Below are 46,965 nucleotides of genomic sequence, written 5' to 3' on the forward strand. Positions count from 1 at the left end.
CAGCCTGCAGGACCTTACGTCCACAGTAATCGTGGAGGCATTGGCTAGCGGCGTTCCCGTCATATGCCCGGACCATTGCGGCTTTCCGGATGTTGTAAGTGATAGGTGTGGTATCCGGATTCCGATCCGCAATATACGGGAGTTCAAGGGCCGGCTTAGCCGCAGAATCATTGAAATTGCAGGTGACGAAAACATGAGGCGCCGGCTGGCCGCCGGAGCGCTGCGGCGGGCGCGGGAGTTCTCCTGGGAGGCCAAGGCCGAAGCGATCGATCGCATCTATCAGCGAGTCCTTGCGACGCGTTCCGAGCCGATGGCCGCGCCGGTGCGGCGCAGGATTTCACGCCCGCTCTTATGACAATGCTCGCACGCGGACCAACCGATCGACCTATTCGCAGCGTCGCCGGAATCATGCTCCCGGTCGTTCCTACGCTGTGCTGGCTGGCGCTCTGGGGATCGATTAACACGGGTCCTTGGAATATTGATCTCGACGGCATCCTGAGCGGAGGGTTCGCCGCGTTCCATGGCATCCGCGCAGCGTTCCCGCTCGTGGTCCTGGCGATTTGGATTTTTCATCTGCTGGGCCGGAGCGACACTCGGATGCGCGAGCCGACCCTGCCCGAGTGGTTGTGGTTTTTTTACGCGGCCGTCTGTCTCACCGCGAGCATTGGGGTGGAGAACTGGTTCGAGTGGGGCTATTGGGGGCTCGCATTCATCGCAACGCTGGGCGCGGGCGAAATGTACCTGGCGGAATGCGGCGACGAGATTGCCGGCGCGGCGTCGCTCAACCGCCTGAGTTGGGTCGCGGCCGCCGTGATTCTCGCGATCATCGTTTACCTTGGCCGAGGCCATCTCACAGTGGAGACGTCGGAGGGACTCAGCGGCTATAAGGTGAATACGAGGATGCCGATGGTTGCGGGAATGGCGATGGTGCGTCCGACCGGGATTTCACGCTTCGCGGCTGCGATTGCGATCGTTGCATGCGCAGCGATGTGGCGGACCGAGCGATGGACCCGGGTAGCGTGGATTGCTCTGTTCGCGGGATGCGCCTGGTTAGTGTGGGTGATGCAGTCGCGCGGATCGCTGGCGGCATTCGTGGCGGCACTGGGCGTTGTGCTGCTGCTGCTGCGAGGACGCGCACGCACGATCGGTATTCTGGCGCTGGCGCTGACCGCCGGCGCAGTCGGCTTGGATTTCGTGTCGCACGAAACGCTGCACCACATTTGGCGCCACGCGACGCGCAACGACAATTATATCATGCGGATGACCGGGCGGACCGATATTTTCTACAATGCCTGGCAGGCCATCCTGCGCGCGCCGATCATCGGCTACGGGCCGCGGGCGGACCGGCGGATCATCTTTGGGGATGCGCAGAACGGGGTCCTCTATTCGTTGCTGTGCGGAGGATTTCTAGGCGGCGGCGCCTGGACGCTGGGGTTTGCCATCGCCCTCGTGTATCTTGCGCGCGCGGCATGGCGGCCGGATATCGTGTTCGCGGGTGATTCGACGATGTTCGCGCAGGTCGCTGGTCTGATGGTCTTCTTCACGCTCCGGACCATTCCCGAGAATACCTCTGCAGTGTTCAGCGTCGACCTGATGCTGCAGCTGCCGGCCATAGTTTATCTCGGAGCATTGATTCGCGCCGCCAATCTTCGAAATGCCAGTGAGAGAGTGGAGACTTTTGCAACGATCCGCGGCGACCCAACGGTTGCATTCGATGCGCGGGCCTACCGCTGACGATTCGGGTCCGAAGTTTTCAACGAAGCTTCACGCGCTCAGCGCGTCGATAAAAATCCTGTTTTCAGTCCTCACGCCGACAGACTCCCCCATCGTGTCACGGAACTGAAGCTGCATGAGTTCCATCGCCAACAACGAAACGTCCCGAGCCGAGTGCCAGGAGCGACCCGCATCGATTGCAATCCTGGGATGCTCGGTTTCCAGGGTGACGATCGATGAGGCACTGAATCGCATCGAGCGCTGGATCGAGCTGCGCGAGGGGCGGTGCCGGTTCGTCGTCGCCACGGGGTTTCACGGAATCTGGGAGGCGCACAGGAACCCCCGGCTGCGCGACGTGCTCAACTCTGCGGATCTCTTCTGCCCTGATGGGATCGCCCCGGTCTGGATATCGCGCCTGCGCGGATCGCCGCTCCCGGGCCGCGTTTCGGGGCCCGATCTGCTGGCGGCCTTTGCCGCGCGCGCCAGTCGGACAGGTTACCGGAGCTTTTTCTATGGCGACACCGAGGAGACGCTCGTCGCGCTCAGGGAACGATTCGAGCGGCGGCATCCCGGCCATCGCGTGGTCGGGACCCTGTCGCCGCCCTTTCGAAAGTTGGAACTCGAAGAAGAGCGGGCGATGGTGAAGCAGATTAACGAAGCGCGTCCGGACGTGCTGTGGGTCGGCCTCGGCCTGCCCAAACAGGAGTGGTGGATTCATCGCAACCTGGACGCGCTCCGGGTGCCGGTGGTTGTCGGGGTGGGAGCAGCGTTCCGCCTTGTCAGCGGACAGGTGAAACGCGCACCCGCATGGGTTGGCGACGCCGGTCTCGAGTGGCTGTGGCGGCTTGCGATGGAGCCGGCTAAGTTGTGGCGGCGCGATCTGGTCGACGGCCCCCGCTTTCTCTACCGTGCGCTCGCCGAGACGCTGCAGATTCGCGTGAGGCAGGCTGTCGCCGCCCGGCACCCGAACCGTTGAGCGGACGCATGACTGGCGTCGATGGCGCTTGATAGAATCTCAGCTCACGCGACGTGAGCCTAAAATCAAACCTGGTGACACTATGACGACAAAAGTTCTCGTTACCGGAGCGGGTGGATTCATCGGGAGCCATCTCGCCAGCAGTCTCAAACGCGATGGATACTGGGTCCGCGGCGTGGACATCAAGGAACCGGAATTCCGTCCATCGGACTGCGACGAATTCCTGCTCCTGGATCTTCGCAACTGGGAGAATTGCGCTGCGGCGACACGTGACATCGACGAGGTCTATGCGCTCGCCGCGGACATGGGCGGGATGGGTTTCATCTCCTCCCATCACTCGCAAATCCTCTACAACAACGCGATGATCAACTTCCAGACCCTGGAGGCTGCTCATCGCAACGGCGTACGCCGCTATTTGTACAGCTCGTCAGCCTGCGTCTATCCCGAATTCAAGCAGACCGAAACCGACGTTGTGCCTCTTAAGGAGGAAGACGCCTACCCCGCACAGCCGCAGGACGCCTACGGGTGGGAGAAGCTGATCACCGAGCGATTGTGCAACCACTATCGCGAGGACTACGGAATCGAGACGCGGATCGTCCGCTTCCATAATATCTTCGGCCCCTACGGCACCTGGGAGGGCGGGCGCGAGAAGGCGCCGGCTGCATTGTGCCGCAAAGTGGCGCACGCAAAGCTGATTGGAAATCACGAAATCGAGATCTGGGGCGACGGCGAGCAGACGCGCTCGTTCTGTTATATCGACGACTGTGTCACCGGGATCTGCAAGTTGATGCGATCGGACTACCACGAGCCACTCAATCTTGGTCAGGACCGGATGGTTACGATAAACGAACTTTCCGAAATTGTAGCGGACATCGCGGGAATCGGGATCAGCCGCAAGCACGTAGTCGGTCCGCAGGGTGTGCGCGGACGCAATTCCGACAACACCAGACTGCGCGAGGTCCTAAACTGGGAGCCGGAGATTTCCCTGGAGGAGGGACTCGCGCGCACTTACGCCTGGATTGAGCAGCAGGTGCGTGAAAAATTCCGGCATGAACGCGTGTCCTCCTCTTCCTGACCGCCACGTTTGGGGGAGTCTGGCGGCTTCCGCGCGAAATTGACATTGGCAAGCTTAACAATGCTCGATCTTCTGACAAATGAGTGGACGACGGCTGCAATCGCGTTCTTGGCGGCGATTATTACGATGCCCGTGGCGACGCGCTTCGGCCGGTGGATGGGCATTACGGCGAAAGTGGCCTCGCCGCTCAGCGACGCGCGAGTTCCTGCCACGGGCGGCATCTCGATTATCGCCTCGATCGTCGTCGCCCTCGTGGTAACCAGCCACCTGGCCGGATGGATTGCGATAGGCGCTGGCGCCATGCTGGTGGTCGGTCTGGTTGACGATGCGCTGGCGCTGAGCCCGGGGCAGAAGTTCTCAGGCCAGCTCGCGATCATCGCGTGGGCGGCGATCTTCGTGTTGCCCCGTTACGCGTTCACCTCCTGGCAATTGCTGGACGTCGGGATCACCATCTTCTGGCTGGTCGCGACGACCAACGCGTTCAACCTTGTGGACGGACTCGACGGCCTGGCGGCGGGGATCGGAATTACGGTCGCAGCCGCGATTGCGACAATCGGCATCGTGCGGGGAGTGCCCGCGGTAACCGCGCCGAGCCTCGCCGTCGCGGGAGCGTTTGGGGGATTTCTTATCTTCAATCTCCCGCCCGCATCGATCATCATGGGCGATGCGGGTGCGCTCCCGCTCGGATACATGCTGGGAGTACTGGCTCTTCAAGGAGGAGCGCTCGCGACGAACTCGCGGCTCACGCTGTGGGTCTTTCCGGTGCTGGTGATGCTGGTGCCATTGCTCGACGCGGGGATCGTGACGGTGGCGCGACTGGCCATGGGGAAGGCTATTTCGAGGCATGGATTGGAGCACGTCCATGATCGGCTGCGCTCGCTCGGAGTGACGGAGTGGCGGACCGTCGCGTCGATCTGGACGGTGGCGACGGTCGCCGCCGGATGCGCGATTGCGGCGAACCTGTTGCCGCATCCGGACGTCGTTACAGCGTTGCCGTTCATCGCGCTCGCGGCGGCGGTGATCGCGCTCTTCATGATCGATTTGACCTTCGACGCGAGACCCCCGAGCGTAGCGTACGGCTATCTTCAGGGGGTCGCACGGTACATTCTTTCTCTCGGCTACAAACGCCGAATTGCAGAGGCGGCGATGGACACCGCGCTGATCAGCGCCGCCTACTTCGGCGCGTGCGCGTTGCGGCTTGATTTCAAGCTCACGCCCGAGGTGCTCGCATCGATGATCCGCGGGCTGCCGTGGGTAATCCTGCTGACGTACCCGGCCTTTCTGCTCGCGGGCGTCTATCGTGGAATCTGGCGCTACGCGGGTCTCTCGGACAGCTTCCGGTTCGCCGGCGGCGCGATAATCGCGGGGATCATGGTGGCGATTGGGTCCGATTTCCTGCCCATCAGGCATTCGGGATCAATTGCGTTGCTGTACGCGCTCCTGCTGGTCAACCTTTTGGTCGCGACGCGGATGTCGTTCCAGGCGCTGCGCAAGCTGATCAGCCGCCTCGCGACCGTCACGGACCGGGTGTTAGTGGTGGGCGCCGGAGAAATCGGAACCGTGGCCGCGGAATTCGTCTTGAAGGCGCGCACGCGCTCGGCCCGTGTTGTTGGATTCGTCGATGGGGATGCATTCAAGCAGGGCAAAATCTTGTACGGAGAGGAAGTGCTTGGCACACCTGAGGACCTCGAGTCCATCCACGCGCGGGTGCCGTTCACCGAGATCATCGTGGCGGACGAAGAGCTCGCTCCCGAGCAGACCGAAAGACTTCACCGCTTTGGGCGGAAGCACGGAATACCGGTGCGGAGATTCTCGATGCAGCTGAACGAGATGCAGGAGCTCGCGCCACGTGAATCTCCCGGCGTGGGCACAGCGCCCGGTGCCATACCGATCGGAGCGGTCCGGCCGATCTGAGTGCGGATGATTCAAGTCTCAAATTAACATCTGGTGCGAGTGTTGATGCTTCGAGATCCATCGAATCGCCCGGAAACACGCTCAGAGTTCACGGCGCGCTTCGTTGTCTCCCGCCACTTTTCCGTCGCACTTCCATTTCCATCCTAGCAGGCTGACCGCACCGCGTTCATCGGTTGAACGCCCCGCCAGCCGTACCGCCTTGCCGTTGTTGATCGCGCGCAGCGAGACGCAAGTACATCGTACGAAAGCGCGGCGCGCCCTCCCCGACCTGGCGGAGCTTTCTTCGCAATCACACCCACGGCATCGCGAGAAGTATCGCGCGCACCACACGTTTATGGGAGTTAAGGTACCAATATCTCATCCGCGCATCGACTCCGACGCTTCGTCACCAAAAGCAGGCGCCTCGCATCTCGACACTTGACAAGCCAGGTTGATTTCACTTTGGGTAGTCGCAGGTAACGATCGGGATTGCTGATTGAAGATGTCACGATTAACAAAAGGACTCGCACTGGGCGGTGCCGGGTTCGCGATATTCGCCGCGCTGGCTTGGTGGATGGCACATGTGCCGGCGGTGCAGGATGCGCTGCTAAGGCGGGTGGTCGAGCGGATTCTCGGCGCGACACGCAATGATCTGCTCAGCGACGACGCACTCCGCGTTGTCCTGTGCGGAACGGGAAATCCGCTTCCCGATCCCAATCGGGCGGATGCGTGCACGGCGGTTTTCGCCGGCGGCAGTATGTATCTCGTGGATACCGGCCCAGGCTCATGGAAGAACCTCGCGCTGTGGCGTCTGCCGGCGCCCAAGCTGGCGGCGGTGATGCTGACGCACTACCACTCGGATCATATCGGCGACCTTGGCGAAATTAACCTGCAGACGTGGGCGCAGGGCCGTGCGAACCCACTGCGCGTCTTCGGGCCGCCGGGGGTCGAACTGGTGGTCGGCGGTTTCGCGCAGGCCTACGCGCTGGACCGCGACTATCGCGTAGCGCATCACGGCGCCGCACTTATGCCGCCGGCCAACTGGACGATGGAACCACACGTGGTGACGGTCGATGCCAAGCCGGGCGCGGCGCCATGCGCGGGTGGCTCGGCGACCGTGCTCGAAGAGAACGGCCTCAAAGTGACCGCCTTTACCGTCAATCATGCGCCGGTCGCGCCCGCGTACGGCTACCGATTCGACTACAAGGGGCGCTCGGTGGTCATCAGCGGCGACACCACCAAATGCGCCAACCTGGTGGCACAGGCGCGCGGCGCCGACGTGCTGATCCACGAAGCCCAGTCGGCGACGATGGTGAAACTTATCGAAGAGGCGGCTAGCCGCCTGGGAAACGCGCGGGTTGCGAAGATCATGTCCGACATCCTCCGCTACCATACGACACCCGAGGACGCGGCCGCCGAGGCGAACGAAGCGGGCGTGCGGCTCCTGGTGCTGAGCCATATCGGGCCGCCGACGCCTAACGCCTTCGTGCGGATGTCATTCATGCGCGGCGTCGCCGCGGTGCGGCCGCGCGGCGTCGTGCTCGGATACGACGGAATGCTGCTTACACTGCCAGCGGGTTCGGACACAATCGATACTTCCAGCGTCAACTAGGAGGCGCGCTGAATTTCGGCGATAAGCGATGAAACAATTGGCTGACAACGTATCCGGAGGTCAGATTGCGGATTTTCCAAAAGCTGTGGATTTCAGACCAATCTAACGGAGAATTTAGGAATTAAGACCGGCTGTCGCTATTCAAAACCGGACACTACCCCCGACGCGTAGTGTCCATCCATCTGGAAAATATCGGGATGAATGATCGGTGATTGAGCCCGAAACAGGATCGGCGGTTCCTCTGGCTGCGCCCTTCCGCTTCCCACGCGTTGACCGTTTTGAAGAGTGGCTGCACGCTCCGGCGCAACTGGAGTCGATGCATCCGCGGCTGCAAGCTCGCGGGCTACTACGTGTTGAAAATTGACGGGCAGGCGAGTTGGTTCATGGAATTTGTGACACCTGTTTCGCCGCGCCGCCTCGCCTCGGCGTTGCTACTGCACCTCATCGAGACGGCGCAAGCAGCCGGCTGTACCCATCTTACATTTTCGGCGCCGCCAAGATGGCGGCACTGGAAGCTCTTGCACGCCGTCGGTTTCTTACCGGTGCCCTCCGAGATCTACGTCTTGCCAACGGGCAAAGAGCCGGAGCTCAGGCAACTCGCCATGTGGCAATGGGTGCCGGGCGAGATGGACGACTTGTGACCACGGTTCCAGAACACCCTGCTAGGAAACAACTGGGAGATTTGATGGCCGAGAGAGACGGACTGGTTAGAAAGCTGATTTGAAAGAGCGGGACATGCGAGACCGTTCTCTCACAAGGAGTTTGTGGCTGCTTCTGGCCGGCATTTTGGCCGCTCAGCTTGCCTCGGCGCCGGCATCGGCCGGGCAAATTGAGGTCTGCTACTCGCCGCCGCTCCCTGGCGGATGCGACCCGCTGGCGACTGTCGTTCAAGCGATCGACGAGGCACGCAAGACGGTTCTCGTCCAGATGTACGCTCACGTCGCGAGAAGTCGCGAGGGCCTTGGGCAACGCGAAGCACCGGGGCATTGACATGCGCGCCGTGGATCGCAGCCAGCTTCAGGAAGATCGAAGCGACACCGCTCAGCCGACGCTAAACTCCAGCGCGCTCATCAATCGGTGGCAGTCGCTTCGTGTCACGTGCTCACTGTGTGACCGGAAACGCCGTTACACGCAATTTCGCCGAACCGTAAGGGATCAATACGACGGTTTCGATCGGTTCGGTGCTCGACGCCGGACTAAACGGAACCGGACCGGCTGAATTATCTACCAACGTCCATCCCGGCAACCGCCGCGCTTTCGCCTTCAGCACTACCGGAGCGCCTTCGGAACTGAACGGATACTGTCCGATAGTGCGCTCCTCCGCTTTAAGTGAATTCTTTGGATGCACCGCGTCGAGCAACAAGGCATAATTCCAAGGCGTTGTCGGCTCGACAGCCCAATCCGGCGCCTGCGCTCGCTCAGTAACCTTGGTCCACCGTTCGCCAATCTTCAACGAGTAAATGAGCGGGCCGCGTTCGACGGCGACTGAGTCGTGGTACCAATGCGATAAGCGAACGTCCATCGGAAACGCGATCTCGACCTTGTCGCCCTGGCGCCATCGCCGCTCAATCCTGTGGAACGTACCAGGCTTGAGCCCGGCGATCGGCTTGCCATTGACCCGGACGCTCGCGGCCGAGGCCCAGCTGGGAATGCGAAGGTCGAGCGGAAACACCGCCGGGCGCCGCGGATTCACTGTCAATCGGATATCTTTGCGGAAGGGGTAGTCAGTTTCCTCCACAATGGTTACTTGCACGCCGCCACGAACCACGCCGGTGACCTCGCTGGGTGCATAAGCGATCGCCGCCAGTCCGTCGTCGTTGGTTGCCATCCACAGACTCGCGGCGAATTTCGGCCATCCTTGATGCATGTTGGCCAGGCAGCAGCCGAAGTTCGGCTCTAAGCCGAAAAGATTGGAGTCCGGCCCGTTGGTGCTCCAGTTCCGCTTCGCGCGCGACACAAGCACCTGGTTGGCCTGTTGGTCATATTGATGCCCCCACATGTCGCTGGTGAAGGTCGCCGGCAGCGAGTTATAGGCAATCTTTTCCAATCTATCGGCGAACGTCGCATCGCCCGTCGCAGCGACAATCTGTTCCAGCGAGAACATCGTCTCCACCACCGAGCAGAGCTCCGTTCCCTGCGATGGATCGAGGCCCGCATAGTGCTCATCGCCACTGTGCACTCCGCTGGGCTGCAGGTGATACTTATCCAGCGTTCGAAACTGGTTATAGAGCCCGTCCAGATCCGCATGATCCTTGGTGATCTGCCACCAGATCGCGCCGGTCTTGAGCCCCTGGGAGTTGTTGACGCCGTGGGTCCGTAGCATGCACTCCTTGCCCGTGTTCTTCTCCTTAAACGCAAAATCCTTGAACTGGTCCGGCCAATAGAATCCCTGGTCGTGCAATTTGCGAATGAGGTTCAGAAGTTTGAGATCGCCATTGCGGTTATAAAGCCATATGAGTGTCAAGGCCTCGTCCTGCCAGCGCCATACGGCCCACTCTCTCAATGGATTCTGGTCGAGCTGTGCGGCCTGGTAGGCGAAGTAGCGTTCCATCAGCGGGATAACCCGCGGGTCGCCGGTCGCCTCCTGGTACTGCGTGAGGGCCTTCAGCATCACAAACTTCGGCCACCAGTCGGTATCCTTCACCGGACCGATCGAGCCATCCGGGCGCTGATTGGACAGCGTCCAGTCGACCCACTTTCTCGCGCGTGCGATGAGGACCGGATCATCGAGCAGATACGCCAACGGAACCAGACCGTCGAGATAGTACGGCCCACGCTCCCAACCCTCACCCGTGCCGCCCAGCCATCCACTTTCCGGCCCGAGGTCCTTCCAGATTTCCTCCACATGTCCGGAGAGACCGTCAGCCTGGATTTGAAGTTGCCGTTTCAGCCAGCCCTGCGGCCGCACGGAGGTGAGAGGCAAGAGCCGGTAAGGAGTAGCCGCCAGCGGAGCCCGGTTTTTCATGCGGGCTGTTGGGCTGCGGGAAGAATCCCCGAAGGGGAGATCAGGAGGATACTGAAGGTACGCTTCATTATTATCGACCGAGGGCCATTCGTCCGGTCTCCGCTCCATAACTATCGCGGCTCGGTAAGTACGCGCAAGATCGAGGCTTGTGGTTCCTCAAAACCTAATCCGCGCGAATTCATTGATGGTTTCGAACGTCTGGCGATAGCCTGCCTTTATGGCGATGCCGACAAGCGAATCATTTCTGGTGGCCCATAGCGGCAACCTCCGTCAGTATCTTTTGCCAAATTCAATGGAATATGGTGCAATTTGACCATGGACAAGCACATAAGCAAGCATCCCGAAACCCAGCATCTCACTGCCGACGTGGTCCATTACCGCGAGTACAAGATTCTGCTGCAACCCGATCGGTTTACGAGCAAACATGGTTTTCTCGAATTTTGGGAAACGGCGTCCAAGACTCTCAAGAAACTCGGTCTTAAAGTAGATGTCGACGAGCACGCATTCGACAGTCAGGTTCGGGAAGTGCTCTTTTATGACACCCCGGAGTTTGACCTCTACAACAACCACTTCATTCTGCGAAAGCGGACCTTTTACGACCAGGGATGGCCCCGTCCCGGCCACGAGCTGGCCTTCAAATACCGCACCCCGGAGCTCAAGAGCGCCGCGGCCGTTGACGTGCGTCCGCAATTGGGTGGACACGATGAGATAAAGTTCAAAGAGGAGTTCTTGCTCGAGCGCGACCGCCTGGGCGGAATGCGCAGCGTTTACTCTCATGGATGCGTGCTTACATCACCCAACATTGAGCTCGAACGCGGTATCGAGGACATTGCCCGCGCTTTTCCGACCCTGAAGCGGATAAACATACGGCCCAGAACCAAAATGGAGCTGGTCAACAACGTAGCGGTCGAGGAGGTGCAAAATACCATGGGCGTGATCCATTTCGGGCACCACTTCAAGGGTAAGACCACAATCGCGATATGGCGGAGCCGGGCGCTGGAAAAATCCCTGTCGGGCGAGTTCGCCTTTCAGTGCAAGTTCGATCGGATCGATGAGGTTAGCAAAGAGTCCCTTGAGCTCTCCGAGGAGTTCTACAAAAGAGTGCAGCTCGATTGCGCGGAATGGATCAAACTTGGCACCACCAAGACCGCGATGGTGTACGGGCTCGGCGATAGTCAGCAACTAAAGAACCGCGAATGAGGACGTCTACGAGGACGCGATCGTCGCGTTCGCTTCCATGGCCGACGCGCTGATTCTCGCGCGTGCGGTCAACGATGAGGAGCTTTCAGATCTGATATTGAAGAGCACGGCCAAGCGAGCGATCAAGCTTGCCAAAGTCCGTGCGGCGGTCCGCCGTTCCTAGAAGCATGGAGGATTGTCAGAGAAATGCCTCGGCGGCGGTGATCGGAGCCGGCGACTACATCGGCGGCGCAATCGCCAAAAAATTCGCGGCCGAGGACTTCACCGTTTTCGCGGGACGCCGCAACGGCGACAAGCTCGCACCGTTGGTCGCGGAGGTTGAGGCAAATGGCGGCAAAATTTTTGCGCGAGCGCTCGACGCGCGCAAGCAACTGTTGCTGAGCCGGAATCTGGGGCAAATCAGGCGGCGAGAGGTTCCTAGCGATGATGCAGACCGCCGCCCTGCGGGATGGCAACGACCCTTCCGATCGCTAGGCTTTTCGGCGCTTTCTGAGTTTTTGGTAGCCACAGGGGCTGAAACCGCCGTTCCGACGCGAAGTCCAACGCATGAAGCGACTAGCTTCAGCAGCGCTCAGTTCTGCCGCGCTCATTTCCGGCCGCTTTTGCTCGAGGGTTGCCATAGTTTCTGCAAGTTTTTGAGGCCATCCTCAAGCGTCTTGCGCAATTCCCTGGTTTGCTTGAGAGCCTCCTCGCCGAGTCCACTCTCGCGAATCGATTGCATGAAGGACTCGTTCGCATTGCGCCACGCCTCGAGCCACGCTTCGATTTGGCTGGCTGGAGCTTTCTGGTCGCTCTTCGACTCCTTTGCGGAGGAGGATGACTGCGCGCGCGCCATCGTCTGGCGAATCCGCCGCTCCCAAATGGCGAAGCCCTGATCGATTGCCGCTACGTAGCCGTCCTTGGCTGCGCGGGCAACTCCGATCCAGTGCTCCATCTGCCGTTCGCCGTCGGGTATGCGGCGCTTAGCGAGATCACCGATCGCGCCACCAATCGTCGAGAGGCCGTCAACATATGCTTGCGTTATGTCGCGCAGCACTTTGCCAATTCCGGTCGAGTCAGCCATCCATCAGCTCCTCTTCGAACACGCAAGAGAGTGGCGATCCAAAAATCCTCTCTTCCTCAGTCACTTCAATCTGTGTCCTTCGCGGAATTCCTTGCGATAAACGGCCTGTTCGGGATCTGCGTGGGAGCCTCCACGACCATCCCAAGCTCGCGATCGGATGCGACGCTCGCATGAGCCCGAGCATACCGAGCGTCGCGCGCCGGCACCGGCTTCATCGGCAGGCTCAGGTCCGCCCGCATCGCTCAGGCGACCTTGCGCATCTTCGCCGCGCCCGCATGCCACTTGCGCATGTGATCCTTGTGGCTCTTCAGATAGGCGGGGCCATCGTAATACTTGTCGTAAAATTCAAGCTCGATGTGCTGCGCCTGGATGTAGACGTAGAGCACCGCCGGCGGAGCGAACGCGGGGAAGGTGCCGAACGTATCCCAGACATAGCGGCAGGTCTCCTTGCAGATCTGGATGGTCTTTTCCGGCGTGTGCGGTACCTGGCGCAGGAAGTCTGCGCGGTTCTTGTACGGCACCGGCTTTTTCGCGAACGGGTTGAAGGTGCCGTTGGGGCCGAACTTCTTCGCCACCACGGCATCGACCGCCGCGTCCATGTCCTTGTAGTAGGGCGGCCGGAAGGTCTCGAACTCGCCGTCGATTCCGATCGGCGCAGGGAAGGCGTCAGGGTTCTTCGGGTTCGACTCGAAGCGAAAGCCGAGTCCGCAGCCTGTCGGTGTACCGCCCATGACCACAAGGCTATTCATTCCGCCGTACAACCATCCGCCCAGGCCCAGCGCCTGCTCGGCCAGCAGTATGTTGTGGCCGATGAACGCGCCCTCGGCGCCGGCAGTGGCAAGCATCATTTGGCTCTCGAACATCGAGAGCGGCACGGGGGTGTTGACCCAGCCCTCGCGAATCCAGCGCTGGTCGATGCAGGGACGCATATTGTTGCGATCATCGATGACATATTGGCCCAGGTCCGCCTGCAACATCACGGCATTGATCATTTCCTCGGTGATGTCGGTCACCGGCATGAACAGAGTGGTGCCGGGCATGTTCGCGTTCCAGAGATTGAATGACATGATCGCGCCGGTATTGCGCGGGATATCGAGCCGGCCGTCGAACAGCTTGACGCGGTTATTGCGCACGAAATCGAGCAGCCGATCGCGATCGCTCTTGGAGGCGACCTCCTGCAAATGCACCGGTTGCACGTCGCGCAACTTCATCAGGTAAACACCCTCGTCATTGGTATAAAAGAGTTCGGTGCCGTGGTTCCCGCACGGGCTCGCCCAGGTGCGCCCCACGTGCTCGACCATCGTATTGCACATCCCGTCCCAGTTCTGGACGCCATCGAGATTGTCCGGGCGCGGCGTGTGCGGCATGTCGGACAGGTTGAGGCCCGAGATACCGGTGCCAGCAGCGATCAGGATCGCTTCCTCGACTTCATCGAGCGGTAGCGGCGGGTGCTGCGACTTGTGCTTGTTGGGGCCCTCCTTGATCTCCATGCCCAAGCCGAAGCGGCGCGAGCGGCGGTTGAAGATTGCGTCGAAGAGCGGGAAGTTGAACGCCTCGTCGACCTGTTCTAGTTCCGACAGTTTGATTTCATCAGCCATGTCAATATCCTCCTGCGCTTGCGAAAGCGATTCACTGCGGCTTCGGTGCCGGCGCGGGCGCGGCGGGTTGCGCGGCGGGCGCAAGGCGTCGGCGGCGATCTTCCTCGACCAGGCCGACTAGATAGCGGAAGGCGAACAGCGCGGCGAAATCGACCACCTTGGCGCTGACCTTCATTGTGCCCAGCATTTCCCGCAGCTCATCGACGCTGAGCATGGTCTTGGCCGACCACACTCCCATCTTGCCGGTCATTACGAGTTCGCCGTCCTCGACCGCGACGTCCTCGATCGTCATATTGAAATTGCCGGCGCGCGATTTAATTCGCATCTTCCAATCTCCTCGCTTCAGCCGTAGCGGTAGGTCATGCCGAATCCGCCACTTGGGTATCGCCACGAGATGTTGTGGAACGGGCAGATGATCCGGCAGGTGCCGCACTCGATGCAGTTGCTCCAGTATATCGTCGTGTGACCGTTCTCTTCGACTTTGTAGTTTTCAACCGGGCATGTCACCGTGCAGGGTTTCTCGATGCATTTGAGGCAGACCCCTTGATCGATGATCTTCAGGTGCGGACTTCCTTCGTCCACCTTTATCACCAGGGTCGCGACTTTGTCATCGCGGCCGAGCAACTTGGGCGGCCCTAGAAAGTTCGCCAACCCGGTAAGCTTCGCAACGCCGGACGGGCTTTTGACTTCCGCTGCCATTGCAACCGTTTCTCCTTCCCCGGTCTTTGCCCTTAGAACATAGCCGCCTTGGCGACATCGAGAAGGTCGAGCCCGAGGCTCATCAGTCCGAGCTCGGCGAGCACGTGGTCCGCGACGGCCAGTTCAAGTGTGCGCTTGGGCACCTGCATCCCGTCATCGGTGGGCGCCACGGAAAACAACTTGCGCGCGAGCCTGGTGAATTCGTAGGGGTATTTGCTGAAGAACTGGGGATGGGTCTCGGCCATCCGCGTCAGCCCCTGATAGCGATCGTAATCCTGCCATGCGAAGCTCTCGCGAAGCCGGCTCGCGTAGGGCTCGAGCGCCTTGGCCGAAAAGTTGCCCGCCTTGTGCGCCTGCAGAATCGTCTCGGCCGCCATCACGCCCGAGGCCATCGCCATGTTGGTGCCCTCGTGGAATAGCGGGTTCGCATTGACCAGCCCGGCGGCGCCGCCGATTACGACAATCCCGTCGCCCACGAAACGCGGCAGATCGTGCGGCGTCATCTCAGGAATCAGATGCGCCGAGTACTCCTCAGGCGTGGTGCCACGCAGGAGACGGCGCACCACCGGATGCATTTTGAATTCGTTCAGCAGCTCGTCGGGCTGGACCCCCAGCGCTTTGAGTGCGCCAAGCGGGATCCCGTAGCCCACGGAAATCGTATCGCGGTTGGTGTAGAGGAAGCCGGCCCCCATTGCGCCCCGCACGGCGCCGCCGCCGAGATACTCGTACGCCGCGCCTTCATCTCCTTCCAGCGAAAAGCGATCCTCAATGACCTCGCGCGGCAGCGAGACCACCTCCTTGACGCCGAGGATCACCGACAGCGGAAGCTCGCCGCGAAGCCCCGCCGACTGCGCGATCAGCGAATTCGCGCCGTCCGCGGCGATCACCACGTTGGCGAGCACCTCGCCACCCTCGCGCCGCGCGCGAACTCCCACCACCCGGCCGTCGCTCACGATTGCCTCGTCGACCACCGTCTGAGTGATCAGCACCGCGCCTGCCTCTTCCGCCTTTCTGGCCAGGTAGCGGTCGAATACCGCGCGCAGGGCCGTGAACGAATGGTTGTAATAAGGAGGCTCGAAATCGAGGAACTTGAACGAGAGCGCAAGCTCATTGCTCTCCGAAAGCATCGAGAAACGCTTTTCGATGACGTGGCGCTCGACGCAGCCTGCTCCCGGAAAGTCCGGGAAGAACTTGCTGAGCACGGTGGTGTACAGCACGCCGCCGAACATCGCCTTTGAGCCCGGGTAGTCGCCGCGCTCGAACATAATCACTTCGAGCCCGCCTTTGGCGAGCAGGTATGCGGCAATCGAAGCGCCAGGCCCGGCTCCAACGATCGCTACGTCACAGCGTTCGGCCATGCGGCCCCCGGCAGTTTGCTAAACGCAACCGGAAATTGCAGAGCACCAAGCGTGTCACGACGATCTAACGCTTAGCGCGGATGAGCCGATGCGCGCAAACAGCGCCGCTGATCGCGGGCTCGGCGCCGGTTCAGCTCTGAATGCCGGGACTCACTCCAGCGCCACGGGGAAATTTGTCCTGAGCTGGTGTCTTCGTGCCTTTGTGGCAAATGTTTTTGAGATTATTGGCGGGGTGATGCCGGTCGAGTAGATCATTGTGCATCACATGCGCCGTTTTTTCATTGTTCTCTTGATGTTCGCTGCGCTCGCTGTCGCGCTGCCCGCTGGCGCGCAACCCATGTGGTTGAGTCTGCCGCCGACACCGGTGCTGCCCGAGCCTGAGGCTAGCGGCATCGCGCCGGTCAACGGCATCCGCTTGTGGTACGCGGAGTTTGGTCACGGTGCGCCGGTCATCATGGTCCATGGCGGCCTGGCGAATTCAGAGTACTGGGGATTGCAGGTGGCCGTCCTCGCCGCGCATTACCGTGTAATCGTTCTGGATAGTCGCGGCCACGGACGCAGCGCAGGAACCGATACGCCAATCGGTTATGATCTGATGTCGTCAGATGTTCTGGCGTTGATGGATTACCTGGATATCCGCAAGGCCGCATTGATCGGATGGAGTGATGGAGCGATTATTGGTCTCGATATCGCGATCCATCATCCGGACCGGCTGACACGACTGTTCGCGTTTGCCGCGAATTCCGATCCATCGGGTGTGAAGGATGTGAGCAAGAGCCCAGTCTTCACTGCCTATATCCAACGCGCAGCGAAGGAGTACACGCGACTCTCGCCGACCCCCACGCGGTTCAAAGCCTTCCTCGCAGACGTTGAGCACATGTGGGCCGCCGAGCCGTACTTTACCGACGATCAATTGCGCAGCATCAAAGTGCCGACGTGGATCGTCGATGGGGATCACGATGAGGCGATCAAGCGCGAGAACACCGATCGCATGGCCGCACTGATTCCCGGCTCCGGCGAGCTAATCCTCCCGGGAGTGAGTCATTTCGCGTTTCTTCAGGATCCAGTCATGTTCAATGAGTCGCTGCTGCACTTCCTCTCGGCCGAAGACTGTGCCTACTTAAAACCTAAACCCTGACGTATTGATGATGCATCGCGAGGCTTCAAAAATGGGAAGGATAAAGGCGTGACCATAGAGGCGGTGATTTGGGATTTCGGCGGCGTTTTCACGAGTTCCCCCTTCGAGGCCTTCAACCGCTTTGAGGCCCAACGCGGCCTGCCCACGAACCTCATCCGAACTGTCAACACCACTAATCCCGATTCCAACGCTTGGGCGCTGTTCGAGCGTGGGGAAATCGATGGGGCAGGCTTTGACCGGAAATTCCTGGAGGAAACGACCGCGCTCGGTCACCCAGTGCGCGGAGCCGAAATTTTGCCCCTGCTTTCCGGCGAGGTACGGCCGCGGATTGTCGAGGCGCTGACCATCTGCAAGCAGCGTTTCAAGGTCGGTTGCATCACCAACAACATGGCCCATGGTCACGCATCGGCCATGGCCAAAAACCCCGAGAGCGCCTCGCGTGCCGGCGATATCATGCAGCACTTCGACGCAATCATCGAAAGCTCCAAGGTCGGCGTGCGAAAACCCGACCCTCGGATCTACCTGATGATGTGCGAGCGGCTTCGAGTAGAGACCCAGTCCTGCGTCTATCTGGACGACCTGGGCATCAACTGCAAGGCAGCGGCGCAGCTTGGAATGGTGGCGATCAAGGTGGTGAGCGAGCCCCAGGCTTTGGCCGACCTCGAAGGCGCGACAGGACTGACCTTCCCCAAAAGTTAGAATCGCCCATGAACAGCTGGACCGAGAGGCCCAATCAACTTAGGAGCGTACTATGGCCAGAATCGACTACGAAGCAGATCTGACGGAGGGAGAGCGATCCGTTCGGGATATGGTTCGCAGGTTTGCCGAGGAGGTAATGCGACCCGCGGGCGCGGAGCTCGACGCGATGGCGGACCCCCAGGACGTCATCGCCAGGGATTCCATCCTCTGGGACGTGTTCAAGAAACATCGCGCCCTCGGCCTTGACGGGCGTCCGCATTCACGGCGCGTGGAGGATGAAAAGTTATGAACGCTGAAGAGTTCCATCGGACGCGGAAATTCGCAGACACACCGTTTGGTCGTATTGCTTATGTCGAGCGCGGCTACTATGCCGGCGGGTATTCTTCGTACTGCGGGAGGTTGTCAGTGATCGTATGCCAAGGCGCCTTCGAGCCTACAAAGATGTGATACGTGGGCCGAATGCCCGGGTCGCCGTCGATCGAGCCCGCCGGTACGACGATCAAGTCGCGCATAGGAACGGCACGCGGCATCGGGCTGCCGCAGGTCCGGCAGAAGGCGTTTCCAAAACGCTGCGCTCCCGGCAGCCGATAGTTGATCAAGAGGTCCTCGCCCCGCAGCCATCGGAAGTCCGCAGGCCTGACGAAGACGTTAGACGCGTATGCCGCGCCGCGCGCCTTGCGGCATCGCGAGCAATGGCAGTTGCGGAATTCGATCTGATCGCCGGCTTCGAAGGCCACGCCGCCGCAGAGACAGCTCCCCCTGATCATAGGCGGTTCCTCCTGGCAGGCCGACTGCCTCGCGCCGGAAAGTGAAAATCAGATCTGAAAGTCGTCCTTCGGCGGACGTTTGGGTTTGGGCTTTGCTTCTCGCTTAGCGTCACGCTCGAGCGCCTCGAGTTCTTCGCGCACCTGATCGAGCCGATGGCGAAATTCGTTCGCTTCGACCTTGACCCCGGTCTTGCAGTTCACGCATACGAAGTGACTCTCGGCGCTTTCCTCGAACCCGCGCACCAGCATCGAGTTCCGGTGACCGCACTTCGGGCATTCTATGTCGACGGTTTCGTCTTCAAACATCGTGGACTGTCTCCGCGGAGCGGCCCGGACCGCTCGTCATTGAACTTCTGTCGCCGGTGCCTGCGCCAATGATCTGAAAAGCTTGTCCCTCGGGTTGTCGCCGTTCCCGGATCGAATAATAACAGTTTCGCACCGGTCTTGGACCGGTGCACGGATCTGCTGAATACTAATTCACTGTTCGTGAATCTCCGACACGCCGCCGCGCTCGCGCGTGGGCACTCGAGGTGGCGATCGCTTTCGCGCCTGCGTGCTCGATGATGCGCGCGCTACCGGCATCCCAGGCGTTCGGCAGGATCAAAAGGCCGTTCTGGTGAAGCGCGTGAAATTCACGCGCGGCATTCGAATTGCTCATTCGGATACCTCCAAACGGAAAGCACAATGGCGCGCTTCGTGCCCGAGCAGCCAGCGCTTGCGCGACAGCCCGCCGCCATAGCCGGTCAATGAGCCGTCGCTGCCGATGACGCGATGGCACGGCACGACGACGCCGATAGGATTGCTCCCGTTGGCAAGCCCCACGGCCCGCACGGCTTTGGGTTCGCCGATGCGTTGGGCGAGCGCACCATAACTGAGCGTCGTCCCGCCCGCGATGGTGCGGAGCGCATTCCACACCTTCGTTTGGAACGGCGTGCCGGCGAAGGCGACGGGGATCGTGTCGAGTGCGGAGATGTCGCCGTCGAAATAGCGCTTGAGCGCGGCGACATGGCCGAAATGATCGCGGCGCGCGACGAGTTCCCGATCGCCGTACCGACGATGAAACAGCTTGCGCCAGTCGTCCGCCTGCTCTTCCCAGCAATGCATACGCAGCGCACCGTCGCCGTCCGCAATCAGAATCGCGATGCCCAGTGGCGTTTTCATCTTGTCGATGAAGAATTTGCGGCATTCAGGCATTGGCGCTCCTTGCATCGGCTTCCGCCATCCACAGATGTTGCGCTGCATAGGCGCGCCACGGTCGCCAGGCTTCCGCGCGCTGTAGCAGAACTTTCGGCGAAAGCGGGATGCCATTGGCGACGGCCGGGCTGCGCAACAGCCCGACATCGCTGGCAGGAAATGCATCGCTGTCTCCAAGCGCCCGCACCGCCCAATATTGCGCACTCCAATCCCCGAAGCCCGGAAGCGCCATGAGCCGCGCGAGGACATCATCACGGGGACGCGCCGGCTCGAGCAGCTTCTTGTCGGCTGCGGCGGCGCGTCCGAGCGCTTGTAATGCTTGAATGCGCGTGCGGGTCATACCGAACCCGGAAAGATCGGCCGCGACGAGCTGGATGGGCGTTGGAAAAATGTGCGTCAGCTGCTCATGTCCCGTAACGTCGGGCGTCGCGCGCGAGCCCGCCAGCGCCACCAGCCTGGCGGCAAGACGGCGCGCCGCGATGACGGTTATCTGCTGACCGAGGATGACCCGCACCGCCATCTCGAAACCATCCCAGGCGCCGGGGGCACGCAGTCCTGGTCGGCGCACGACCAGCGGCGCGAGGCTCTCGTCGCTCTTCAGATGCGCGCCGATCGCTTCCACGTCCGCGTCAAGATCGAAGAGCCGGCGCAACCGCGCGACGATCGAAAGCAGCGCGCGCACGTGTGAGAGCCGGATCGTCGCAGTGAGGCAATTGGCGCCCGGTCCAACTTCGACGCTGCCGAACGCCTCGTCGACCGCGATGGTGCGGCAATAGCGGTTGTTCTCAATCAGCTCCACTCCCGTAATCGCGCGCGCGGCGAGAAACGAAAGCATCGCGTCCCAATCGTAGGGCGGACGATAGCCGAGGCGTAGCGTCACGGCAGAGGGGGCGACGCGCTTCTTGCTGCGCAGGTCGCGCGGAGTGCGCCGATACAGCTTCCTGAATGTATCGTTGAAACGACGCACGCTGCCGAAGCCTGAGGCCTCCGCAATCTCCACCATCGACAGTGACGTTTCCTGAAGCAGTTGCTTGGCAAACAACACCCGGCGGGTTTGCGCCACGCGGATCGGCGGCGCGCCCAGATGCTGGTCGAACAATCGCCGGAGTTGCCGCTCGCCCATACCGAGACGCTCGGCAAAGGCTTCGATACCTGCCTCGCCGCCATCGAGCGCACCCTCGGCAATCAGCGCGAGCGCCCGCGAGACGGTGTTGAATGTTCCCCGCCACGCGGCGGCATCGGGGGAAATCTCCGGGCGGCAACGGAGGCACGGACGAAAGCCTGCCTCCTGTGCTGAGGCCGCGCTCGGAAAGAAGCGACAATTCTCGGGCTTCGGAGTGCGTGCAGGGCAGATCGGCCTACAATAGACGCCAGTGCTGGTGACGCCGACAAAGAGACGCCCGTCGAAACGAACATCGCGCGTCGATAGCGCCCGGTAGCACACCGCGTGATCCGGAAGGGTCATAGGTAGAATATGCATCAAGTGCGCACGAATGTCTGGCCATTTTCGGACATGACTGCGACCCGGACTGTCCTCCGCAAAAATTGCCGGCGTGACTTGAAACGGGCTAAATTGCGACCGATTCGAAGGGGGGAATTTTGCGCCATTTCTGCACTCAGCCGCGGCGGGCCTCGTTCTTCGCACTTGCAGCAGGCGTGGTCGGACGCGACGAGTACTTGAGCCGCCACTTCTTCTGGAACGGATATACGAATCTTCCTCGGCATCTTAGGTCAGACGGTGTGTCGGAGGTTCATGGTCTTTTGTACAACTGCTCTGGAATGTGCTCAGAGTACGGACCGTGTGCATCCCAGAATTCCAGCCTCCAACTGTGATTAGCATCTCTAAGTTCATCTTCGGATACCTGCGCCATTCCCGAAAAGTCAAAAAATATCAACCCACTAGCGTGATCGTGTTCATCCAAGCGGAATGTAAGGCCGCCGACAGGTTGTCCTAGACCTAGTACATTTATTGGCACCGGTTTCAGTTTAGGTCTGATCTGCGAACGCAGTGCCCAACCGTACAAAGTTACCGGAGAGCCTGCGGTTCGAACCGACATATGAACAACCATTGTGATGTTCTGTGAATTAGGCGTTGGATGTCGGAATGTTATCTGTTCAAACCAGACCGATACCGTTTCGCCCAGTTGCTTGCTTAGTGTGTCAATTTGTTCAGCGCGCTGACGATCCAAAGCCAATGGTGCGCGAACCATTTGAACAAGAATGTATACAGCCAAGAAAATCAAATAAGGCCACAATGTATCAAGTACATTTGTGTGGAGGTCGGGCGTTTGGATGGTGCCAGATTTGACCTCCAAGATGACAGTCATGGTCGCAATGCTCAGCAGCATGACTTGGTCCCAACCGAATCTGAAAGTCTGGCGGCCAACTTGGATAAGCAATCGCCAGGAGTAATTTGCGACCGACACTTGCGAGTCACTGTTCGCGCGATCTGGCGCCTGACCGGCGCCGCGACGAATTAGCCACATGTCGCTGGATTCTACGCTCGAAGTGAGCGCTCGGAAACTCCAACAAATCCGACTGCTCGCCCACGGATATCTCGAACGCCGGCGAATCGTCCCTGGCAACTCGGAATCAGGGAAAGACCAATTTCGGGCGCCCGCCTAGTTCTCTTACCTTCCGGATTGCCTCTGTCTATGAACTAGGAAGCCGCCAGGTACTTTTCGAGAAAGGCGAACACTTTTCCCCACCCATCCTGCGCCTGCTCGGGCCGGTAATTCGGACGATACCAGGCAAAAAACGCGTGGCCCGCTCCGTCGTAGCGGTGAAACTCGTAGTTCTTGCCGAAGCGCTTGAGCGCAGCTTCGGTGCGGTTTACGTCGTCGGGGGAAGGGTTAGTATCTTCATTACCGAACAATCCCAAAAGCGGGCAGTGTATTCTTTCCGTCAACTCGATGGGCGCAACCGGCTGCGTGCTCGGTAACTTCGACGGGTCGCCAACAACTACGCTGCCACCCCAGCAATCGACAACGGCATCGAGATTGGCGATTCGGCATGCCGCTAGGTACGCTTGTCGTCCGCCGGAGCAGAAACCGATCACGCCAACCTTGCCATTGCTATGTGGTTGGGCACGCAGAAACGCTGCGGCTCCAGTCACATCTCCCATCACCTGGTCATCCGGCATCCCACCGGCTGCGCGTGCACGAGCAACCACTTGTTCTGAAGCGCCGTCACCCAGCCGGAAATAGAGACTCGGTGCAATTGCGGCATAGCCGTGATGTGCGAATTTACGAGTTACCTCTGTGGTCCACTCGTCCCAGCCGGGAAAGTGATGGATCACGACGACGCCGGGATACCGGCCTGTCGCCAGAGGATGCGCATAATATGCCTCCCCACTATCGCCGTCGAAGCCTTGGAACTTCACCGTTTCTGCCTGAATGCCTCGAAACGCCATGGGAGCCTCCGTTGTCTTTGCTCTGTAGCAGCCCGACCCTGACTATACCAAACCTGTAGTTTTGCGCCTCACCTGCGCTCGATTTGCTTCCCGCTGCGTCGCTGGTATGCGATCGGTTGCGTCCGACGCTGCTTATCAGGCCGCGACGCCACTCGCTGCTCTCACCGCGACATCATCCGACGCTTTTCTTATGAATCAACAATTGATATTTCAAGACAGATTGCCGAGCACGAATTGATGCACCAACAGATGATGAATCAGATGTGGCCGTAAAAGATGCGAGACGATTGGACGGCCTTCTGACTAAACGGTCGAGCAATGCGGAAATCAAACTGTGTCGTTGGACTCTGCAAAACCCGCGCAGCGCTGGCTCTTGTTTGCATTCTATTCGTTGTTTCGTGCGCCGGTTGCAGAAAATTGGACGACAGGTTGCAGCGTCAGGTAGGCCGGCCCCGCGACAAGCTGATAGAAGAGTTCGGGCCACCGGAAAGAGAGATGCGGTCGAGCGATGGCAGAACAGTCGTTTGGTTCCATCCCTGGGTGAGTCGTAACTCCACCGACTCTGCTGGAACGTGTCGAGAGGTTTTTCACTTGAGCAGCAAAGGCATCGTCATTTCGGCTTCCGCTCACGATTGCGTGGGCGTCTGTCTAGGACCGTACTGTTGGTAAGTGACGGCTGGAGCCATCTAACAGTATCTATCTGTACATACTAAGTCTCGATCGCTTCCCCGACGGCTCTGCCTCCACCTCACACCGCGACACCTGAGCGCAGCAGCTCCTCGGCGATGATGATGCGCCGCACCTCGCTCGTGCCCGCACCAATCTCCATCAACTTGCAAGCACGATAGAGGCGGTTCACCTCCATCTCCCACATGAAGCCGCTGCCGCCGTGAATCTGCAAGGCGTCGGCTGCCACGCGCGAGGTCGCTTCCGCGCAGTAGAGAATGGACGCTGCCGTGAGCTGATGGACACCGCCACGTCCGCCGCCGCCGATCTCCAGCACGTTCACCGCGGCGAGCGCCTTGTAAGCAAGCAGCCTCATCGACTCGATCGCGGTGTACATGTCCGCGAGCTTTGCCTGGATGATTTGGAACTCGCCGATCGGACGGCCGAACTGCCGGCGTTGCCGCGCATAATCGAGGCCAAGCTGCAAGCAGCGTTCAGCGATCCCGATCGACAAGGTCGCGCCCACCGCGCGCTCGAGGTCGAGGCCGCTCATGACGACCGCGACGCCGGCGTTTTCCTCACCTACACGGTTGGCGACGGGAACCCGGCAGTCGTCGAAGACGAGTTCCGCCGTCGGGCTGCCGCGGAAGCCCATCTTGATGAGCTTCTGCGCCACCGAAAAGCCAGGCGCGCTCTTCTCGACGAGGAACGCGCTGATGCCCTTGGGGCCAAGCTGCGGCGAAGTCTTCGCGTACACGAGCAGCACATCGGCGATCGAGCCGTTTGTGATGAATAGCTTGCGGCCGTTCAGGACGTAATGATCGCCGTCGCGTCGCGCCGTCGTGCGCATGCCGCCGAGTGCGTCGGAGCCGGCGCCGGGCTCGGTGAGGGCGAGCGCGCCGACCAGGGTCCCGTCGGCGAGACCCGGCAAGTAGCGTTTCTTCTGTTCCGGACTCGCGTTGCGCTGGACGTTGTTCACGCAGAGATTCTCGTGGGCAAGCCACGAGAGGGCGACGGCCTGGTTCCAGCGCGCAAAGCCCTGGCCCACCAGCGCCGACGAAAAAAGGTCGAGTCCGGGTCCGCCTTCCGACTCCGGGATCGTGAGGCCGAGGTAGCCAGCCGCGCCGAGGCGACGGAAGAGTCCTTCTGGCCACCACTCGTCGTCGTCCATCTTCTTCGCGAGTGGCGCCAGCTCTTTGCGCGCGAACTCGTCGGCCAGCGCCAGCGTGTGGCATTGATCTTCGGTCAATTCGTAGGGGTTTGGAGCGGGCGCGATGCGGGCCATAGGGCCTCCTGGGTTCGAATGTGAATATCATTTGCCAGAGACTCGGTCCGAGACAAGGACCCGCAGCGTTCTTCGGCACCGCATCGCGTTTCATCAACTCCAACTCTTCCGCGACCATCGGTTCTCTGTTAAGTCAGCATCCACTCAGTCAGGAGATTCGCGAGGAGCTGAGCCAATGCCGATCTTGCCAACTCGCATCGACCCGCGCTCGGAGACGTTTATTGCCAATCGGCGGGCCATGATCGAGAAGCTCGACCGCCTCGCGGCGTTGCAGCGCCAGGCGCTACTCGGCGGCGGAGAGCGCTACGTCGAGCGGCATCACCGGCGCGGAAAGCTTTTGCCGCGCGAGCGCATCGAGCTGCTAGTTGACCGTGACTCGCCGTTCCTCGAGCTGTCACCCTACGCGGCGGCCGAGACCGAGTACGAGGTCGGCGCATCGCTCGTGACCGGGATCGGTGTCATCTCCGAAACGGAATGCCTGATTCTTGCCAACGACCCGACCGTGCGCGGCGGCGCTATAAACCCGTACTCGCTCGCCAAAATGTTGCGCGCGTACCAAATCTCGATCGAGAACCGGCTCCCGCTCGTCTACCTGGTCGAGTCAGGCGGCGCGGACCTCCCGCGCCAGGCGGAGATTTTCGTGCCCGGCGGCGCGATGTTCCGCAACTTGACGCGTTCTTCGGGGCGGCGCGTGCCGACGATCGCGCTCGTGTTTGGCAACTCGACGGCCGGCGGCGCCTACCTGCCCGGCCTCTCCGACTACGTGGTCATGGTGCGCAATCGCGCCAAGGTCTTCCTCGGCGGCCCGCCGCTCGTGAAGATGGCGACGGGCGAGGACGCGAATGACGAGGAGCTCGGCGGCGCCGAAATGCACGCGAGCTTGTCGGGCCTCGCTGACTACATGGCGCTCGACGAGCCTGACGCAATCCGGCTTGGCCGGCGCATCGTCGCCCGCCTCGCATGGCGCAAGCTCGGTCACGGCCCGAGTGCGGCGCCGCATGAGCCGCGCTACGACACCGGCGAGCTGCTCGGTATCCCCTCCGCCGATATGAAGGTGCCGTTCCCGATCCGCGAGGTGATCTCGCGCGTAGTGGACGACTCGGAGTTCGACGAGTTCAAGCCCCTCTACGGCACGAACCTGGTGACGGGATGGGCGCGCATCCACGGCTACGACCTCGGCATCCTCGCCAACGACCAGGGCGTGCTCTTCTCGGAGGAATCGCAGAAGGCGGCCCAGTTCATCCAGCTCGCCAACAAGATCGATCTGCCGCTCCTGTTCGTGCAGAACGTCACGGGCTACATGGTCGGCCGGGATTACGAGCAGCGCGGCATCATCAAGCACGGCTCGATGATGGTGAACGCGGTCTCGAACAGCAGCGTGCCCCACCTGACGCTCCAGGTGGGTGGCTCCTACGGCGCGGGCAACTACGGCATGTCCGGTCGTGCCTACGAACCGCGATTCCTCTTCCTCTGGCCCAATGCGAAGACCGCCGTGATGGGCCCGGAGCAGCTCGCCGGAACGCTTTCGATCGTCGCGCGCGAGGCGGCGGCCGCGGCAAAAAGACCCTTCGACGAGGAGGCCGACGCGATGCGCCGGCGCGCGGTCGAGGAGCAGATCGAGCGCGAGTCGCTCGCCCCCTTCACCAGCGGCCGGCTCTTCGACGACGGAATCATCGACCCGCGCGACAGCCGGATCGTGCTCGGGATAGCGCTCTCCGTCGTGCACTCGAACGAGATCCGGGGCGCGCGCGAGTTCGGCGTCTTCCGGATGTGAGAGCGGCATGCGGAAGTTGCTGATCGCCAATCGGGGAGAGATCGCGCGGCGCATCCAGCGCACCGCGCGAGAGATGGGCATCGCGACGGTGGCCGTGTTCTCGGAGCCCGATCGCGACGCGCCCTTCGTGCGTGAGGCGGATGAGGCGGTCGCGCTCGGCGGTGCGTCGCCTGCCGAGTCATACCTGCGCATCGACGCAATCGTGGAAGCGGCGCGCCGCACGGGCGCCGATGCGATCCACCCGGGCTACGGCTTCCTGTCGGAGAACGAGGCCTTCGCCGCGGCGTGTCGCGACGCAGGGCTTACGTTCGTGGGACCTCCGCCCGAGGTGGTCGCCGCGATGGGCTCGAAGCTCGGGGCGAAGCGGCTCATGCAGCGGGCAGGCGTGCCGCAACTCCCGAGCCGCGAGCTTAGCGACGGCGCGTCCACGGCAGAGCTTACGCTCATGGCCGCCGAGCTCGGCCTGCCTGTCGTCGTAAAGGCCTCGGCCGGCGGCGGCGGCAGAGGCATGCGCGTGGTGCATAGCGCGGCGGAGCTCAGAGAGGCTGTCGCCTCGGCCCGACGCGAGGCGCTCTCGGCGTTCGGCGACGATACCGTCTACCTCGAGCGCTACCTCGAAGCCACGCGCCACATCGAGGTGCAGATCTTCGGCGACGCGCACGGTCGTGTGATCCATCTTTACGAGCGCGAATGCTCGATCCAGCGGCGACACCAGAAGATCATCGAGGAATCGCCGAGCCCCGCGTTGACCCCTGCGTTGAGCCAGACGATCCGTGCGGCCGCCGTCGCCGCGGGCCAATCGATTGGCTACCGCAACGCCGGAACCGTCGAATTCCTGCTCACGCCCGCCGGAGAGTTCTTTTTCCTGGAAGTAAACACGCGCCTCCAAGTCGAGCATCCCGTGACCGAGTGCGTGACCGGGCTCGACCTTGTGCGCCTCCAGATCGAAGTGGCGCGCGGCGGCGCGCTTCCGGCGCAGGACGAAGTGCCACCGCTTCGTGGCCACGCTATCGAGGCGCGTCTCTATGCCGAAGACCCGCGGCGCGGCTTCGCACCATCGACGGGCGTGTTCCATCGGTTCGCCTTCGCACCGGCGTCGGGAATCCGCCTCGACTCGGGTGTCGAGGACGACTCGGAGGTGAGCGTCCATTACGACCCGATGCTGGCGAAGGTGATCGCGTGGGCGCCGACGCGCGCGGAGGCGGCGGCCAGGCTGGCCAACACACTCGCGCGCGCGCACCTTCACGGCCCGCATACGATTCGCGATCTCCTCGTGCGCATCCTGCGCCACCCCGAGTTCATTGCGGGCGCAGCCGACACGCATTTCCTCCAGCGACACCGGCCTGAGATCCTCGGCGCGCCGCTCTGCGACGCGGCGGGCGAGCGCCTCCACGCGCTGGCTGCGACGCTTGCGTTGCAAGCCGCGCGCCGCGCGCGCGGCGGCTCGCTGGCCTCGATCCCGTCCGGCTGGCGCAACGTCCCTTCACAAGACCAGGAGCAGGCTTTCGAGGGAAGCTGGGGGCGACTCGACGTGCGCTACCGCTTCGGGCGCGAGGGTCTGCGCGCTCTGGTGAACGGCAACGCGCTCGAATGCGTTCGCGTACACGCATCCGGCGAGGGCGAGGTCGATCTCGAAGTCAACGCTGTACGCCATCGCTATGCGGTGCATACGGTCGGCGAGCGGGTCTTCGTCGACAGCGCGCTGGGCGCGAGCGAGCTGCGCGAACTCCCACGCTTCGCCGAGCCCGAGCTCGAGCTGGCAGCCGGCTCGCTCGTCGCGCCTATGCCGGGCGTAGTTAAACAGATTTACGTCACCGTCGGTGCAATCGTCGCCAAGGGCGACCTGCTGCTCGTGCTCGAGGCGATGAAGACGGAGGCCCCGATCCGGGCGCCCCACGCGGGAACGGTGACCGAGATCCGCGCGACCGTCGGGATGCAGGTGGCAGCGGGCGCGATTCTTGCCGTAATCGAAGCAGAGACCGCAAGTGCCCAGTAATGATCGAGGAGGAGATCTGAAATGTCTGACCAGCCGGTCCGATACGAGCTCCGCGACCACATCAGCACGATCACGATCGATCGCCCGGAGGCACGCAATGCGCTGAACCGCGCGGTGCGCGAAGGCCTGTGGGCGGCGTTCCGCCGCTTCGTCGGTGACGACGACGCGCTGGTCGCGATTCTCACCGCAACCGGTGACAAGGTCTTCTGCGCCGGCGCCGACCTCAAGGAGATGTCGGTGACCGGGCTTCAAGTCCCGCCGCTGGATTTCGTCCCGCAGCTCGGCCGCAACCTCATGACGGACAAGCCCGTGATCGCCGCCGTGAACGGCTTGGCCTACGCCGGCGGCTTCGCCCTGGCGCAGATGTGCGACCTCTGCATCGCCGCTGAGACGGCGAAGTTCGCGATCACAGAGGCGAAGTGGAGCCGCGGCGCGCCGTGGGCCGCGCCGCTCCCGTGGATGATTCCGCCCCGAGTGGCGCTCGAGCTCTTGCTCACCGCCGAGCCGATCGATGCGCATCGCGCACGCGAGATCGGCCTGGTGAACCGCGTCGTACCGCTCGATCACCTGCAGGAGGAGGCGCGCGCACTGGCGATGCGCATCGCGCAGAACGCGCCGCTCTCTGTGCGGGCGGGCAAGCGCATGGTGTACGCCGCCGCCGAGCGCCTACGGAGCGAGTCTTTCGACGAGGCCGAGCGCATCTTTGAGCCGGTCTACAAGAGCGAGGACGCGCAGGAAGGACCGCGTGCCTTCCTCGAAAAGCGCGCGCCGGTCTGGAGAAAACGATGAGCGTGCGCCGACCGCTCCGGATCGGGAACATCTCCGGCTTTTACGGCGATCGCCTCTCGGCGGCGCGCGAGATGCTCGAGGGTGGCCCCATCGACGTACTCACCGGCGACTACCTCGCTGAGCTCACGATGCTGATCCTCTGGAAGGCCCGCCAGAAAGATCCGAGCGCCGGCTACGCGGTGACGTTTCTGCGCCAGATGGAGGAGGTACTTGGCGCCTGCGTCGATCGCGGCGTGCGGGTGGTCGTAAACGCCGGCGGCCTCAACCCGCGCGGTCTCGCCGAGAAAATCCGGGAGTTGGCGAAGCGCCTCGGCGTGAAGGCGAGCGTCGCCCATGTGGAGGGCGACGATCTCCTCCCGCGCCTTGGCGAGTTACGGCGTGCAGGACACACCCTGGCGCATCTTGACGACGGTCGCCCCTTCGAGGCGATGCCGGTGCGGCCGGTGAGCGCGAACGCCTACCTCGGCGCATGGGGCATTGTCGAATGCCTTAAGGCGGGAGCCGACGTGGTCGTGTGTCCGCGCGTGACGGACGCATCGCTCGTCGTGGGTCCGGCAGCTTGGCATTTCCAGTGGGCGCGCGACGACTGGGACCGGCTTGCGAGCGCCGTGGTCGCGGGGCACATCCTTGAGTGCGGCGCGCAGGCGACCGGCGGCAACTATGCCTTCTTTAGTGAGGTGCCCGATCTGGACCACCCCGGCTTCCCGATCGCAGAGATGGAAGAGGATGGTTCGTTCGTCGTCGCCAAGCACCCCGGTACAGGCGGTCTCGTGTCAATCGGTACCGTGACCGCCCAACTCCTCTACGAACTCGGCGAGCCGTCCTACGCGAATCCAGACGCGATAGCGCGCTTCGACAGCATCCGGCTCGACCAGGCCGGCGCCGACCGGGTCCGCGTGTCGGGTGTGCGCGGTGAGCCTGCGCCGAGAGCGCTCAAGGTATGCATCAACTACGCAGGCGGCTACCGCAACGCGATGACCCTCGTGCTCACCGGTCTCGACGTGGATGAGAAGGCCGCAGTGCTCAAGCGAGCGATCGTGCGCCGCCTCGGCGGTGCCGAGCGCTTTGGCGTACTCCACTTCCACTTGGCGCCCACGCAGCATCCGGATCCCGAGACCAATGAGCAGGCGAGCGCCACCTTCACGGTCACCGTGAAGGACGCCGACGCGAACAAGGTCGGACGCGCGTTCTCCTCTGCGATCACGGAGTTAGCGCTCGCCAGTTACCCCGGCTTCTACTCCATGGACCCGCCCGGCGACGCGAGCGCATACGGCGTCTACTGGCCGACGCTCGTGCCGGCCGACGCCGTGGATCACGTTGCCGTGCTGCCCGACGGGCGCAGCATCCCGATCAAGCCGCTCGAGGTGGTGACACGCTCGCCCGTCAAGGTTCTGTCGGCCGTTCTGTCCTCGCCACCGGCCGGCTTGACGCGACGCGCGCCGCTCGGGCGCGTGGCCGGGGCGCGCTCGGGCGACAAAGGCGGCAACGCTAACGTCGGCCTGTGGGTGCGCAGCGATCTCGCCTACGCGTGGCTCGCCGAGTTCCTGAGCAGCGAGCGCCTCAAGCAGCTCCTCCCCGAGACGGCGCCGCTCGAGGTGCGCCGCTACGAGCTCCCCAACTTGCGCGCGCTCAACTTCGTGATCGTCGGCCTGCTCGGCGAGGGCGTAGCCTCGTCGGTGCGCCCCGACCCCCAGGCCAAGAGCCTCGGCGAATGGCTGCGCGCGCGGGTGGTTGACGTGCCGGAGGTGCTGCTGGATCCCGCCGCATCGCGCTGAGACTAGGAGCTGTCCGCGGCAGCGGCGATTGAAGGTCATCGCACTGGTCAAGACCATAGCAAATAGAGCCCAAGATCAACGTAGTCCTATAGATTGCGACGCCAGATTTGCATTAATGGAGGGGGGTGGTTTTCGCGGTCCCCTCAACCGAAATTCAAAAAAGTGGGCAGTAAGTGGGCACTCAGGCCGATCCACAGATTGCGCTAATCGCCGTAAGTCCTTAATAAATGAGGCTTGGAGGGGTGGCCGAGCGGTTGAAGGCACCGGTCTTGAAATCCGCAGGAATAGTATCTCCCCGTATCGTTCCGTCCCGTCCTATAAGGGTTATCTGGTCTTATAGTCCCTTCCCGTATCGGCCCGTATCGGCCCGTATTCGGGCGTTCAATTTACAAATCCATTTACATCGGTCGCGGGTAGCTCTTAGTTTAGAGAGTAGGGGTGGGAAAACGCCGTCCGGCCGTCCGCATGGTGTCCAAGCCTCACGCGCCGTGTGGCTTAATGGGAGGACGGCTTCTAAAAACCAGTCGCCCGCTACCGTTCGACCCGTCCGCCTACCCCGAAACAGCTACCCGGAGCGCCCGAAACCCCACCGTGTGCCTAGCTAGGGGCGTGGTATAGCACCCCGGCGCTACCGGCGCGGGTCGGCGCTTGGGCGAAGCGGGAAACGTCTCTCACCGCCGCGCCGTCATCCGTTCGCGGTATTCCCGGAACCAGTCCCAAGCGCGGGCGCGGTCCGGGAGAAGTGTTTCGGGGAACGTTGCGCGCGAAACCGAAATGCGAACAATTTCACTGTTACAGGCCACTAGTGATTTGAAATTCAGAGGCCTTTCGTATTAGCCAAGGGGCCATATTTGAGCACCACTAGCATCGGGAGGGTTGACCCAGGGTCTAGGACGGTGAGCGAAATGTCATTGCCATCGCCCGTCCAATCTTTCTTATAGCCGTCGGCGATGAGATTGGTCTCCTTGTAGGGGGACCCATACTTCGCGGCCAGCGACGCTTCGAGTTTCTCTAGATTTACGCGCGGGTCGCGCAACTCTAGGCCGACGTACGCAAGTCGGCCAGCCGCGTCGAAGAAAAGCTGAGCCTCGAATGTAATACCGCCAGCGCTGTAGATCCCTCTTAGTTTCTCGACGAGATGGAGGCCAGGAATCGAGTTCGGGTTCTGATCCGCCTTGGTAAGGTGCAATGACCCCTTGGACGCGGTCTGCGCTTGAGCGACGGTCATCCCCCATTTTGTGTACTGCCAATCGGCCCAGCATTTCGTTCTCGTGCAGAGCAACATCATCAGCGCAATGCTGACCAAGGTTACTTTTCCGCTCATTTTCCGTTTTCTCCCCAGCTGTCGCGCGAAGACCGGCCTGAGTTTATCATCCTGACCGGGCCGCCGCTATCGAAGCGGCGCAAGCCGCGCTGACCCTTACTCTAAGCTTCCGACCGTTGATCGTCAGTTGTCCGATTCGTTGCGAGGGTGGTAGAGAGGGCTTCGTGACCATCGCGCTTCCCAGTCCAGCCTTGCGCTGATTCGGCCGATAACCCGTCTCACTGGTGAAGCGGTCGCCCGCGCCGCGAGTATCGTTGATTGGACGCAAAGCCATCGAAAAAAGAGAGGTGGCCGGGAAATTCAGACACTCAGGCCCGAATTAAGACAGCACCAAGCGCCCTGTCAAGCCATCGCACCGGTGCGTCGCCATTTGGCGGACGGCGACGGTCTGCTAAATCACGGGCAGTTTACGGGCCTCAGCACCGCCATCATCAATAGTTGCACATCGATGTACTATCCTTCCATTGTCCCAATTCTTTGCGCTGACAATGGTAACGTGGTCGGTTGTAATGTGGGTCATGATTTCATCTTCCGCCAGCGAGATAGCGTCATTGATGCGTTCGCTGGACCATCCCAGCGCCGATAAACGGGCGCGGTAGAACGAAGTGCGCCCAGCGGCCAGCGTCCGGGCGACTAGCTCCGGCTTTAAGGCTTGAATCTCTGCCACGACTTCATCGCCCAGGTTACAAATCTCAGTCGTCAGCAGGTCATGGTGGGGGCGGTAGGGATGCAGGGTTATCCCGTGACTCGCCAACAGGTACATTACGTCCACGGCGCGTTGGTCGCGTGAACGGTGGTCAGGTGCCTTGATGACATGGCCGCAGTTGTCCCAAGGGTCATCCATCTCAGCAAACTCCAATTCAACACCGTTCGCCGCTTTCATCTTCATAATGGTGCCTCCAAAATGTTAGCCATGTTAGTCGGCGGCGCGGGCGTCTCGCAGTGGGAAGGAGTAAGACCCCTGCTCAACCATCCCGCGCCGCCTTGGGTCTCCACAGCCCAACCTGTGGGAAGGCGGGGGCGGTAGTGATGCACCGCCGCTCCCCTTTGGCAGGACAACTTATGATTGACCATCATCGTAACCGGCCTGTTGCTTTAACAGCGCGACCGCAATCTTGGCCGTGGGCGTACCCTTGCCCGCCCGGATGGAAGTCTCGCGGCGCAAGATGTCAAACTCGACCAACATGGGGGCGACTATTTCGGCATCCAAGGGGATCGTGTCCAAGAGCTTGTTGATGGCTTCGCGCTGGCCGCGTGTGAGCCGTGGCGCGCTACCGGGACCATCGGCTGGTCCTTCCGTCCGCGCCGACACCTCAATCATTATCAGGCCACCGGCCACGGGGTCGGCGCGGCTGGCAGCGAGCGCGGCTTCATCCATCAGTTGTGCGGCGGATTCCCGGCGTAGCCGCGCCAACATTGAGTCGGTCGCCGTTACCGCCGCGTCCGCTACTGCCCGGAGAAAACAGGCTTGGCGGGTGAAGAAGGGCGCTACCTGTGCTGCGGCGTCGCAATAGGCGAATGTCGCCTTAACCAAGGACTCAATGTCACTGTCAAAAACATCGGAGATGGCCTTAAGTTGCGCGCCCACCGCCGTCTGCGTCAAATCCTTATCGTTCTTGATGGTGCGAATCTTGGCATCCTTCTGTTGCCGAAGGTCGTCAATCTTGGCACCAAAACTTTGCGCCGCAGCCAGGTCTTGTTTTATTCCGCTCTTGGGTCGGAACACCGGTGGCCCCGGCGGACTCCCATCAGCCTGTGACAGTCCGGTTATGATTTTAGGGTTAGTAGCCATTATTGCCTCCTAGAGAGATAGTCCAATTCAGTTTCAGTGATTCGTTCTAGCCTTACGCCACGCTCCACTCGGATGTCGGATGGATCTGCTGGGGGCGTGTCGTCCCCGCCGTAAAATGACCTTATGGTAATGGAGTGTCCGCCTGCGCCACGCACAGCGCCTAGCACCGCCTGCGCCAATGCCACGATAGTATCAATCTTGTGACTCTGTTTTTCTTTGCCGATTCTCCAACCGCGCGCCGTCTCTATAGCTACTGCCCGCGATGCTGCCAAGCGCATCTCAGCGTCCGCATATAGAGTTATTGAGTGGCCTTTAACCTGTTCATACAAACAGCTGCTCGCTTCAGTGAGATTGCCTACGGTCTGGGGAAACTCCACCATTGGGAGTCCGGCCCGCGTTAGACGCTGCGCGACCGAAACCAACTGCCACGGGTCAAACCTGACCTCTTGTAGGTCGTATTGCTCAGCCCAGTTCAACAGTGTCCGCTCGATGGTCGCTTCAAAGTCCAGCGGGTCATCCGGCGACGGCTGGAATGTGGTATGGGTAACGAGCCGCACATGCTTGGTCTTATCGTCATAGGTACAGGCCACTATCGCGGTGCTATCATGCTTTGTAGAAGCATCGACACCTACCCACACGGGCAGGCGCTTATCGCGCGGTGTAGGGCTGGCGGTCGGGTCAACACACTTGTCCCACTCCCCAACATCAATAAAGCTGGACTCGTTGGTCACCCACCTATTCTCAATCAGCCGCAAGTACGCATTGCCCCGAAGCGATAGCCGCATCTGTTCCTTCCACGCTTCCGTTTGCCAAGGTGCCCGCGCCTCATGAGTCCAGTACATCAGCATCCCCAGCTGTGCATATAAATCTGGAGCGATGATTGTCCCTGTGAGGCCGCGCTTGTATAACCCTTCCAACAGGTCGGACTCGCCAGTGAACCCGGCATACGTGACTGTAAGTCTTACACTGACCTTGCGAGTGGGAACCGAGACCATCTCATCCCACAGCCGGTGCCCACGCTCGCTCATGAAACCCCACAACTCATCAAACACGGTGATAGTTGGGTTCGCTCCAGCCGCGCCCGCGTATTCGGAGGCCAGTGCGGTGATGCTCGCGCCAGTGCTAGGGAACTCTATCTTGTTAGACGAGATTCGCGCCGCGCGGTACAGGAGCGGGCTGGCCCTCACGATTTTGACCGCTGCGGCGAACACACGGCTTTGCGCTTGCTCAAAATCATTGGCGATGCAGTACCCCTCAGCACCACGGCCACCAATCGCGCATACGCAGTAAAGCAGTGCCCAAGCGCCCTCTGTAGTCTTACCGGACTTCTTGGGAGCGCCCCTCATCACTTCCGCGTATGGGAGCGTACCATCCGGCTTGAGAGTGAACGCGGCTCGCAGAAACCGTTTCTGTTCTTCATAGAGCATAAACGGTGTGCCAGTCTCCGGGTCTATCAGCACCGTCTCGATGAACAGCACCGGGTCGTACTTTGCGGCCGCCAGTGGATTACTCTTTTTCTGTTTCGCCATTGTCCTTATCCGGGGTGACAGTCTTAGCGAAATGCGCCACTAGGTCTATCGGAGCGCCGTCCTTGCCGCCCAACACAGCCGCACGCGCTGCCGGGGTCATCAACAGCGCTTCCTCGTAGCGTAGCTGTGCCAGCTTCAATTGCCGAAAGTCCTTCAACAGCCGCCTTGGGTCGCCGTCCTTTTGTAGGATGCCTTCGCCCATAAGATTGTTGAACGCTTGGCTCGTCACGATGACAAGCTCCGCCCACGACCTGAGAGTGGGGCGGTCGGCGGTGGATAACCACTTCATAGCCCGGTACGCCTTGTTCACCAGCTTGTTCACTGTGTCTTGGCGTTGCGTGATGGCTTCCTTGGACTTGGAGAATATGCCATGCTTGACGACCGCATTCGTCACAACAGAGCGGGGACGCCGATTAAGTTGATTGCCCATCATGGATAGCCCCATTAGTGTGGAAGACCGCCTCAGTGCTCTTGAGGGCTAGGTCATCCTTGTGTCGTATCAAGATTTGGCGGTCGCGGTTCTTGCCAACGCGGATATGTTCGATGATTATGCCGGCCCGTAGCAACGGCCCTTCCAGCCGGTATAGTTGGGAACCAAGCATCTCTACGGACGTTGGCCACTTTCGGTCTTTGAGAATGTGGTCCGGCAGGAAGTTATCATGCAACTTCGTAAGCAGGGCTGTCGCAGTGCCTTCCCAAGACTTGTATCCATCAGATACCCACGTGGGGACTTTATCTGTGCCAATGTTCTTGTAATTGTTGGCCAATTGGATTATCAGAGGGCAAATCGGATAATCGTCCAGTAGCCGCGCGGCAGTGTCGGCACGGTCGTACTGATAGGTGTCAAACCAAGCCTCTTGTGTATCCTTCCCGAAATAACCCATGCAGGCGTACATCCAAGTGGCCGGTCCCATCATCCGTGTCCCTTCAGGCAGGGCAACTGAGCCCATCTCCCGTAGCCCATGCCGTATCGCCGCCCACACCGTCGCCAGCATGGCGGGTCGTGCAATCAAGAAGTCCTTTTTCAGACGCTCCCAGGGCAACCGGGTAACTGTGCCGCCCATCTCAGTGAACCTTAGGAAGGATGGCGCGATAATCCTGTCAGCAAGGTCAGGCAGCCTTGCCAGGTCCGGGATCGATGTTAGCGGCATGGGCCGCGACCCATGGAATGAACTTAAGCCGAAATTTGTATAAAGGGTGCGCGTTGCGATGCTGCCTCCGGTGCTCAACTGTGAGAGCGCATCCGACATTTCATTGGAAATGGAAGAACAGTTATCAAAGACGGGAAAGTGCTGATGGATTAAAATTGCTGGTAGGTCACGTGGGTCTTCAGGAAGGCGTGTGGATTCGATATAATCAGGGTCAATCAAATACTTAAGGAGCAGTGCCAGCAGGGTCTTGCCAGAGCCAGAAGCAGCGTGAAGGCCCAAGTATGGAAACTCATTGCCGGGGAACAAGGCTGCGCAAACGTAGGCGAACACCAGCAGGAAATTCTCCCAATCCAAGATTGAAAAGAACCGCTTGTGTATTTCAGGCAGTGGCATCTTGTCGCTGGCTGGCGGCGGAAGCTCTAGCATCCCGTTCGTTCGCAAAAATGGTGTTTGACAGTCCGCGTACTCGATTACTTCACTCCGGTCGCGGGTGGACCGGAGAATTTTCCAATCCGGGGTTGCCAAGTTGTAATAGATGGCACCGTCGCCACCCATCGCCACACGCAACGCCGGGTCGCGTAGCGGCGCGGTAGGATCGAAGGCGCGGGCGTCCAATGCCTTGATAATCTCAGCAACAGCGCCCGGATAGATTGTAACGTCGCCGCTCGCCTTCAAGTACAGTCGCGTAATAAAGCGGTCAAATTGGTCTAAGCGACAAGTCTCCTTATGACCGTCATCTTCCTTATAGGTCACATAACCGATGCCATCAGAGCTATGGAACAGTTCAATGTCCCGCTCCGCCAGCGCCTCCATCGTGATTGATACTTTGGACTTCTTTCTTGCGGACGGCGCATCAGGCTCCAACTCAACCCCAAACAGCGCCGCTAGCTCCTGCTCGATGCGGTTGAAGTCGGTCTTGGAATCTAGCTGGTGGGCCGTACCGTACAACTCCGGTATGCCACCGCCCGCCTTGCATACATCACAGGTCCACGAGCCTTTGTCCGGGTTGAGACGCGCAGATGGTTTGGTATCGTCGTGGCTTGGACATACAAAATGGTATTCCGCGCCGCGCTTCGTGAACTCTTCTTGACCGCTCGCCTTGTGGTAGGCGGCGAGCACGTCTTTGTTGATGGCCTTCTGAATAGGTGCGGCGAATGGACGGCGTTTTGGTTTCGCTACCTTGCGCCCCTTGGGCACGGTGTTTGATTCAGGTTCGGACGCGACTAGGAGCGCGAGCAGCGTCGCGTCAACCTGTTCATCTATTGCGCCCATCGGTAGTCCCCCTTCAGGCCACGGCTACCCGGCGCGATTACATAGCCATCCGAGCCGCGCACATCGACGCCAGCGCCCAGCCGTCCAGCAACGCCGTCCGTGATGTTGACGCCGGGAACGGCTGCGTAGTACAGGTGCCGCCCGCCGCTCTGTGTTATGGCCTGAACAGCGGACTCCCGGATGGTAGGATTATCGCGCTTGATTTGTGCCCAAGTCTCTTCGCCGGCATGCTCAACATCTATATCAATGACGATGACGGCAGATGCACCACAGGCAATACCGATGTTCGCGTTCGGCCAACGCTTCCACCACTTCTTGATTTGATCCGGGTCGGTGCTGGCATCCTTCCAACCGTGGGGCGCTGCTCCGGGTAAGCCCAGCGGATGCTTGGCAGGACTCTTACAATCCGCCTGCCGACACGAACACTTCCCGTTCGCCAATAGCGAATTGCAAGGGAACACCGCGAAGCCGCGCGCCACGAGCGCCAGGGCAACTACTAAGAGGGTCATCGCACGCCGCCCGCGCGCCCGGTGGACTGGTCGGCCAAGAATTGTTCGAGTGCCAGCCGTGGAATGCGAACCGAGCGCCCGATGCGGACGCTGGGCAAAATTCCCTTCTTTGTGTACTGGTACGCGACGTTCGCGTTTATGTGCAAAAGCCGCGCTGCCTCTTTTACTGTGTAGGCAAGCGCATTCGGTGTCTCGTTCGTCTTCATCGTTGCGTCCTCTTTTCTATTCGCCTTCGGAGCGATAATAGAATAGAATAACGCTGGACTGATAGGAAACGTAAGGAACGTAAGGAATGTAAGGACGTTATGCTGATACAATATGAAGGACAACGGTGCCCGGACGGGTACAAGCTCACGCCGAATCGCCGCCAAATCTGCGCCCGCGCCACAGCCACAGCGACCTATCGCCCGGAGCGCAACGCCTTCCTGCGGTTCACCAACCCGTATAAGACAACCATCACCGGTACGCAGGATGAACCGCGCGCCATGCTTCGTTCGCTCGACACCGAACGGATGCTATCGCTGGCGAATGAATTTGGGTTGCTCGGATTCGCGGCAGACGGGGAATCGGTCATCTTCTGGCGCGATGCGATGATGGAGATAGGGGAGGCAGTCGGCAACCTAGCTATCGTGAACTGGAAAGGACCGGCTGCGATATGGGATGAGCAGCACGATTGGGCCGAACGCCGCCCCGCTGCTGCTCAACACCTACGCGCCGCCCTTAACCGCCACCTCATTGGCGCGCCGGTCGGAGCCGATATAGCTGAGGGGCGCTTCCGAACCGTCATCCGCCCGGACTCGCTACTAACCTGCCTGTGGGCGCAATTGCTTGAATCAGCGTCGGGCGACGGTACAACCATCCGCCTATGCCCTGGTTGTAACGAGTGGAAGGAATTTGGAAAGCGCCGGACGACCTGCACGAACAAATGCCGAGTCCGCGTTAACGAGCGGTTCCAGCGCCGGGCAATTCAACTCTCCCGCGAGCGAAAGATGAAGCCAGCGAAGATTGCCGAGACGCTACGGCGGGAAGGCTGGCGGTCAGCGGGAGACCCGGTTGAACAGATTATGTGCTGGATAAAGGCTCCGGTCTAGGAAACCGGAAGGGTTGTTAAACGCTCACGGCGCGTGCGGCCTTAAGAGCTATGTAAATTGATTGTAAATTGAAGGAGAAAAACAATGGCATTCATTCAATGGAAAGTACGACCCAAAAAGGGTGTGCCGGGGAAGGCTCGCATCTATATTCACAAGGGCAAGAACAAGTATCAGACCGAACTGTTCCGGGGTTCATACCGGGAAGTGAAACAACGCGCCAATACTCTTGACCACGAAAACGCACGGGGCACACTGGTAGCACCATCCCGGCTTACGACTGGCGAGTATCTAGACCGATGGCTTGCTGAACATGACGCTTCCGCGCGCACACTGGAAGGCTACGGCTGGTTAATTGAAAAGCACCTTAAGCCTGCCTTCGGAGCTATCCCGCTCGCCAAGCTGGACCCACAGACAATCCAAACGTACTATCTAAATGCCAAACGGGTTGACGGCAAAGGGAAGCTGTCGCGGCGGACGGTGTTGCACATACACCGCGTCTTTCGTCAGGCGCTTCGCCGTGCGGTACGCTTAGGGATACTCGCCATCAACCAAACCGACCGGGTAGATTCGCCGCGCCCCCACCACCCGGAGATGAAGACGCTAGATGAAAAGGGGCTGATGACGCTGTTAAAGGGCTTTGAGGGCAATCGGCTCTATGCGCCGGTTGTAGTCGCCGCCACCACTGGATTGCGACGTGGCGAATTACTCGCGCTGCGGTGGAAAGACATTAAGGATGATGTTCTCACTATCTCCCGCTCGTTATCAGAAACCAAAGCTGGTGGACTTGTTTTCAAGAATCCCAAGACCGAAAGTTCAATCCGTCCGATTGACCTTCTGCCCTTGACTGTGGAAACATTGCGCCGCCACGCCGTCGAACAAAAGAAGGCGCGGCTGGCCGCTGGCCCCTTGTGGAAAAATGATGAGGGGCTTGTTTTCCCGACACTGGACGGATCGCGCTGGCGTCCTAGCAGTTTCACATCGGCTTGGGTTGACCGCGTCCGCGTCATCGGGTTCACCGGGACCCAACTCAAGAACCTACGCCACACGCATATTAGCCAGTTGTTGCGCGCCGGGGTGAATCCTAAGGTGGTCGCTGGGCGCGTAGGTCACAGTAGCGCCAAAATGACAATGGATGTGTACGCCAAATTCCTTCCCGCCGACCAGAAGCGGGCCGCGCTCGCGCTGGATGCCGTGCTACAGGCTGCTGGAGAACCAGTCTAGGTCCACGCTGGGTTAGCCGCCCCCACTAGCAAGCAAACGCCGCGCTATCCTATAACACCGTTTTGGTGAGTTGGGGGCGCTTGATTTCCCATCCCTATCCGCCCCAATCAGGCGGACGGCGCGGACGGTTGAGGACGGCAGGGTTTCAAATCACCGTCCGCCTTCAAGTCCCACTCTCCCAGCCGCTATCCCACTCGGCGGACGGGCGGACGGCTATATTCTATTAAGTTAGAAATAAGAGTAGTAAAAAGGGGTAGAATAGCTGGTGCGGCTAAAGCAGCAGGGGCCGTGGGGGAACGTCCCTGTATGAGCGGGGCGGCTAAGGGGCGGAAGGGGTACAGCGCGAGCAAAGCGGCTAATCACAAGGGGCGGAAGGGATATAGACAGGGTACAGGCGCGAAGCTACACGGGCAGAAGGGGTAGAGCGCCAGCGAGATATAAAGCACGAAAAGCGCCGGGGAGCGGCATATTTACAAATCAATTTACATTTGCCCATTTATGGGGTCCACCGGGGAACAGGAAACGTAATAGAATCAAGGGCTTGGAGGGGTGGCCGAGTGGTTGAAGGCTCCGGTCTTGAAAACCGGCAGGGATGAAAGTCCCTCGTGGGTTCGAATCCCACCCCCTCCGCACCCGAGTCCTCGATGTATTGAAATCTCTGAAGAAGTGCACGAAATCGGGGCGTGTGCGGTGCTTCGTGAGTTCAAAGGCCACCGGAGAAATGCTCACTTGGGAGATTCCGGGGCCGTTCGCGGAGGTTCTCTCCGTTTCGACTTTTGGCGGTGGACTTTGGCAACCATAGGAATAGCTCATCAGCGGCCACAAAGGCGCACTAGCACGGCGCCGCCTGTAGCTGGCTATCAGAAGGATCAAGCCGGGAACGGGAATCCAAGCACTCGGTGCTGAGATTCCCATTCGAGCGGCAGCTGCGTGCGATCCTTGAGCAAAGATTCCGCGGTGAGCTCCGGCGGCTGGCAGCCTTTGACGATCTGGTCGACGATTTCCGGAGCCAGGAAGGCGAGACGAATTATGCGGCTGACGTAACGTTTGCCGACCTTCTCTCGTTTACCGATTTCGACCATCGATGCGGCGCGCCCAGAGACCAGATCGTCAAACCAGCAATGCGCTCGTGCGATCATTTTGAGCAGCGCGGGGTCGGTTCTCGGAGAAGTCTTGGAGTCGCCATTGATGACGAACTTCATTTCGATTCCGCGCCGCCGCATTTGCATCGGGATCAGTCGAGTGAGTTTCAAGTCAACCGCGCCGCGACCCGTCAATTTCTCAGAGGGTCCAATGGGCAGATTGAGGGAGAGGCGGAAGCCATCGGGTCGTAGCTCCACCCGACTGATGAGAAGTTCCAGCGCTTCCGCCGCTTCGGCCTCGGATCGAAGGCGACTGCTCCATGCGCTCGCGCCGTCAAGAATCGATTTTATCTGACCTGTATCCGAGGCGGACTGCTCGATGTCGGCCAGGATCGCAGTGCGATCATCGAGAACCATCGCAGCCGCCGCGGCGACGCTACGCTCGATTTCGGCCGCCGGAAGCCGCCACCCAGTTCCTGCCTGATTCGCAGTGCCCTTTATCAGGCTGCGAGATACGTAGTAGCGATAGCGGCGCTTGCCCTTGACCGCGTGGCTCGGGGTGAGACCTTCCCCGGATTCATCGAAGAGCTTGCCGGCGAGCGGGCTGCTCATCGATTTGCTGGTCTTGCCGCGAGCGCGTGCGGCGTGAGCATGAAGGAGTTCATCAGTCTTGTCCCATACCGCTCGTTCCACGATTGGCTGGTGTTGGCCTGGATGGCGCGTGCCCTTGTGACGGACCTCGCCGATGTAAATCGGGTTGCCGAGCAGCGTGTAGAGGGCTCCCCGCGAGAATGAATGACCACCGGATTGGACCCCGTTCTTGGCGATGCGATGTTTCGATCGAACCTCATCTCGATCGAGTTCCTCCTTGAGAAGTCGAACGCTGCCGAGTTCGCAGTAGCGCCGGAAGATCTGTCTGACCGTCTCCGCCTCAGAAGGGTTGATCACCAACTGCCGGTCGCGAACCTCGTAGCCGAGAGGCACCAAGCCGCCCATCCACATGCCCTTGCGCTTTGACGCAGCGATCTTGTCACGGATCCGCTCCCCGGTTACCTCGCGTTCGAACTGCGCGAACGACAGCAACACGTTTAGCGTCAGGCGGCCCATCGAGGTGGTGGTGTTGAACTGTTGAGTGACCGCGACGAACGAAACGCCGTGCGCATCGAACACTTCGACCATCCTGGCAAAGTCCGAGAGCGATCTGGTCAGCCGGTCGACCTTGTAGACCACCACGACATCGACCAGCTTCTGCCGGATGTCCTCAAGCAGGCTCTGTAGGGCAGGGCGTTCCATGTTCCCGCCCGAAAGACCGCCATCGTCGTAGTGGGTTTTGATCAGTCGCCAGCCTTCGCCCGTCTGGCTTTTGATGAACGCTTCGCAAGACTCGCGCTGTGCATGCAGCGAGTTGAAGTCCTGCTCCAGCCCTTCCTCCGAAGATTTGCGTGTGTAAATTGCGCAGCGCAGGGTCTGCGGTTTAGTGGGCTCCATTTTGCTGCTCCTGGTGCGAATTCTTCAGACCGAAAAAGAGTGGCCCTGACCATCGCGTGCCAGTGATCTCACCGGCGATTTTTGAGAGCGATTGAAAGTGCTTCCCGCGAAACATGAATCCGTCTTTCAACGCGGTCACTTGATGCTTGGTGCCGTGCCACTCCCGGATCAGCACTGCGCCCGCTTTAACTGGTCGCTTCTACTCGACCGCGGTTGGCCGGCGCGTTTCCGCGTCGCCCGCGACGCTGCGCAGCAGGCGGCGAGTGGCGGGCTTCAGACCGCCGAGAGCTTGCTCCTGAAGACGATCGGCCAAAGCTTGGATCATCAGAGGACGGCGAAGCCGGTCGGGCGGATCCGAGCCGTATAGGGCCTTCCATCGCGCATTGAGTTCCTGCGGATCGAGAACTGAAAGAGCTTTCAGCGCCGCTGCCAGACCGTTTGTATCGCCTTTCGGAATCGAGTTTTTCATGTGGCCCTGCTCCTCTCCGGGTACCACACACATTGCTCGATTCGCTGCGAACAGCCAGTCCTGGCCGGTTCGCCCGTGATTCGCCTGGCAGCAGAATCGCCCCCGCGATTTGAGCCAGTTTCGCTCAAAAGCATCAATTCGATAGCAATTCTCGCAGCCACTCAAATTCCGGTTCAGATGGAATTTTTGGTAGCGACAGGACACGGATGTCGTCACGCCCAATGCTTTAATCCGGACTCTCTGGGCACTCGCTTGTGGACGGCGCCCCTTGAGGCGGCCGTCACGTGGTGGCATTGTTGGCTAGACTCGCCCGGCGAAGGAGTTGCCGCTGTGGAAAAGCCGACCGTTGAAATGTTGCGAGAGCGCGCCCGTGGTCAGGTGATAACAGCAAGCGACGCGGAGTACGAAGCGGCGCGCAAAGTGTACAACGGGATGATCGACCGGCGCCCGTCGGTCATCGTGAGGGCCGTCGACGTCGGCGACGTGATGGCGGGCATCGACTACGCCCGCGAGAATGGACTCGATCTATCCGTGCGAGGTGGTTCGCACAGCGTGCCTGGCTTCGGCACCTGCGACGTCGGCGTCGTGATCGACCTGGGCAGGATGAATAGTGTTCGCGTCGATCCCCGCCTGCGGACGGCGCGAGCCGAAGGCGGTTGCACGTGGGGCGACTTTAACCACGCCACGTACGCGTTCGGACTGGCGACAACCGGCGGGATCATCGCGAGCACCGGGATCGCCGGCCTCACACTGGGCGGCGGGATCGGCTACCTGTCGCGAGGCTTTGGTCTGTCGCTCGACAACCTGCTGTCCGCGGACGTCGTCACCGCTGATGGGCGATTCGTCGTCGCGAGCGCGAAGGAGAATGAGGACCTGTTCTGGGCGCTGCGGGGTGGCGGCGGCAACTTCGGCGTTGTGACATCGTTCGAATTCCAACTGCACCCAGTCAAGGATGTCGTCGCGGGCCTCTTCTTCTATCCGATCGACAGGGCGCGCGACGTGCTCAGCTTCTACCGCGACTACGTGGCGACAGCCCCGGAGCAGATGGGCTTCTTCCCGGCGTTTCAGATCGCGCCGCCGCTGCCGTTCATCCCGGAGAAGGAGCACGGCAAGACGTTCTGCGCGATCGTGGCCTGCTGGGCCGGCGCGCCCAAGGACGGCCAGAATCAGATGGCGGCGTTCCGAACGCCCGCGCCGACCGTGGCCGAGATGGTTGCACCGATGACCTACTACGCGATGAACAGCTTGTTCGACCCGCTATACCGGCCGGGCCTGCAGCACTATTGGAAGTCCTCTTTCGCGACCGAGCTAGCGGATGGCGCGATTGCGGCACACACGAAGTTCGGGCCGAAGGTGCCGGTCGTGACTTCGACTGTGCACATCTATCCGATCAACGGCGCCTGCAACCGTGTTCCCGCGGATGCGACGGCTTTCGCCTACCGCGACGCCAAGTTCGCGACCGTGATCGCCGGCATGTGGCCCAATCCCGCCGACAACCAGAAGAACATCAAGTGGGTGAAGGACTATTACAAGGCGCTCGAGCCTTACTCGCTGGCCGGCGGATACGTCAACTTCATGGCCGATGACGACCAGGGCCGTATCAGGGATAACTACAAAGACAACTACACCCGCCTGGTGTCGATCAAGAGAAAGTTCGACCCCGGCAACTTGTTCCACCTGAACCAGAACATCAAGCCATAGCAGCTCGTGTCTCAATCGCCCACTCAAGGAAATCTGGGCGAGAGATAAGAGTTAGACTCACCTGAGCGGCTTGATTCGTTATTGGGAGACCGCCGCCAATCCAAGTTCCATAGTTGTAAGGTTCTATCGGACTGCCGCGGCGCATTACGTTGCGCCGGACCATTCGACAACTTGAACCAGGATCGGGCGATTGAAACCTTTTAGGAAAACATCTCCCAGGTCTTTGAAGGGCAGGCCCTTTCCGAGGCACAACTCGGCAACCACGTTCGACACCAGAATTTGCTCGGGCTGCGCGTGGGCACAGAGCCGCGCGGCTAGTTGCACCGTCGCTCCGAAGAGATCGTGCTCACGCTCGACGGGTTCTCCTGCCGCAGCGCCGATCCGAACCTTGAGCGGAGACTCTGCGTGGTCCTCTTGATGCTTGGCCAAGGCGCGCTGAATCCGGGTTGCGCAGCGAACCGCGGCCGCCGCCGACACGAAGGACGCCATGATGCCGTCTCCGGTGTGCTTGACCTCGCGGCCGTCCTCCACGGTCAGAGCGTCCCGGACGATCGTGTTGTGGACGCCTAGGGAACCTCTGCATAAGTTGATCGATTGGTGTACAAAGGAACTGGTTGAGTGGCGGATGAGGAGGTGCGGTGATGGGTAATCAGCGGACGTTTGCTTCGGTGGCTTGGACGCAGAAAGGA

44 protein-coding genes, 1 tRNA gene and 3 pseudogenes (1 of these 48 only partly in view) are annotated in these 46,965 nt (G+C 60.7%); 23 read left to right on the top strand and 25 right to left on the bottom strand.

Annotated elements, in window-relative coordinates; all coding sequences use genetic code 11:
- The 8 genes from ABR989_RS04530 to ABR989_RS04565 form a co-directional block, all read left to right on the top strand.
- Nucleotides 1-355 carry the end of a glycosyltransferase family 4 protein gene (locus tag ABR989_RS04530; protein ID WP_428126026.1) on the top strand. 716 nt of this gene lie to the left of the window's left edge, so the window shows 355 of its 1,071 coding nt (coding positions 717-1,071); its start codon lies beyond the left edge, outside the window; the stop codon is at nt 353-355.
- Complete coding sequence (locus ABR989_RS04535) at nt 352-1,734, top strand: O-antigen ligase family protein (RefSeq protein ID WP_428126027.1); 1,383 nt, start codon at nt 352-354, stop codon at nt 1,732-1,734. The genes ABR989_RS04530 and ABR989_RS04535 overlap by 4 nt, the downstream gene beginning before the upstream one ends.
- 115 nt (nt 1,735-1,849) lie before the next feature.
- Nucleotides 1,850-2,689, top strand: a complete 840-nt coding sequence (locus ABR989_RS04540; protein ID WP_428126028.1) for a WecB/TagA/CpsF family glycosyltransferase — start codon at nt 1,850-1,852, stop codon at nt 2,687-2,689.
- Between the two features lie 82 nt (nt 2,690-2,771).
- The gene (locus ABR989_RS04545) at nt 2,772-3,764 is read left to right on the top strand and encodes an NAD-dependent epimerase/dehydratase family protein (protein ID WP_428126029.1); all 993 of its coding nucleotides are present in this window, start codon (nt 2,772-2,774) and stop codon (nt 3,762-3,764) included.
- Nucleotides 3,765-3,824: 60 nt separating this feature from the next.
- A complete protein-coding gene (locus ABR989_RS04550; RefSeq protein ID WP_428126031.1) occupies nt 3,825-5,678 on the top strand; it encodes a hypothetical protein in 1,854 nt (617 codons plus the stop codon).
- Between the two features lie 481 nt (nt 5,679-6,159).
- On the top strand, nt 6,160-7,269 hold the full coding sequence (locus tag ABR989_RS04555; RefSeq protein ID WP_428126032.1) for an MBL fold metallo-hydrolase: 1,110 nt from the start codon (nt 6,160-6,162) through the stop codon (nt 7,267-7,269).
- Nucleotides 7,270-7,481: 212 nt separating this feature from the next.
- Entirely contained in the window at nt 7,482-7,910 is a 429-nt protein-coding gene (locus tag ABR989_RS04560; RefSeq protein ID WP_428126034.1) for a hypothetical protein, read from the top strand.
- Between the two features lie 94 nt (nt 7,911-8,004).
- Nucleotides 8,005-8,259 carry a phospholipase D-like domain-containing protein gene (locus ABR989_RS04565; RefSeq protein WP_428126035.1) on the top strand — a complete coding sequence of 85 codons (255 nt, stop codon included), beginning with the start codon at nt 8,005-8,007 and terminating at the stop codon, nt 8,257-8,259.
- A 112-nt stretch (nt 8,260-8,371) separates the two neighbouring features.
- On the opposite strand, the gene ABR989_RS04570 is transcribed toward ABR989_RS04565, so the two are convergent.
- Nucleotides 8,372-10,342 (bottom strand): beta-L-arabinofuranosidase domain-containing protein, encoded by a 1,971-nt coding sequence (locus tag ABR989_RS04570; RefSeq protein ID WP_428126036.1) that lies wholly within the window; start codon nt 10,340-10,342, stop codon nt 8,372-8,374.
- A 207-nt stretch (nt 10,343-10,549) separates the two neighbouring features.
- Between ABR989_RS04570 and ABR989_RS04575 the strand changes: the two genes are divergently transcribed.
- The 3 genes and pseudogenes from ABR989_RS04575 to ABR989_RS04585 form a co-directional block, all read left to right on the top strand.
- Nucleotides 10,550-11,434 carry a hypothetical protein gene (locus tag ABR989_RS04575; RefSeq protein ID WP_428126037.1) on the top strand — a complete coding sequence of 295 codons (885 nt, stop codon included), beginning with the start codon at nt 10,550-10,552 and terminating at the stop codon, nt 11,432-11,434.
- 37 nt (nt 11,435-11,471) lie between these two features.
- A complete protein-coding gene (locus tag ABR989_RS04580) occupies nt 11,472-11,597 on the top strand; it encodes a hypothetical protein (protein ID WP_428126039.1) in 126 nt (41 codons plus the stop codon).
- 4 nt (nt 11,598-11,601) lie between these two features.
- Nucleotides 11,602-11,805 (top strand): annotated as a pseudogene (locus tag ABR989_RS04585) (SDR family NAD(P)-dependent oxidoreductase); the annotation flags it as partial.
- A 215-nt stretch (nt 11,806-12,020) separates the two neighbouring features.
- Here the strand turns inward: ABR989_RS04585 and ABR989_RS04590 are convergent.
- The 5 genes from ABR989_RS04590 to ABR989_RS04610 form a co-directional block, all read right to left on the bottom strand.
- Nucleotides 12,021-12,497, bottom strand: a complete 477-nt coding sequence (locus tag ABR989_RS04590; protein ID WP_428126082.1) for a hypothetical protein — start codon at nt 12,495-12,497, stop codon at nt 12,021-12,023.
- Nucleotides 12,498-12,739: 242 nt separating this feature from the next.
- Entirely contained in the window at nt 12,740-14,095 is a 1,356-nt protein-coding gene (locus ABR989_RS04595; RefSeq protein WP_428126041.1) for a hypothetical protein, read from the bottom strand.
- Nucleotides 14,096-14,126: 31 nt separating this feature from the next.
- Entirely contained in the window at nt 14,127-14,420 is a 294-nt protein-coding gene (locus tag ABR989_RS04600) for a hypothetical protein (RefSeq protein ID WP_428126042.1), read from the bottom strand.
- 17 nt (nt 14,421-14,437) lie between these two features.
- The gene (locus tag ABR989_RS04605; protein ID WP_428126043.1) at nt 14,438-14,794 is read right to left on the bottom strand and encodes a ferredoxin family protein; all 357 of its coding nucleotides are present in this window, start codon (nt 14,792-14,794) and stop codon (nt 14,438-14,440) included.
- 32 nt (nt 14,795-14,826) lie between these two features.
- A complete protein-coding gene (locus ABR989_RS04610) occupies nt 14,827-16,152 on the bottom strand; it encodes an FAD-dependent oxidoreductase (protein WP_428126045.1) in 1,326 nt (441 codons plus the stop codon).
- A gap of 88 nt (nt 16,153-16,240) precedes the next feature.
- Here ABR989_RS04610 and ABR989_RS04615 point away from each other — a divergent pair, with 88 nt between their 5' ends.
- Genes ABR989_RS04615 through ABR989_RS04630 form a run of 4 tightly spaced genes read left to right on the top strand, consistent with a single transcriptional unit; the run spans nt 16,241 to nt 18,278 of the window.
- Complete coding sequence (locus ABR989_RS04615) at nt 16,241-16,402, top strand: hypothetical protein (RefSeq protein WP_428126046.1); 162 nt, start codon at nt 16,241-16,243, stop codon at nt 16,400-16,402.
- A gap of 15 nt (nt 16,403-16,417) precedes the next feature.
- Entirely contained in the window at nt 16,418-17,290 is an 873-nt protein-coding gene (locus tag ABR989_RS04620) for an alpha/beta fold hydrolase (protein WP_428126047.1), read from the top strand.
- Nucleotides 17,291-17,338: 48 nt separating this feature from the next.
- The gene (locus ABR989_RS04625) at nt 17,339-17,989 is read left to right on the top strand and encodes an HAD-IA family hydrolase (protein WP_428126048.1); all 651 of its coding nucleotides are present in this window, start codon (nt 17,339-17,341) and stop codon (nt 17,987-17,989) included.
- 52 nt (nt 17,990-18,041) lie between these two features.
- Nucleotides 18,042-18,278 (top strand): hypothetical protein, encoded by a 237-nt coding sequence (locus ABR989_RS04630; RefSeq protein ID WP_428126049.1) that lies wholly within the window; start codon nt 18,042-18,044, stop codon nt 18,276-18,278.
- 76 nt (nt 18,279-18,354) lie between these two features.
- Here ABR989_RS04630 and ABR989_RS04635 read toward each other — a convergent pair whose 3' ends face one another.
- From ABR989_RS04635 to ABR989_RS04670, 8 genes and pseudogenes are all read right to left on the bottom strand, one after another.
- The gene (locus ABR989_RS04635) at nt 18,355-18,756 is read right to left on the bottom strand and encodes a GFA family protein (RefSeq protein ID WP_428126050.1); all 402 of its coding nucleotides are present in this window, start codon (nt 18,754-18,756) and stop codon (nt 18,355-18,357) included.
- A gap of 48 nt (nt 18,757-18,804) precedes the next feature.
- The gene (locus ABR989_RS04640; protein ID WP_428126051.1) at nt 18,805-19,062 is read right to left on the bottom strand and encodes a zinc ribbon domain-containing protein; all 258 of its coding nucleotides are present in this window, start codon (nt 19,060-19,062) and stop codon (nt 18,805-18,807) included.
- A 214-nt stretch (nt 19,063-19,276) separates the two neighbouring features.
- Nucleotides 19,277-19,414, bottom strand: a pseudogene (locus tag ABR989_RS04645) (isocitrate lyase/phosphoenolpyruvate mutase family protein); the annotation flags it as partial.
- Nucleotides 19,411-19,998 (bottom strand): methylated-DNA--[protein]-cysteine S-methyltransferase, encoded by a 588-nt coding sequence (locus ABR989_RS04650; protein WP_428126053.1) that lies wholly within the window; start codon nt 19,996-19,998, stop codon nt 19,411-19,413. The gene ABR989_RS04650 and the pseudogene ABR989_RS04645, both read right to left, overlap by 4 nt.
- Nucleotides 19,943-21,415: an AlkA N-terminal domain-containing protein gene (locus ABR989_RS04655; protein WP_428126054.1), complete on the bottom strand. Its 1,473-nt coding sequence runs from the start codon at nt 21,413-21,415 to the stop codon at nt 19,943-19,945. Before ABR989_RS04655 ends, ABR989_RS04650 begins: the two co-directional genes overlap by 56 nt.
- Nucleotides 21,416-21,701: 286 nt before the next feature.
- Entirely contained in the window at nt 21,702-22,436 is a 735-nt protein-coding gene (locus tag ABR989_RS04660) for a hypothetical protein (RefSeq protein ID WP_428126055.1), read from the bottom strand.
- A gap of 173 nt (nt 22,437-22,609) precedes the next feature.
- Nucleotides 22,610-23,362: a dienelactone hydrolase family protein gene (locus ABR989_RS04665; RefSeq protein WP_428126056.1), complete on the bottom strand. Its 753-nt coding sequence runs from the start codon at nt 23,360-23,362 to the stop codon at nt 22,610-22,612.
- A 748-nt stretch (nt 23,363-24,110) separates the two neighbouring features.
- On the bottom strand, nt 24,111-25,313 hold the full coding sequence (locus ABR989_RS04670; protein ID WP_428126057.1) for an acyl-CoA dehydrogenase family protein: 1,203 nt from the start codon (nt 25,311-25,313) through the stop codon (nt 24,111-24,113).
- 175 nt (nt 25,314-25,488) lie between these two features.
- Here ABR989_RS04670 and ABR989_RS04675 point away from each other — a divergent pair, with 175 nt between their 5' ends.
- Genes ABR989_RS04675 through ABR989_RS04690 form a run of 4 tightly spaced genes read left to right on the top strand, consistent with a single transcriptional unit; the run spans nt 25,489 to nt 31,647 of the window.
- Complete coding sequence (locus ABR989_RS04675; protein WP_428126058.1) at nt 25,489-27,087, top strand: acyl-CoA carboxylase subunit beta; 1,599 nt, start codon at nt 25,489-25,491, stop codon at nt 27,085-27,087.
- A 7-nt stretch (nt 27,088-27,094) separates the two neighbouring features.
- Nucleotides 27,095-29,083, top strand: a complete 1,989-nt coding sequence (locus tag ABR989_RS04680; RefSeq protein WP_428126059.1) for an acetyl/propionyl/methylcrotonyl-CoA carboxylase subunit alpha — start codon at nt 27,095-27,097, stop codon at nt 29,081-29,083.
- A gap of 21 nt (nt 29,084-29,104) precedes the next feature.
- Complete coding sequence (locus ABR989_RS04685; protein ID WP_428126060.1) at nt 29,105-29,872, top strand: enoyl-CoA hydratase/isomerase family protein; 768 nt, start codon at nt 29,105-29,107, stop codon at nt 29,870-29,872.
- Nucleotides 29,869-31,647, top strand: coding sequence for an acyclic terpene utilization AtuA family protein (locus tag ABR989_RS04690; RefSeq protein WP_428126062.1), 1,779 nt, complete (start codon nt 29,869-29,871; stop codon nt 31,645-31,647). Before ABR989_RS04685 ends, ABR989_RS04690 begins: the two co-directional genes overlap by 4 nt.
- Nucleotides 31,648-32,464: 817 nt before the next feature.
- Here ABR989_RS04690 and ABR989_RS04695 read toward each other — a convergent pair.
- The 8 genes from ABR989_RS04695 to ABR989_RS04730 all read right to left on the bottom strand — a co-directional run bounded on the left by ABR989_RS04695 (nt 32,465) and on the right by ABR989_RS04730 (nt 39,430).
- Complete coding sequence (locus tag ABR989_RS04695; RefSeq protein WP_428126063.1) at nt 32,465-32,971, bottom strand: hypothetical protein; 507 nt, start codon at nt 32,969-32,971, stop codon at nt 32,465-32,467.
- A gap of 391 nt (nt 32,972-33,362) precedes the next feature.
- Nucleotides 33,363-33,860: a hypothetical protein gene (locus ABR989_RS04700; RefSeq protein ID WP_428126064.1), complete on the bottom strand. Its 498-nt coding sequence runs from the start codon at nt 33,858-33,860 to the stop codon at nt 33,363-33,365.
- Between the two features lie 171 nt (nt 33,861-34,031).
- Complete coding sequence (locus ABR989_RS04705) at nt 34,032-34,763, bottom strand: hypothetical protein (protein WP_428126065.1); 732 nt, start codon at nt 34,761-34,763, stop codon at nt 34,032-34,034.
- Complete coding sequence (locus ABR989_RS04710) at nt 34,763-36,292, bottom strand: terminase TerL endonuclease subunit (protein ID WP_428126066.1); 1,530 nt, start codon at nt 36,290-36,292, stop codon at nt 34,763-34,765. Before ABR989_RS04710 ends, ABR989_RS04705 begins: the two co-directional genes overlap by 1 nt.
- On the bottom strand, nt 36,270-36,722 hold the full coding sequence (locus tag ABR989_RS04715; protein ID WP_428126067.1) for a hypothetical protein: 453 nt from the start codon (nt 36,720-36,722) through the stop codon (nt 36,270-36,272). The genes ABR989_RS04710 and ABR989_RS04715 overlap by 23 nt, the downstream gene beginning before the upstream one ends.
- Entirely contained in the window at nt 36,706-38,715 is a 2,010-nt protein-coding gene (locus tag ABR989_RS04720) for an AICE element replication initiation protein (protein WP_428126068.1), read from the bottom strand. Before ABR989_RS04720 ends, ABR989_RS04715 begins: the two co-directional genes overlap by 17 nt.
- On the bottom strand, nt 38,703-39,224 hold the full coding sequence (locus ABR989_RS04725) for a bifunctional DNA primase/polymerase (protein WP_428126069.1): 522 nt from the start codon (nt 39,222-39,224) through the stop codon (nt 38,703-38,705). The genes ABR989_RS04720 and ABR989_RS04725 overlap by 13 nt, the downstream gene beginning before the upstream one ends.
- On the bottom strand, nt 39,221-39,430 hold the full coding sequence (locus ABR989_RS04730; RefSeq protein WP_428126070.1) for a helix-turn-helix domain-containing protein: 210 nt from the start codon (nt 39,428-39,430) through the stop codon (nt 39,221-39,223). Before ABR989_RS04730 ends, ABR989_RS04725 begins: the two co-directional genes overlap by 4 nt.
- Nucleotides 39,431-39,529: 99 nt before the next feature.
- Here ABR989_RS04730 and ABR989_RS04735 point away from each other — a divergent pair, with 99 nt between their 5' ends.
- The 3 genes from ABR989_RS04735 (at nt 39,530) to ABR989_RS04745 (ending at nt 42,166) form a co-directional block, all read left to right on the top strand.
- A complete protein-coding gene (locus ABR989_RS04735; RefSeq protein WP_428126071.1) occupies nt 39,530-40,315 on the top strand; it encodes a hypothetical protein in 786 nt (261 codons plus the stop codon).
- A gap of 84 nt (nt 40,316-40,399) precedes the next feature.
- Entirely contained in the window at nt 40,400-41,536 is a 1,137-nt protein-coding gene (locus ABR989_RS04740; protein WP_428126072.1) for a tyrosine-type recombinase/integrase, read from the top strand.
- Between the two features lie 543 nt (nt 41,537-42,079).
- A tRNA-Ser gene (locus tag ABR989_RS04745) sits at nt 42,080-42,166 on the top strand.
- A gap of 239 nt (nt 42,167-42,405) precedes the next feature.
- Here the strand turns inward: ABR989_RS04745 and ABR989_RS04750 are convergent.
- The gene (locus ABR989_RS04750) at nt 42,406-44,106 is read right to left on the bottom strand and encodes a recombinase family protein (protein ID WP_428126073.1); all 1,701 of its coding nucleotides are present in this window, start codon (nt 44,104-44,106) and stop codon (nt 42,406-42,408) included.
- A pseudogene (locus ABR989_RS04755) lies at nt 44,093-44,869 on the bottom strand (DUF2924 domain-containing protein). Before ABR989_RS04755 ends, ABR989_RS04750 begins: the two are co-directional and overlap by 14 nt.
- A 57-nt stretch (nt 44,870-44,926) precedes the next feature.
- Between ABR989_RS04755 and ABR989_RS04760 the strand changes: the two are divergent.
- Nucleotides 44,927-46,276: an FAD-binding oxidoreductase gene (locus ABR989_RS04760; RefSeq protein ID WP_428126080.1), complete on the top strand. Its 1,350-nt coding sequence runs from the start codon at nt 44,927-44,929 to the stop codon at nt 46,274-46,276.
- Nucleotides 46,277-46,420: 144 nt separating this feature from the next.
- On the opposite strand, the gene ABR989_RS04765 is transcribed toward ABR989_RS04760, so the two are convergent.
- Nucleotides 46,421-46,965, bottom strand: a 545-nt coding sequence (locus tag ABR989_RS04765) for an adenylate/guanylate cyclase domain-containing protein (RefSeq protein ID WP_428126075.1), incomplete at its 5' end; no start/stop codon positions are given.

It is taken from the genome of Binatus soli (SeqCode) (assembly GCF_050015535.1).
Classification (GTDB): domain Bacteria; phylum Desulfobacterota; class Binatia; order Binatales; family Binataceae; genus Binatus; species Binatus soli.

Bases quoted from the DNA above. Each gene is read 5' to 3' on its own strand.
- ABR989_RS04535 (WP_428126027.1), top strand. From the start codon at position 352: ATGACAATGCTCGCACGCGGACCAACCGATCGACCTATTCGCAGCGTC.
- ABR989_RS04705 (WP_428126065.1), bottom strand. From the start codon at position 34,763: ATGGCTACTAACCCTAAAATCATAACCGGACTGTCACAGGCTGATGGG.
- ABR989_RS04740 (WP_428126072.1), top strand. From the start codon at position 40,400: ATGGCATTCATTCAATGGAAAGTACGACCCAAAAAGGGTGTGCCGGGG.
- ABR989_RS04570 (WP_428126036.1), bottom strand. From the start codon at position 10,342: ATGGAGCGGAGACCGGACGAATGGCCCTCGGTCGATAATAATGAAGCG.
- ABR989_RS04710 (WP_428126066.1), bottom strand. From the start codon at position 36,292: ATGGCGAAACAGAAAAAGAGTAATCCACTGGCGGCCGCAAAGTACGAC.
- ABR989_RS04760 (WP_428126080.1), top strand. From the start codon at position 44,927: ATGTTGCGAGAGCGCGCCCGTGGTCAGGTGATAACAGCAAGCGACGCG.
- ABR989_RS04675 (WP_428126058.1), top strand. From the start codon at position 25,489: ATGCCGATCTTGCCAACTCGCATCGACCCGCGCTCGGAGACGTTTATT.
- ABR989_RS04565 (WP_428126035.1), top strand. From the start codon at position 8,005: ATGCGAGACCGTTCTCTCACAAGGAGTTTGTGGCTGCTTCTGGCCGGC.
- ABR989_RS04590 (WP_428126082.1), bottom strand. From the start codon at position 12,497: ATGGCTGACTCGACCGGAATTGGCAAAGTGCTGCGCGACATAACGCAA.
- ABR989_RS04540 (WP_428126028.1), top strand. From the start codon at position 1,850: ATGAGTTCCATCGCCAACAACGAAACGTCCCGAGCCGAGTGCCAGGAG.
- ABR989_RS04685 (WP_428126060.1), top strand. From the start codon at position 29,105: ATGTCTGACCAGCCGGTCCGATACGAGCTCCGCGACCACATCAGCACG.
- ABR989_RS04595 (WP_428126041.1), bottom strand. From the start codon at position 14,095: ATGGCTGATGAAATCAAACTGTCGGAACTAGAACAGGTCGACGAGGCG.
- ABR989_RS04665 (WP_428126056.1), bottom strand. From the start codon at position 23,362: ATGGCGTTTCGAGGCATTCAGGCAGAAACGGTGAAGTTCCAAGGCTTC.
- ABR989_RS04680 (WP_428126059.1), top strand. From the start codon at position 27,095: ATGCGGAAGTTGCTGATCGCCAATCGGGGAGAGATCGCGCGGCGCATC.
- ABR989_RS04700 (WP_428126064.1), bottom strand. From the start codon at position 33,860: ATGAAGATGAAAGCGGCGAACGGTGTTGAATTGGAGTTTGCTGAGATG.
- ABR989_RS04550 (WP_428126031.1), top strand. From the start codon at position 3,825: ATGCTCGATCTTCTGACAAATGAGTGGACGACGGCTGCAATCGCGTTC.
- ABR989_RS04750 (WP_428126073.1), bottom strand. From the start codon at position 44,106: ATGGAGCCCACTAAACCGCAGACCCTGCGCTGCGCAATTTACACACGC.
- ABR989_RS04655 (WP_428126054.1), bottom strand. From the start codon at position 21,415: ATGACCCTTCCGGATCACGCGGTGTGCTACCGGGCGCTATCGACGCGC.
- ABR989_RS04600 (WP_428126042.1), bottom strand. From the start codon at position 14,420: ATGCGAATTAAATCGCGCGCCGGCAATTTCAATATGACGATCGAGGAC.
- ABR989_RS04635 (WP_428126050.1), bottom strand. From the start codon at position 18,756: ATGATCAGGGGGAGCTGTCTCTGCGGCGGCGTGGCCTTCGAAGCCGGC.
- ABR989_RS04630 (WP_428126049.1), top strand. From the start codon at position 18,042: ATGGCCAGAATCGACTACGAAGCAGATCTGACGGAGGGAGAGCGATCC.
- ABR989_RS04555 (WP_428126032.1), top strand. From the start codon at position 6,160: ATGTCACGATTAACAAAAGGACTCGCACTGGGCGGTGCCGGGTTCGCG.
- ABR989_RS04720 (WP_428126068.1), bottom strand. From the start codon at position 38,715: ATGGGCGCAATAGATGAACAGGTTGACGCGACGCTGCTCGCGCTCCTA.
- ABR989_RS04605 (WP_428126043.1), bottom strand. From the start codon at position 14,794: ATGGCAGCGGAAGTCAAAAGCCCGTCCGGCGTTGCGAAGCTTACCGGG.
- ABR989_RS04580 (WP_428126039.1), top strand. From the start codon at position 11,472: ATGGCCGACGCGCTGATTCTCGCGCGTGCGGTCAACGATGAGGAGCTT.
- ABR989_RS04690 (WP_428126062.1), top strand. From the start codon at position 29,869: ATGAGCGTGCGCCGACCGCTCCGGATCGGGAACATCTCCGGCTTTTAC.
- ABR989_RS04715 (WP_428126067.1), bottom strand. From the start codon at position 36,722: ATGGGCAATCAACTTAATCGGCGTCCCCGCTCTGTTGTGACGAATGCG.
- ABR989_RS04545 (WP_428126029.1), top strand. From the start codon at position 2,772: ATGACGACAAAAGTTCTCGTTACCGGAGCGGGTGGATTCATCGGGAGC.
- ABR989_RS04660 (WP_428126055.1), bottom strand. From the start codon at position 22,436: ATGTGGCTAATTCGTCGCGGCGCCGGTCAGGCGCCAGATCGCGCGAAC.
- ABR989_RS04615 (WP_428126046.1), top strand. From the start codon at position 16,241: ATGCGCGCAAACAGCGCCGCTGATCGCGGGCTCGGCGCCGGTTCAGCT.
- ABR989_RS04650 (WP_428126053.1), bottom strand. From the start codon at position 19,998: ATGCAGCGCAACATCTGTGGATGGCGGAAGCCGATGCAAGGAGCGCCA.
- ABR989_RS04620 (WP_428126047.1), top strand. From the start codon at position 16,418: ATGCGCCGTTTTTTCATTGTTCTCTTGATGTTCGCTGCGCTCGCTGTC.
- ABR989_RS04725 (WP_428126069.1), bottom strand. From the start codon at position 39,224: ATGACCCTCTTAGTAGTTGCCCTGGCGCTCGTGGCGCGCGGCTTCGCG.
- ABR989_RS04735 (WP_428126071.1), top strand. From the start codon at position 39,530: ATGCTGATACAATATGAAGGACAACGGTGCCCGGACGGGTACAAGCTC.
- ABR989_RS04640 (WP_428126051.1), bottom strand. From the start codon at position 19,062: ATGTTTGAAGACGAAACCGTCGACATAGAATGCCCGAAGTGCGGTCAC.
- ABR989_RS04575 (WP_428126037.1), top strand. From the start codon at position 10,550: ATGGACAAGCACATAAGCAAGCATCCCGAAACCCAGCATCTCACTGCC.
- ABR989_RS04610 (WP_428126045.1), bottom strand. From the start codon at position 16,152: ATGGCCGAACGCTGTGACGTAGCGATCGTTGGAGCCGGGCCTGGCGCT.
- ABR989_RS04670 (WP_428126057.1), bottom strand. From the start codon at position 25,313: ATGGCCCGCATCGCGCCCGCTCCAAACCCCTACGAATTGACCGAAGAT.
- ABR989_RS04730 (WP_428126070.1), bottom strand. From the start codon at position 39,430: ATGAAGACGAACGAGACACCGAATGCGCTTGCCTACACAGTAAAAGAG.
- ABR989_RS04695 (WP_428126063.1), bottom strand. From the start codon at position 32,971: ATGAGCGGAAAAGTAACCTTGGTCAGCATTGCGCTGATGATGTTGCTC.